Here is a 57,671-nt window from a genome sequence, read left to right as displayed (position 1 = left end):
ACCGGCAGACCCAGACCGAGCCCCGGTGCTCGGGCGGCTGGCGGCGCAGCGGCGTCACCTCGCGGCCGCCGCTGCCGCTGCCGCTCCTGGTCACGGGGCCGACCCGCCAGACCCGGACCACGCCGTCGCTGTCACCGGCCGCGAGCCGGGTGCCGTCGGCGTCGAAGGCCACCTGGTAGACCGCCCCGGTGCAGCCCTCCAGCCGGCCCGCGGCCGTCCCGTCGAGCGGGTTCCAGAGCTGGACCCGGCCCTCGGTGTCGCCGCTGGCGAGCAGGTCGCCGTCGGGGTGGAAGGCCAGCGTGTAGACGCGGCCGCCGTGGCCTTCGAGGGTGTGCAGGAGCCGGCGCCGGCGGACGTCCCAGAGCCGGACGGTGCCGCCGCGCTCGCCGTCCACGCCGCCGTCACCGGTGGCCAGGACCGTGCCGTCCGGGCTGTACCGGGCCCGGTACACCGCTCCCCGGTGGCCGGGGAGTTCGGCGATCATCCGGCCGCTGCCGGTGGACCAGAGCCGGACCGCGCCGGCGCGGTCACCGGTGACGAGCTGGGAGCCGTCGGGGCTGAACACCGCCGTGTACACGGGTGCGGCGTGGCCGGGGAGGCTGTGCAGCAGCCGGCCGGCGGCGGTGTCCCAGAGGGTGACGGTGCCCTCGGCGTCGCCGGTGGCGAGCAGGGCGCCGCCGGCCCCGAGCGAGACCGGCCAGACGCCGCCGGGGTGGACGTCGAGGCGGTGGCGGCACTCTCCGGAGACCGGGTCCCAGAGCCGGACGGTGCCGTCGGCGCTGCCGGTGGCCAGCACGTCACCGGCGAACTTGACGGCGTAGACGCGGCCGATGTGGTCCTTGAGGGTGCGCAGCGCGACGCCGGTGACGGCGTCGCAGACCAGCACGGAGCCGTCGTCGCTGCCGACGGCGAGGAGCTGGCCGTCGACGCTGAAGGCGACGGGCTCGGGCAGCCGGGTGGTGCGGACGTCGAAGCCGTAGGGGACGCCGACCTCGGAGGGGCGGAACCCGGCCTCGACGGGCAGGCCGGGGGCGATCGCGGCGGCGCGCAGTTCGGGGGCGGCGAGCACCCGGGCGTCGGTGACGGCGGAGATCAGGGCGGCGCGCTGCCAGCGGCTGCCGCGCAGGCGGGCGCCGCGCAGGTCGGTGCGGATGAGCCGGGCGCCGCGCAGGTCGGCGTCGCGCAGGTCGGCGCCGGTGAGGTCGGCGGCGTCGAGCCGGGCGCCGACCAGGCGGGCGCCACGCAGTGAGGCGCCGGCGAGGTTGGCGCCGAGCAGCCGGGCGTCGGTGAGGTCGGCCCGGGCGAGGTCCACGCCGGAGAGGTCCCGGTGGGAGAGGTCCTCGCCGGCCAGGGCGGCGCCGCGCAGGTCGGTGTGGGCGGGGACGCGGAGCCGGGCCAGCACCTTGACGGCGTTGGACCGCGCGGCCTCCTCGGAGCCGGCGGAGTCCGCGGCGCCGTCCAGGACGGACTGGGCCCACTCCTGGCAGACCTGGTGGTCGGCCAGGTCGCAGAGGAACTCGACGGCGAGCCGGCTCAGCGGGCGCCGGGCGAGCAGCTCCGGCTCGCCCGCGCCGAGGCCGGCCGCGGCGGCGCGGGCGACCAGCCACTCCACCACCGAGCCGTGGATGAACTGGAACATGCCCTCGTCGGAGCGGACCAGCAGCGAGCCGGATCCGACCGCGTGGGCGAGCTGCGGGGTGGGCAGCCCGGTGCCCGCCAGGTCGGCCAGCACCCCGGCGATGTCGAGCAGTTCGTCGTACGGCATGGCGCCCCGGCCGCTCTCCCAGAGCCGCAGTGCGAGCAGGGTGACGGCCGCCCAGAGGTGGTCGAGGCCGAGGCCGGGCGCGGCGCCCGGCCCGCCCTGGCCGCGCTGCTCCTCGAACCGCAGCCAGGCGGTGAAGACCTCCTGGTAGAGGCCGGCGGCGCTGAGTGCCCGGCCGGCGCCGGCCACGGCCCGCAGCCGGTCGTGGTCGAGGTCGGCGACGAAGCTGAGCAGCCGGGGGTTGCGGCAGAGGGCGAGGAGGTCGGGGATGGCCTCCAGCAGCCGCATCCGGCGGTCGGCGGCGGTCTCGTCGCCGTAGCGGTTGACCAGGTAGCCGCGGATCTGGGCGGTGGTGAAGTCCTGGACGGCGAGCAGCCGCCGCTGCGGGAGCAGGCCGACCCGCTCGCCGAGCGCGGTGAGCACCTGCTCCTGGGAGCTGAAGTGCTGGGTGCGGCTGCTGACCACGATCTTGGCGTTGTCGACGGCCGCGTCGAGCAGCACCTGGAGGTGGTCGGCGGCCCGTTCGTAGCTGACCCGGTTGAGGAGTTCGTCGAAGCCGTCGAAGAGCAGGACGATGCGGCCCTGGCGGAGCATGTAGCGGAAGGCCCGCAGGTCGATGGTGTCGATGCCGTGCGCGGTCAGGTGGGCGGCCACCAGACCGTCGAAGGAGTGCGCCTTGTCGAGCGCGCTGAGCTCGATGAACAGCGGTGTCAGGTGCGGGAGTTCGGCGGGGATTCGGCGGGCGAGCTCGCGCAGGGCGAAGGTCTTGCCGTGGCCGAAGTCGCCGAGCAGCAGCAGGAACCGGCCGTGGTCGGACTCCAGCAGCCGGAGCATCTCGTCCACCAGGCCCTCGCGTTCGGCGCCGCCGGGGCGTTCGGCGTCGCGGTAGCGCTGCGGGAGGTAGAGGCCGGGCTGGTACTGGCCGTCGGTGCTCAGCCGCTCGCTCTGGGCGGCGACGTAACCGCTCAGGTCGAGCAGGCCCTGGAACTCGATGAAGCTGCGCAGCCGCACGCCGCGCCGGCGGGCCCGGTCGCGCAGCTCGCGCGGGGGCGGCGGGCCGTCGTGGACGAGTTCGGCGTCGGGGGCGGTGCCGGCGGCGTGCACGGCGTCGACGAAGCGGTCGACGTCCTCGGCGGTGGGCGTGGAGACGCAGACGGCGACGCGCTGTTGGCGGACGAAGCCCGATTCCGTCCAGGTGACGAAGAGTTGGGGCGGGGCGCCGGCGACGGTGCGGATCTGGGCGCCCTCGTGGCGGGTCCGGCAGACTTCGGCGACCCGGGCGAGCAGGGTGTCGGCCGGGGAGGCCAGCTCCCGGGCCTCCCGTTCGGGTTCGGCGGGCGGCAGGGCGGCAGCCGGCGGCGCCGGAGGGGCGGGCGGTTCGGCCGTGTCCGGCGGCGGTGGGAAGGCCCGGTGGGCCCGGCGCCAGGAGGCGGGCGTCCGCTGGAGTTCGGCGCCCGGGGCGGGCCAGCGGGTGAGGCCGTCGCGGGTGAGCCGGAGCAGCTGGTGGGTGCCGGGGCCGTCGGCGCCGGCGACGCTGACCTCGCCGGTACCGGTGGAGAGCGTCCGGACCGCCGGCCGGGAGTCGGCCGGGCCGTGCAGCAGCAGGTGCAGCCGGGGCGCGGTGAGCCGGGTGAACCGGTCGAGGTCGCGCAGCGGTTCGGCGTCCTGGCCGGCCCGGGCCGACCGGGCGCCGGCGGGCCGGGCGGTGACCGGGTGGCGCAGCGCGCCGATCCGCAGCCAGCCGTCGTTCTCGTACGGGCGCAGCGCCTGGGCGAACCAGGCGGCCTGTTCGGGGCCGAGCCAGCCGTACCGGTCGTCGGCGCGGTGGCTGTACGCCATCGAGGAGTTGAGGCCGGCGACGACGGTGCCGAGCTCGGGCACGGGGAAGAGCGTCCACGGCTGGGCGCTGTCGAAGACGACGTCCAGGCCCTGGTAGAACTCCTGGAACAGCCGGGCGTAGTGGCGCCACTTGGGCCAGTACGGCGGGGTGGGCCGCAGTTCGTCGGCCTCGCAGGTGCTGAAGTAGGCGCGCGACGCGGCTTGGCTGACGTCCTGCCCGCCGGGCACGATGGCCACCCGGTGCGGTTCCAGGCCGAGCAGCGAGCGGATCCCGGTGAGGAAGGCGAGCGCCTGCTCGCACTCGCGGGGGCTGCCGGAGGCGGTCAGGTCGCCGGTGACGACGACCAGTTCGGGAGCGGGGGCACCGGCGTCGGCCAGCTCCACGAGGTCGCCCCAGATGGCGGCCTGGAGGTCGACCGGGTCGCTGCCGCGGCCGAAGGACGGGCCCGCCAGGTGCAGCACCGACACCCCCTCGCGGCCGCCTTCGCGGCCGCCGGCCGACGGGTACTCGGGCGGTGCGGAGGGCCTGCGCCGGCCGGGCCAGCCGGTGCCGCCGACCGGCCGGGGCGCGGGCACCTGCGACTGCGCCTGCCCCGGGACGGCGGGCGCCCCGGCGGAGCCGCCCGGGTAGCCGGGCCGCAGGTCGGGCCGGGCCCGGCCCTCCATGGCCTGGCCGACCCGGGCGAGCAGCAGCTGCCGGGCCCGTGCGGGCTCGGCGACGCCCGCCAGGTCGATGTAGGTGAGGGTGGCGAGCAGGCCGTCCACCGGGATGTCCTCGATCCGGACGGTCAGCAGCCGGCGTTCGGGGGCGTCCGGGTCGGAGCGCAGGGCGGCCTGCCACTCCATCCGCCCGTACCGGGAGCGCTCGTAGTTGCGGGAGAGCAGGGCGATGGTGGCGGCGGACTCGGTGACGCCGCGGTCCATGAAGTCCACGAAGTTGGTCCCGGGGACGAAGTCCCAGGCCTGGAGGAAGGCGCGGTAGCCGGCCTCCTCCAGCGTCCAGGCGATCCAGGCCGCCCACCGCTCGTCCGCCGGCGAGTAGCTGATGAAGAAGTCGATCGGCCCGGGGCCACCCGGGGTCGCGTCCAAAGCCCCCATGGGAGAGAGCTTATGACCGATCGGGGGCCGGTAAACCCGGTTCGGCCCGGTCGTTCGTACCGTTCCGGCCCGGCCGGGCGGCCCGGCTCCGCCCCGCTCCCACCCCGGTCTCGACGTGAGAACAACCGTGTGCGACCCTGGCGGGCGTGCTTGCCTACTGGCCCACTGTCAGACGTCTCCACCCCCTGGACTGGGTGGCCGCGGCGCTGCTCACCTGCGGGCTGCTCTTCCTCGCCACCGGTCTGCTCCCGGCGGCGTCGGCGAGCGCGGCGGTCTCCCGGGTCGCACCGCTGCTCGCCTTCCTCGGCACGGTCATCGTGCTGGCCGAACTCACCAGCGCCGCCGAGGTGTTCGACGTGGTCGCGGCGGGCGTGGCGCGGGCCGGGCGGGGCAGCTACGCCGCGCTGTTCCTGCTCTGCGTGGCCTTCGCGGCCGTCACCACGATGACCCTCAACCTGGACACCACCGCCGTCCTGCTCACCCCGGTGATGCTGGCCCTCGCCACGCGGGTGGGCATCGCACCGCTGCCGCTGGCGATGACCACGGTCTGGCTGGCCAACACCGCGAGCCTGCTGCTGCCGGTGTCCAACCTGACCAATCTGCTGGCCGCCGAGCGGGTCGCGCTCTCCCCCGCCGGGCTGGCCCGGGTGATGTGGGCGCCGCAGCTGGCCGCCCTGCTGGCGACGATGGCCTGCCTCTGGGGCTTCTACTGGCGGCGCGGCCGCCGGGGCGCCGCCGACTACACGCCGCCGCCCGCCCACCGGCCGGGCGACCTGGTGCTGTTCCGGGTCTGCGGGCTGGCCTGCGCCGGGTTCCTGATGGCGACGCTGCTGACCGGCCTGCCGCTCTGGGTGGCCTCGGGCGCGGCCGCCCTGGTGGCGGTGGCCGCCTTCGCCGTCCGGCGGCCGGAGGCGCTGCGGGCCTCGCTGGTGCCGTGGCGGCTGCTGGTGATGGTGCCGGGGATGTTCCTGGTGGTGCAGACGGTCGACGCGCACGGGCTGCACCGGGTGCTGGACGCGGCGGTGGGGACGGACGGCGGGGTGCTCGGGATGTTCCGTGCCTCGGCGGTCGGCGCGGGCCTGTCCAACCTGCTCAACAACCTGCCCGTCTACCTGGCCGGGGAGGCCGCGGTGCCGGTCGCCAACCACCAGCAGCTGCTCTCGCTGCTGATCGGCACCAACATCGGCCCGCTGATCACACCGTGGGCCTCGCTGGCCACCCTGCTCTGGTACGAGCGGTGCCGCTCGGCCGGCCTGCGGGTGCCGCTGCGGGGCGTGGCCGGGACGAGCGCCGTGCTCGCCGTGGGCGGTGTGCTGCTGGCCACGTCGGCGCTCGCGCTCACGGCGTAGCCGGGCCGGCGAGGGCCCGGGCCGCCGTCGGGCGGCACCGGCCCCGCGACGGCCGCCTGCTGCTCCGGCCGCCGCGACCGCGAGCAGGCCCGGCGGGCAGGCACCCGGCGGGCAGGTCGACCAGGCCGTCCGGCTCCTGGAGAACCCGTCGGCGGCACGCGGCGCGCTCGTCGCCCGGAACCTCAACCGTCCAGCCGGCGGACACGGCGTGGACCGCCAGGCGGTGTTGCAGGCCGCCGCCTGTCACCGCCACAGGCGCGCGTGCGGTCTCCAACAGCGGACTCAGGAAGCGTCCTGGGTAGTCATGGCGGCCCGGACGGCACGTGTACGTTCGGCAAGTGCCGGGAGGTCGACGGTGGCTTCGGTGGCTTTGACATCGACGACGCTGCCGAGGGGCGTGACACCCTCCGGTGCCACGGCATGGGGGCGTTGTCCGCTTCAGCCCAGCGCGACCGCAGGCGGTCGGCTGCGGTCTCGGGTTCGGTGGGCGCAGCCGGGGTTGCAGAGGCGTCGGGGGCAGGCTCGGTGCTGGTCATGGTTCTCGCTTGGCTTCACGGGTGGTGGTCAGGAGTGTGCGGGGTGGGGCTCCTGGCATCAGCCAGGGCCCACCCCGCGAATGGTGCTATGTCACGTGCACATCACTACAGGTTGCTGGGGTCAGGGGGTGCGCTCGGGGCTGAGCGTCCACTGCTGGTTGCTCTGGAGACTCGGGCAGTTCCAGATTCCGAGGCGGGTGCCCTGTTCGGTAGCCCAGCCCGGCAGTTCGAGGCACCGCCCGCCGGTGTGGTCCGCGTCCACGGTTGCGGGAAGGTAGATGCGGCCATCGGGGCGGACGTTCCATTTCTGGCCGGTTTTGTCGTCACAGGTGGAGAGAATGACGCGGGTGCCGTCGAGGAGTGCGTTGTCCTTGGTCGACAAGCAGTAGCTGCCGGCCCGGACGGTGCCGTCGGAGGCGAAGTTGAAGCGCTGGCTGGCGGTCTGCCAGCAGCCGTAGACGGCTATGTCCGCTCCGTTGCGGGGCCCGCCTTCGGCGTCGGCGCAGAGCCCGGTGAGGTTGGAGCGGACGGAGACGCTGGCGTCGGCGTAGCCGAGGAGGGTCATCGGGGTGAAGCCGTCGACCTTGTTGGCGGTGCCGCTGCTGCTCTTGCCGGGGTAGACGGTGATGGCGTTGTTGTTGTCGATGGCCCAGGCGTCGGGGAGGCCGTCGTTGTTGAGGTCCGCCGCGCCGACCCGGGGCTGGGCCGCGGTGGTCCAGTCGGCTCCGGAGAGGATCAGGAATCCGGTGTCGGGGTGGGTGAGAGCGGAGTAGTCGACGCTTCCGTCGATGTTCCATCCGAGGGCGTAGGCGTAGAGGTTGCCGTTGGTGCGGTGCCGGGCCCAGATAGTGGTCTGGTTGACAGGCGAGGATCCGGCCTTGGGGCTGGTGGTCGTGCCGTTGGCGGCTCCCGGGTTGAGGAGTTCGTAGTCGGTCCAGCTTCCGGTCAGGGTGGGGATGAGTGTTGCCGCGTCCTTGAGGTTGTTGCTGGTTGCGTTTGGCTGGAAGAGGTAGAGGCTGGGGCCCTTTGTGTCGTCGTCCGTCTCCAGGGTGAGGATGGAGGTCTGGGACATCATGATCTTGTGGTTCGGATCATGGGCATCCCCGCCGATGGCCTCGCCTTCCGGGCTGCCAATGGCCACGGCCTGGGAGACGTTGCGCCATACACTGCTGGTGTACTTGGGGCAGCCGGCCCCGGTGGCGTAGGTCGCGCAGGTCTTCGGGCGGTCGAGTGGAGTGGGCTGGTCTTCGTCGAAGTGGCCCGTGCCGTTGTTGTGGACCAGGTAGAGGACATCCTTGAGGTTGGATGCCGTGTCCTTGGTGTAGTGGGCGATGATCTGGTCGACGGCCTGTTCGGATGCCAGGGCGCCGTGGTGGCTGATCTGGAAGTCCGGCCAGGTGGTGTTGTGTTCCCTGCTGCCGGGTGCTGAGACCGCCGTGGCGGCGCGGGAGCTGGCGGGGTCGGAGGTGCCCCCGATGACGCGCAGGTCGCCAGTCTTGTCAGTGGTGAGGATGTCGGGCTTCTGGTCGTTGTCGATGTCGCCGAAGAGGGGCTGGGTGCCGGGCCTCCAGGGGACGTAGAAGTTGTAGACGGCCGGCTGGCTGTAGTTGCCGGCGATGTCCATGGCCTGGGCGTAGAGGGTGTTGATGCCCCACTGGCGCGGTTTGTAGGCGTAGGAGCCGTCTTCGGGCGACCAGGTCTCACCCTTCTTGCACTGCCAGCCGACGACGGGGGTGGGGTCGGTGCTCAGGCGTACGCAGGCGATGCCGGAGGCCTGCAGGCCCTGGCCGGGCGCCGGGTCTTCGGCGTTGATGCTGAACGTCCCCGGGTCGTTCATGTACTTGACGGGGTTGGGGTTGGGAGTGCCGGCGGGCGGGAAGTCGGTGGAGCTGATGCTGACGCGCGGGTTGGTCCGGTCGACGCGGAAGTAGCACCAAGCGCTGTTGGGCGAGGTGAGGATCGTGTCGGTGGAGCGGGCGAGCCAGCCGTACTGGTGTCCGTCGGACAGTGAACCGACCGGGACGGAGGGCGCCGGGTTGTTGTAGGAGCCACCCCAGCTCCCCTGCTCGATACGGAAGTTGGGGTCGTTGTCGTCCCACATGATGTAGCCGGTGTAGAGGGACTGCCCGGCCGGGGAGTAGCTGCTGGCGGTGAGGTACATGTTCAGGTTGTTGCCGACCCAGCCGGGGTTGTCCCAGGGGTGGGCGCCACCGCTGTTGCACTCGGCCGTCGTCCCGGCGTTGGCGAAGCCGGGCGCGGGGCTGGTGTGCGGGTACCAGACGGTGGGGGTGATGTCGTAGGTGGTGACGACGCCCGGGTTGCTGGCGATGGCGTGGCGGTAGAGCTTCTCCCACTCATTAGCGCGGGGGGCGATCGCGATGGTCCACGTCGGCCAGGTGCCGGCCGCTGCCTGCTTCATGATGTCGGTGGCGTCGATGGCCAGCGGACCGATGCCGGTGATGGTCTGGCCGCCGACGAAGGAGCAGCCCTCCATGACGACGTTCCCGTTCGTGCCACAAGGCTGCGCATCCCAGGTTGTGCCTTCCCCGATTCCGTGTGGGGCCCAGTAGACGCCGAGCTCGGTCTGGGTACTGGGGCTGGAGGCGCCGGTAACGTCACCGTAGAGCGTGGAGGTGAACACGGTGGGCGGGTACTCGGCGCCGGACACCTTGGTGTAGATCGCCGGGTTGATCTTGAACTGGAAGTAGGCGCGCTGGCGGCCGAGGGGGTTGCAGTCCAGCTTCGGATCACTGCTTCGGTAGCCGCAGTAGCCGGTGGAGAGGCTGGATTTCTTGTTGAAGTTCGGCGCGCCCGGGTGGTTCTCCTGGACCTCGACCGAGCCCTCGACGGAGCTGGTGACCGCGGTGAGCGTGGGGTCCAGGTACCAGGGCCCGGTGCCCGATGCGAGCGCGTTCTGGTCCGGGGCCAGTTCGATCGCACCGCCGGAGACCTTGCTGCCGATCAGCGCCACGTTCGCACCGTCTCCGGGCGCCTCGGCGGTTGACGGTGCGCCGGCGGTCGGCTGCGGGTCAGCGGCCGGGGCCGCTGCAGGTGCGGCGAGCTTGGCACTCTTGGGCGCCGCGGTGGAAGGGTCGGTCGCCGGGCGGGAGGAGTCCCACTGCAGCGGCGCGGGCGAGCGGAAGCGCACGGAGCCGCTGCCGTCCTTGACGTCGATGAGCCCGTGATCGTCGGAGGTTACCGTGAGCCCTTGGGCCGTGATCGGGAAGCGCAGGTTCTTGAGTGCCGGGTTGGTGGCGGCTTGCGGAGTGTGGACGACGATGACGTCGCGCCAGCCGCCGACCGGCAGTGCGGTCAGCTGGAGGTCGACCTCGGGCAGGACGTTCGCGTAGGTCGCGGTCGCGCCGTTCAGCACCGGCTTGGGGAGGGCGAACGGCGCGCCGACGGACAGTGTCTTGCCGTCCGCGGTGGAGACGGTGGCCATCGGACTGCTGCCGCCGCCGGAGAACGCGATCGGAATGCTTGTGACGGCCGGGCTGACGGTGCCGTTCACGTTGGGCTTCAGGGTGACATCGAGGTCGGTCCACGCGTTGTCGCGCTTGGTGCGAACCGGCTGGGCGTTGTCGGTGGTGGTGAGAGTCCCGTTGGGGTTCGCGATGGTCTTCGACGCTTCGTCGGTCAACGCGTCGACGACGACCGGCCGGCCGGTCGACTTGGCCTTGGCGATGGAGTCGATCACAGCCTGCTGGGCCGGGGTGCGCGATGGTGCGGGCGAGGGCGCCGCGAGCGGCGGCACGCCTCCGACCGGCCCGTGGGCCGGCGGCGGGGTGTCGGCTGCGACGGCGGCCGGTATCCCCAAGAGGCCGATACTCAGGGCGCAGCTCGCTCCGAGCGCGGTCAGCCGGGTGAGGCGTCGGCGTGGGGATGGTGGTGGCGGTGTGGGCGCAATAGGGGCCGAAATGGCGGACATGTCGATTGTGTGCCCTTCCCGGATTGGAGACCTTGTCATCGGGTGACGTTCGGGTCGGAACGATGGGCCCTGACGTGCGGAGAGGTCAAACGGGTTGACGTCCTGTCCGAACATGCCCGGAAGCGCCGGATCGGTTGATCAAGAGTTCATAAACATCTCATGCACGGTGGTCGAACAACCTGGCGGCGCAGCCGGACGATCACCTATCGTCACCTCGATCATGGGACAAGTCTGTCCATATGACGTTGTGTCGACAACGATTGAGGTGCTCTCTCAGTGGGGCTTTGGCCTGCCCGCAAACGGGCTGGGAAAGAAGCAGGGGGCCACTGGCGGTCACCTGCGGTGGCGGCCGTGGTCGCCTTGGCAATGACGGGAGTCGCCGTCCCGCCGGCAGCGGCATGGACGTTCCCCGAGCCGCAGGGGAAGGTCTGGACACCCCCGAACGCGCCGCTGGGCGGCGACACCGTCCCGGTCACGGGCCACGACCTCAAGGTGCCCCCGGCCCAGCCCGCGGCCAAGCCGGCCGCGCAGCCGTCGAAGGTCGCGAAACCGGTGGTCACTGGCACCGAGACGGTCACGCTCGGAGCCGACAGCGCCGAGGCGAAGGCCGCGCGCTCCGCGACCGGCGGTGCCTCGCCCGCCTCGGGCGGGGGGACCGGCACCAAGGCCGGCGCCCTGGCGGTGCAGGTCGCACCCGGGACCGGCACGGGCGAAAGCGCCCACACGGTCACCGTCCAGGTGACGGGCCAGGACAAGGCCAAGGCGGCCGGGGTCACCACGCCGGTCATCGCTCTATCCGACGCCGAGACGCCGTCCCCCGCCGGCGGCCGCACGGCGACGGTGACGCTGGACCTCGATGCCCTGCAGGCCTCGGGCTGGTCCGATCGTGCCGTTCTCGTCGCTCTGCCGGCCTGTGCGCTGACGACCCCGGAACGGCCCGAGTGCCGCACCCAGACGCCGGTCCCCTCCAAGCCCGATGGCGACGGCAAGATCACCGCTGACGTCGCCCTGCCTCCTGCGGCCGCCCTCCCGGCTGGCTCGGGCCAGACCGGCACTGTGAAGGCCGCGTTCGCCGCAGGCAGCGCACCCTCCCAACCGGCAGGCAGCAGCCCGACCCAGGCGCTCCTGCTCGCCTCCGTGCCCGCGCCGAACGGCCCCCTGGGCAACTACGCCGCGACCCCGCTCTCGCCCTCCGCGGCGTGGAGCTCGGGAGCGAACATGGGGAACTTCACCTACAACTACCCCATCCAGGTCCCGCCGTCCCTCGGCGGCGCTGCCCCGGCCGTGGGCCTGAGCTACAACTCGGCCGCAGTCGACGGCAGGACCTCGTCGACGAACTCCCAGCCGTCGTGGATCGGAGACGGCTGGGACTACGAACCCGGCTACATCGAGCGCTCCTACCGCGGCTGCGACAAGGCCGGAGTCCCCGGCTCCGCCGACCAGTGCTGGGGCGGCCAGAACGCCACCCTCTCCCTCGGCGGCCACTCCGGAACGATCGTGCGGGACGACAAAACCGGCGGCTGGCACCTGCAAAACGACGACGGCTCCAAGGTCGAACAGCTCACCGGCGCTCCGAGGGCCACCGGTGACACCGACTACCGGGACATGGAGTACTGGCGGATCACCACCCCGGACGGAATCCAGTACTACTTCGGCCGCAACCACCTTCCCGACGGCGACGGGACCGACCCGGCCGCCAACTCCGTCCTGACCACGCCGGTCTACTCACCGAACAGCGGCGACCCCTGCTACACCCCGGCGTCCGGAAGCGGCTCGTGGTGCCAGATGGCCTGGCGCTGGCAGCTCGACTACGTGGTCGACACCCATGGCAATCTGACCACCTACAAGTACGCGACCGAGGCGAACAAGTACGGTCGCGGCAGAGTGCAGAACGGCGGCACCGGCACCGCCACGGACTACCAGCGGGCCGGCTACGTCAAGGAGATCGGCTACGGCCTGCGCCTGGACGAGCAGAAGGCCGCCAGGGGAGCCCTCAACCCTGCGGCGAAGGTCCTCTTCACCGAGGAGGAACGCTGCGATTCCGCGCTGACGCCCAGTTGCACCGCCGACCAGCGCACCGGCCACCCCCTCGCCTGGCCGGACGTTCCGGTCGACCAGATATGCGTCGACAGCTCCTGCGTGAACTCGGCGCCGACGTTCTTCACCACCAAGCGCCTCGACAAGATCTCCACCCAGGTCCTGGTGAACTCCGCCTACCGCACCGTCGACACGTGGCAGCTGAACCAGTCCCTCGCCTACCCCGGTGACAACACCAGCCGCCTGCTCCAGCTGGACTCGATCCAGCGCACCCCGAGCAACGGGCAGACGGCGATCACGGACTTCCCCGCGGTGAAGTTCAGCTACGAGATGCGGTCCAACCGTGTCGACGGTCTCGTCCCGGCGCAGAAGATGTTCATGCGCCCGCGCGTCAGGGAGATCAACACCGAGACCGGCGGTCGGATCAATGTCCTTTACAACAAATATCCTGAGTGCTCACGCAACGCCAATCGCATGCCTGCGTCCGAAGACAGCAACACGATGGCCTGCATGCCGGTCAAGTGGTACCTGCCTGCTCTGCCCGGACAACCCCCGGCGGCCCCGGTCAACGACTGGTTCGACAAACCCCGCGTCGAGACCGTCACCGAGCAGGACACCCTCGGTGCGTCTGCCACCGCCAAGATCACGGAGTACACCTACGACTCGCGCGGTGTTGCCTGGCACCGCAACGACGCCGAGTTCGTCGACCCCAAGACCCGAACCTGGGACCAGTACCGGGGCTACCAGTCGGTGACCACCACCACTGGCGGCGCCTTCACCGGTGAGGCGCCGAAAACCCAGCAGAAGGTCACCTACCTGCGCGGCATGGACGGCGACTACCTCGCCAACGGCACGACCCGTGACAACGTGCAGGTGGCCAGCCCCCTCGGCGGATCCGTCCCCGACAGTGACTGGCGAAGCGGGCAGGTCCTCGCCACCGAGGTGTTCGACAAGGTGAACGGCACCGTCCAGACAGTGTCCGGACGCCTCGTCACCCCCGACCCCGACGACAAGCAGATCAGCGCCACCCACGCGCAGAGCGCCGGCGCCGCGAAGATCTACGCCCGCTACGCGGACTCCCAGGTGAGCACGGTCTCGAGGGTAACGCTCGCCAACGGCAGCCCTCGCACCGCCACCATCACCACCTTCACCGAGCCCGCGCTCGGCAACCGCGTCACCAAGGTCGACGACAAGGGCGACGGCACCGCAGCCACCCCCGAGACCTGCTCAATCACCAACTACATCAGCAGCAACAACAGCGACAACAAACAACTGCTCGACCTCGCCTCAGAGCGGGTCACCGTCCAGGGCGCCTGCGGATCCGCCCCACCCGTCCCCACGGCCGCCAACACGATCTCCGGCAGCCGCATACTCTACGACAGCAAGGCCTTCGGCCATGCCGGCACAATCGGCGACCCGACCAGCAGCCAGGTCCTCGACCACTTCGACCAGAGCGGCAACCCCGTCTACGTCCACAGCGGCAATGCGACGTTCGATAGCTACGGGCGGAGCCTGACAACCGCGACCACGGACGGATCGACCTACGACCGCGACGGCGCGCAGCTGAGCGGACCGTCGGTCACCCCCGCCGTCACGACGGTCGTCCTCAGCCCCGCCTCCGGCGCTCTGCCCACCGAAATTCGGACGACCGGTCCGATGGGGCCCGACTGGACCACCACTGTCACACAGGACCCGGCCCGCGGTTCACCGCTGACCAGTAAGGACATCAACGGCCGCATCACCACGGCGCAGTACGACGCCCTCGGCCGGATCACCAAGGTGTGGGCGCCGGACCGGCCCACCAGTGGCCTGCCGAGCAAGAAGTTCAGCTATGCCGTCACGGGCGACAAGCCGTCCGCCGTCACGACCGAATCGCTCAACGACGACGCCGTCACATACTCCGCCAGCATCGAACTCTTCGACGGCCTGGGCCGGCCCCGCCAGACGCAGAGCACCAGCCCTGCCCGTCCGACCGGGCGGCTGATCACCGACACCGTCTACGACTCGCACGGCTGGGCCATCAAGACCAACGCCCCGTACTACGAGGCGAGTTCGTTTCCGAACCAGTCGGTCTTCGTGGCAACGGCCAATGGCGATGTGCAGGACGGCCAGATCCCCAGTCAGACGGAAGCGTTCTACGACGGGATGGGCCGCGTCGTCCGTTCGGACTTCCGTTCCTACGCCAAGGTCCAGTGGTCCACCACCACGGCATACCCGGGCGTGGACCGCACCGACGTCACACCGCCCGCCGGCGCGACACCGACCTCGACCGTGACCGACGCCCGAGGCCGCACCACCGCCGCCTGGCAGTACCGCGGCGCCACCGCCACCGGAAACCCCGCCGACGCGGACATCACCACCTACGGCTACACGACGAGCGGCCTCGCCTCCCGGCGCACCGACAGCAGCGGCAACAGCTGGACCTATGAGTACGACCTGCGCGGAAGGCAGGTCTCCGCATCCGACCCGGACACGGGCATCACCCGCACGTTCTACGACGCCAACTCACGCATCGACCACACCACCGACGCCGGCGGCAGCACCCTCGCCTACACCTACGACCTGCTCGGCCGTAAGACCGGCCTGTACAACGGGAGCGTCGCCCCCGCCAACCGACTGGCGATGTGGACGTACGACACCCTCGTCAACGGCCAGCTGACCTCCTCCACCCGCTACATCGGTGGAGAGAACGGCGCGCCCTACACAAAGGCTGTGACCCGCTACGACGACCTCTACCGGCCACTCGGCACATCCGTCACCATCCCCGAACCCGACAGCAAGAACTGGCCCGGCCTGGTCCCTGACAACGAGAAAGCGCTGGGCAGCACCTATACCACGACCAACACGTACCGGCCTGTCCTCGGGGCCTTGAGCCAGGTCGACATCCCCGCCGCAGGAGGACTGCCGGCCGAGTCCATCGGCTACCAGTACACAAACTCCGGCCTGCTCAAATTCTCCAACAGCAGCCTCGGTACGCCGATCGCGACTCAGGTGAAGTACGACGCGCTCGGCAGGCCCGTCAGCACCACCGCGGGCAAGTACAGCAAGCAGGTGGTCTCCCTCCAGCAGTACGACTGGGCCACCGGGCGGGTCATCAACAACTTCACCTACCGCCAGACCGGCACCGACTCCGTCGACCAGACGAGCTACACCTACGCTCCGTCCGGCCGGATCACGTCCGTCACCAACCTGCAGAACGCGAGCGCCCGCGACACCCAGTGCTACACGTACGACTACCTCGGGCGCCTCAACCGGGCCTGGACCGACACCGGGGGTACCCACACCACCGCCGACTGGACCGACAGCGACGGCGTCAAGCAGGGAACCGGGAGCTCCGACAAGGTGCCCGGCGTCGGGGGCTGTGACAACGCCGCCGGACCGGCCACTACCGAATCCGGTACCTACACCGTCGGCGGCCCGTCACCGTACTGGCAGGACTACACCTACGACGCCACCGGCAACCGCACCAGCCTCACCCAGCACGGGACAACGTCCTCGACACCGCTGGACACCGCCCGGATCACCCAGGTCGCGAGCGCCTCGGACGGCACCCGGACCTGGTCGGTCGCCCTCGCGAACGGCGCGCTGTGGCTCGGGTCCCAGGCGAAGGACGGAACGTCCTCGCCGTACACCGACCTGATGGCACAGGTCGGCGCGCTGCCCGCCGTCACCGCGGTCTCCGCCGCGGTGAGCAACGGCCAGCTCCAGGTCATGGCCGTCGCCGACGGCAAGATCTGGCACACCGTCCGCAAGTCCGACGGGAACTGGCAGAGGTGGGGCGACGTATTCAGCGTCGTCGGATCCCTCTCCCAGCCCAGCCAGCTCGCGCTGACCGCCACCGCCTCCGGCCTAGAGGTCCTCACCTTCTCGGGCGGCAAGCTCTGGCACACCCTGCGCAAGCCCGACGGGAACTGGCAGCAACAGGGCTGGGGCGACGTCTACAGCGTCGTCGGCCCGCTGTCCTCCGCCGGACAGATCGCCGCATCCGCCACCGCCTCCGGCCTGGAGATCATGGTCGGCGCCAGTGGCAAGCTCTGGCACACCGTCCGCAAGCCCGACGGGAACTGGCAGGCACAGGGCTGGGGCGACGTCTACAGCGTCACCGGCACCCTGAGCGGGGCGCAGACCGGCCAAGGCCAGCTCGCCCTCGCCAACACCGACGATGGCCTCCAGGTCGTCGCGCTCGCCCAGGGCAAGCCCTGGCACGTCGTGCGCGACAGCGCCGGGTCCTGGTCCCAGTGGGGAGACGTCACGGGCGCGGCCGGCCAGATAGCCCCGCTCAGCACGGTCGGTGCGGCCGGCTCCGGCGCAGACCTCAAGGTCCTCGTCGCAGGCAGCGGAAAGATCAACCAGACCACCCGCGACGGCACCACCAAGAACTGGTCGGCCTGGTCCACGGTCGCGACAGGCAGCGGCGCAAGCAGCACCACGCAGACCTTCCGGCCCATGGGGAGCACCAACACCCCCACCACCGCGCCCAACACCGGCGGCGGAACCGGCGGGCCCCACGCCCTGCTCACCTCCACCACCAGCACGCCCAGTGGCCCCAAGGCCGTCGGCTACCAGTACGACGCCAGGGGCAACACCACCGCCATCACCGACACCGGCGGCACCACCACCCTCGACTGGAACAGCGAGAACAAACTCAGCTCCCTCAACCGAACCGGCCAGGCCGGCGCCACCACCTACCTCTACGACGCCGACGGCAACCCGCTCATCCGCCGAAACCCCGGCAAGACCACCCTGTTCCTGCCCACCGACGAACTCACCCTCGACACCGCCACCGGCTCCATGAGCAACGTGCGCTCCATCGGCGCACCCGGCGGTCTCACCTACACCCGCGTCACCGCCCCCATCGGCGGCGGCAGCGTCCTATTCCAGGCCGCTGATCCCCACGGTACCAGCGGCGTGCAGATCAACACCGACGCCGCCCAAACGGTCACCCGCCGGGACACCGACCCCTTCGGCAACCCCCGCGGCACCCAGCCCGCCACCACCGACTGGGCCGGCGCCAAGGGCTTCGTCGGTGGAACCAAGGACGACACCACCGGACTCACCAACCTCGGAGCCCGCCAGTACAACCCCACCACCGGCCGCTTCATCAACCCCGACCCCATCCTCGACGCCGCCAACCCACAACAGTGGAACGGCTACGCCTACAGCGAGAACGACCCCGTCAACCTCAGTGACCCCAGCGGCCTCAAATCCGAGGAATGCGGCACGCTCTACCAGTGCGGGTCCGCCGGAACCATCACCACGTCCAACGCCGCAGAAACCACCGCGACTTACACCTCCTCCGCCACCCAGCAGCGCTACTACGAGCAGACCCTGTCCGCCACGCTGGGCCCCGTCGCGCAGCGCAACTGGATTCGGGACCAGAAGGGCAAGAACAACGCCTCGATGTGGGGCTGGGACAACGGCGTCAAGAAGAAGTCCGGACTGCAGAAGGCCACGGAACTCGCCGAGGCCGTCAGCGTCATCCCCGGACTCGGCGTCGTCGGCGATGCAGCCACCACCGTGCTTCACGCCGCACAGGGACAATGGGGAGAGGTCGGTTGGGACCTCGTCGGATTCGTCCCCGTCGGAGGCGACTCCGCCAAGGCACTGCATCTCAAGAACAAGGCCGACAACCTCCTCGAAGAGGCCGCCCGCGCGTGCGGAAAGAACAGCTTCCCGCCCGACACCCTTGTCCTGATGGCCGATGGAAGCACCAAGCAGATCGGTGAGATCAAGTCCGGCGACGCCGTCACCGCAACCGATCCGCAAACCGGCCAGACATCGGGCAAGCCGGTCACGGCCAAAATCGTGACTCCGGACGACACCCGGTTCACCGAACTGACTCTCACTGTTCCCGGCGAAGCGGGCGGGGCCCAGTCCAAGACGACCCTGGTGTCGACCGCCCACCACCCCTACTGGGACGACACCGCCCGCCGCTGGACCAACGCCGAAGCAGTCGAGCCGGGCCACCAACTCGCCACCACCGACGGCGGCACAGCAGTCGTCCTCGCCACCCGCACCTACACCACCCAGCCTCAGGAAGCCCACAACCTCACCGTCGCCGACCTCCACACGTACTATGTGCTGGCGGGTGCTATGCCGGTCCTGGTGCATAACTGCAATGATCCTCTCCAGGACTATGCTGATTCGTTGCGGCCGGGAGCCACGAAGAAGGGCCCCCACGTTGCAGCGGAATACACCTCTCCTTCTGGTCAGACCTACTACGGCCATAACGGTCACGGCATGTCGCCGCAAGCTGGTGGAGATCTTGAGCGAGCGATCCAGGAGTCAGGACATCATGGCGGCTGCGCGGAGGTAATGTGCTTGATCCAAGCCGAAACTGCCGAAGGTGCAGGTGCCATTAGGGGAGGGTCCATGAGGGCCGTTCGAGTGCGCGGTCTCCGGTCCGAGGGGAATGCGCACGGGACGCCCATCGATCCCTGTCCGAATGCGTGCACGCCGCTGCTTAGAATCCTTGGAATCAACGAGTGACCTGATCGTCAGCTGGTGGGCGGTCACCCTCGACCGCCCACCAGCTCAGGTCTTACGTAAGGAGTGCTGCACGTGACCTCGTCCCTACTTCCGCCCTGGCTGCCCGACTGGGAGGATGCGGTGGAGATCGCTGGAAGAATTGACGCGGACAGTCTGCGCGAGCTGGTTGGCGAGCTACTGGACTTGGTATTTACTGAGGATACAGTCTTCTTGGATTCGCTTCCGGAAAGTCTCGAGTCTGCGTTGGTGTCCCCGCTGAATATCCTTGCGGAAATCTACGAAGGTGATGCAAGCCCTACGGAGCTAGTTGTAGCCTCAAGGCTTGTCAGGCGTGCGGCGATTCCCTATGTAAATGATGGACCAGAGGAGCTGAAGGTCCTGATCGAGACTCTTCCTGAATGATCGTCCGTCTCATCTAAAATTTCCGGTCCTTATCACGCGGAAGCCCCGCCAGAAATTTCTCTGGCGGGGCTTCCGGGCGTCTTGACGGCAACGCTGACGGCAACGTCAGTGGACGGCTTCTGCACTTGGCGGGTCGTCAGGGCTGTTGGTGACCCGGAGGGCGTGGCCGAGGGTGTCGATGGCTTGGCGCTGGAGGCGGAGCCGGACGTGGGCGTAGACGGTGGCGATAACGCCGATGTGGGCGTGTCCGAGTAGTTCCTTGATCACGACGAGTTCGGCGCCCTGTTCGAGGAGCAGGGTCGCGGCGGTGTGCCGGAGGTCGTGGAACCGGATGCGGCGGAGCCTGGCTACTCGGCACAACGTGGTGAAGTGCCGGGTCAGGGTGGACGGGTCGGTGGGTGAGCCGTCGGGCGCGGTGAAGACGAAGCCACTGTCCGTCCAGCCCACACCAGCGGCCTCGCGCGCCAGGTTCTGCCGTTCCCGGTGGTGCTTGAGCGAGTGGACGCATTCGGTGGGGAGGGCGATGCGGCGTTCGGAGCTGACGGTCTTGGTCGGGAGGGTGGTCAGGCCTCCGGTGGGGGTGCGTTGGAGGGTGCGGCGGATGCTGGCGGTGCCGCCTTCCAGGTCGAGGTCTTCCCAGCGCAGGCCGAGAAGTTCACCTTTCCGCAGGCCGGTGCGGAGCGCGAGCTCGAACAGGGCCTGAAGCGGGTGGCCTTCGACGGTGACGAGGAACCGGCGTGCCTCGGCGACGGTAAGCGGTTCGAAGCGGCGGGGTCGGGGCGTGCCGGTCCTGATGCTGCGGGCGACGTTGCGCGGGAGTTCGTCCTCGCGGACGGCGTGCTCCAGGGCGGACTTGAGGACGGAGTGCACGTAGGTGACGGTGAGCGGGGACAGCCGTTTGTCGCAGCACTGGTCGACCGAGCAGCAGTGCTGCTGCTTGTCGAGCCCGCGGGTGCAGCACTGGCAGGTGGTGCGGAGCCGGTCGAGCTTCGGCAGGCCAAGGCCGCCGCCGTCCTGGTCGGCCGGGACGTGATCGACTACCACGAGTACTGGACGACCTTCGGCCCCAACACCGTGGCTATGAAGGAGGTCGAGAACGCCATGGTCCTGCGCGAGTACGGCAAGGCCCTCCAGCTCTCCGGACAGGTCACCACCCCCGCACGCTCAACCTCCAACAACCGCAACCGCCACCTGCTCGACCTCGCCGCAGCCCACACCGAACAGCGCGACTACGCGCCGGCCACCGACATCCTGATGGGCATCAAACAGGCCGCCCCCGAATGGCTGCGCTACCAGCGATACGCCCGGGACATCGCCACCACCCTCGTCATCCGCCGTAAGCGCGGCCTGTCCCCACAACTCGTCGAACTCGCCGACTTCCTCGCCGTCGAACTCTGACCAGCCCGGCAGAGACACTACGTATCAGATCCACACCGGGCGGCAGGCGAACTGACCCCGCACGTTCCTGGGCCGCCCGATGCCGACGCCCGACGATCTCAGTAACCGCACGAACGGCACGGACCGACAAGCGTCACCAACGGTCACGCGCCGAGCCGAACTGAGATGGGACGAAGAGATGACCAAGCCCGCGAAGCCCACCGCCGTCGTCTACCTGTGCACCGCCAAGGACGAGCCCGTCGTCACCCGGCAGGCGATGTGCGAGCGGATCGCCCGCGAGTCGGGCCTGCACCTCGCGGGCGTGATCCACGACGACGAGGGCGCCACCGAACCCGACCAGCGCCGAGGACTCACCTACGCGCTTCAGATGCTCCTCGACGGCGACGCCGACACCATCATCGTCCCCACCGGCGAGATGCTCTCGGTCCTGCCCGACGAGAAGGCCCGAGTCAGCCGGTCCGTGCGGAAGGCCGGCGGCCGGATCATCGTGGCCAGCGAAGTGAGGGCCCGATAGCTCAGCCCGGCTTCGTCCTCGTACAACGCTGCCGCCTCGGGGCGCAGGGGAGCGAGCCTCTCGGCCATCGGCTGTGCCACAGTCCAATGCGGACATGGCCAGGCCAGTGAACAGCGTTGGTGGGCAGACCAGTTCAGCAGGTCAGCAAGACGCGGCCCCGATGGTGGAGTGCGTCGAAACTTTCCTTACGGGTTCAAGGCGGCCCGCTTGCGCGGGCCGCGCGCGCCCGCAGGCCGAGCCGCCCCGCGATTCCTGTCTACGCCCCACCGCGCAACGGCCCGGCCACCTGCGCGCGCAAAAGCAGAGGAGGGCCGGGCAGGGCCCGATGATGGCCTGGCAGCAGGGCAACGATGGGGGCAGCCAGGAAAGGCGGGATCGGCCAGCATCCGAACCGCGTCTCCGGGGTGGTGCTGACCGGGAGGGCCGACGGGCTCGCCGTGGGCAATCACGATGTCTTCGGCAACAATTTCATCTGCGAAGTCACCTGCGGCAGGGTGGCGGCAAGGTCGGGCAGGTGCAGGATCGAATTCTCCCCAATACGGGCGGTAAGCCGCTAGCGGTCTATGGTCCAAACCTTCGACCTGGACCTGCTGCAAGGATCGAGGAGCTCGGGGTGCCAGTATTTCGGACGATGGATGATGTGGCTGCTTGGGTAGGGAGACAGTAATGGAGACAGTAGTCCTTGTGTTTCGGGATTCAACTGTGACTCTAGGTCGGATTGCGGAGCTACTTGCGCCTCTGGGGGCGGTGGCCAGCGAAGAAAACCTCGTTTCGATATCTACCAGCGGCTCACGAAGCTATCTGGTTTCCGTCTCTGATCCAGAGGCTGAAGGGCTGTTCGATGAGTGGCCGACCACGCTTTGTCCGGTCTCTCCGGTGGCGGCGTTCAGTCTTGACTATCGAGATCCAGGTATCGTCCTTGGGATTGTCGAATCTCTGGCTGGACGGTTCGAAGTGCTCGTGGATACCAACTATGGAACCGTTGTTCCTGGCGGCGCCTTGGTCATCGATATGCTTCGTGGACAAGATTCGCCTCCAACGCCCCCTGTGGGCCGGTAGCCTCGCGTCTGATTGATGTATCAGGGCTTCGAGGCTGACAAGTAGACACTCGGGCTGTGAGCACCCGATTTGGGTGCAGCTAGAAATGGCGAGGGGCCTCACCACATTCGTTTCTGGTGAGGCCCCTCGTACATCTTGACGGCAGTAGTTGACGGCAACGTCAGCGGACGGGTGCTGCACAAACGGGCGGTTCGTCGCCGTCGTCGGGCCAGGTGGCGGGCTAGGCTGGGTCGCGGAGGGCGATGCCGAGGAGGTCGATAGCGTCGCGCGGAAGGCGGAGCCGGACGTGTAATGGTGACGCTTGGTATTGGAACTGTCTGAATGCCTGCCTGCCAAGGTGCCTGTGTCGGGACAGGTCAGCGGTGCTTGGGCAGCCTCGCGCCAGCGAAGTCGTTGATGTTCCGTTGAAGCTGTTCGAGGAAGTCGACCAGGTTTGTGGCGACCGCATCGAAGTCGCCCGACCAGGATGCGCTGGTGGACCGATGGATCGCCCCACTCGGATCGACCGCGAGGAGGTTGCCTCCGCCGTCGCTGCCGAACACGATGCCGATGACGTGATCTGCAACGGGCACGAGGCCGTACTCGGCGAGGTCATTGAGCACGTGGTGGGGTGAGTGGATGAAGTGTCCGGTGTCGATGCCGGGCAGGGCCGCCTCGAAGATCGTGTCGTAGAACGCGATCAAGGTCGGTGCAACTGAGGGGTGATCTTTGAGCTGTTCGGGCTTTGCCAGGGTAAAGCCCATCCCTCCGGTCACCCGGGAGCTGCGAGAGCGTGGTCTGGCCGGGCGGCGCCTGCGGCGCACGGTGCGGACCTCGGTCGCGGACCGTGCGGCGGCGCAGGTGCCGGACCTGGTTTTTTTGGGCGGGACTTCTCCGCGTCCGGGCCGCGTGCGCTGGCGCGGCGACATCACGTATCTGCCGGTCGGCGGGTCGTGGCTTGCAGGCCTCGGTGACCACGTCACTGTCCTCGCCCTTCGGATGGATCCGGAAGGCCCTCCGGAAGCGGGAGCGCAGCCGCGGGCCGGTCTCCTCGGCGATGTCCACCGCGGCCCGGCACTCGGCCGCGAAGCGGGCCGACGCCGGCCCCGGCGGGTTCAGGCGTCGGGTGCGGGCGCATTGATCATTCTGGCGGCCGCCTCGGCGATCCGGGCCGTTCGGACGGCGTCGCACTGCCGGCGCACCACCCGCCGGGCGCCCCCGTCGAGCGGGCCGAGGACGACGTCCACCGGCCCCGGCACGGAGCGGCCCAGCACCACCGTGGCGGCCGGCGCGCCGCCCGGCAGGACGGTCGTGTGGAACTCGCCGGCCCCCAGGGTGTACGTCTCGCCGCGCGCGCTGGTCCGCTCGCCGAGCGGCTCCCAGCGCACCAGCCGTGCGGTCGGCCGGATCTCGTCGGTGCCGCCCGCGCTGTACACCTCGTAAGCGCGGTGGGTCGGCCGGTCCGGCTCGTCGTGGACCGCGACCCGCAGGTTGCCGACCCGGCCGTACAGCACGCTGCTCTTCAGCTCCCAGCTGTGGCAGTGGATCTCCCGCACACCGCCGGCCGGGCCCGGCGCGTCGGCGTCCGGGCCGAAGACGTGCACGCAGACCCCGAACTCCCCGTCGCGCAGCACCGGCAGGCAGAAGAAGCCGAGGGGGTGGGCGACGGCCCGCAGGGGTCTCGCGCCCGAGGCGACCTCCGCCAGGATCCCGCCGACCAGCCCGTCCAGCGCGGGCGAGGCAGCGTCGGCCCCGACGGCCCGGTCGAGGGTCGCGAAGAGCTCCGGGAAGGGGCCCGTGCCGGGGCTCGCGCCAGGGTCCGGGAAGGGGTCCATCGTCTGCTCCCTCCGGCGGCTACCTGCGGTACGGGTTCTCCGCGTGCAGCGCCCTGTCGATGATGTCGCCGACGTCCGCGTCCGAGAAGGCCGCGGGCAGCCGCACGCCCAGCCGGTCGAAGAGCCGCCTGGCCTCGTCGACGGTCGGGTCGTCACCGAGCGGCTCGGCGTCCCGCAGGTCGAGCTTGACCGCCTGCTCGCGGTAGTGGTGCAGCTCGGTGACGTAGTAGTCGTAGAGGGGCCGCCCGCGCTCGATGTAGAGGCTGACCCGCCGCGGGTCGTCCTGGGTGATGACCAGGCACGACGCGGAGAGGTCGAAGCGCAGGGTCGGGACGACCGAGGAGAGGTGGACGTCGATCTCCAGGGTGTCGAGCCGCTGCCGGTACCAGGCGGCCGCGAACACCGTGGCGTACGACTCCTTGCGGGTGCGCTCCACGCTCCACCCGCCGGACTGCGCGCCGTCCGGCCGGCCGCCGAAGGTCTCCCGGAACCGCGAGTAGGCCGCGCAGGCCTGCTCGTCGCCCGGGTGCACGATGTCGATCTTGACGGTGAGCGAGCGGCGGCGGTGCTGCGCCTCCCGGACGCACTCGGGCAGGGTGACCGCCCGCAGGTAGGTGCCGGTGCCACCCTTGAACACCCAGCGGTCGGTGTCCTGGCGGGCGAGCTCCAGTGCCCGTTCCAGCTCCACCCCGGCCAGCTCCCGCACCGAGGTCAGGCTGTCCAGCGCCTGCCGGGCACCTGCCGTCGCCTCCCGGATGTCGCTGATCCGGCGCCGGCGCTCGGCCAGCGAGCCGTACACGACCGCCGCCAGCACCAGCAGGGTCGCGCCGGAGACGACGTTGTCGCCGAGCCCGCCGCCGAACAGGTCCAGCAGCCCGACGGCCAGCGCACCGCAGAAGGCGACGACGCCGTCCGAGTTCCGCAGTGCCCACGCGATCGCGCTCTCCAGCCGCCGCCCGGACTCCGAACCCCCGTGCGCCACCCCGCACCCCCCTCGTTCGCCGACCAACATGGTAAGTCCCGCGGGCAATTGACGACCAGACAGCAACCCGTCCGACCGGGCGGCCCGGCGCGGCCGGGGCCGGTGGCAAGCCCGTCAAGGAGCCGTCGACGGCGTGGGAGGGTCTCGTCAAGGACCACCGCCCCGGCCCCCGCCCGGGCGAGTCGCCGCCGCCGACCGGCTAGCCTGGAGGGCTCCGCCCCGGGACGCCCGTTCCCGGACGCCCGCCCCGCCGACAAGGAGCCCGCCGCCGTGTCCGACACGTTCGCGCACCTGCACGTCCACACCGAGTACTCGATGCTGGACGGGGCCGCGAAGAACGGCAAGCTGTTCGCGGAGGCCGAGCGACAGGGCATGCCGGCGATCGCGATGAGCGACCACGGCAACATGTTCGGCGCGTACGAGTTCTTCCACGCCGCCGCCAAGACCGGCGTCAAGCCGATCATCGGCATCGAGGCCTACGTCGCCCCGTCCTCGCGCTTCCACAAGAAGCAGGTGTTCTGGTCGCCCGGCGGCCAGCGGCCGGCCAGCGCGGACGGCGAGGGCGGCAAGGACGTCTCCGGCGGCGGCCGCTACACCCACATGACCATGTGGGCACAGAACGCGACCGGCCTGCGGAACCTCTTCAAGCTCTCCTCGCTCGCGTCGATGGAGGGCTACTACATGAAGCCCCGGATGGACCGCGAGCTGATCGCCGCCAACGCGACCGGCATCATCGCCACCACCGGCTGCCCCTCCGGCGAGGTCCAGACCAGGCTGCGGCTCGGGCAGTACGAGGAGGCCGTCAAGGCGGCCGGCGCCTACCAGGACATCTTCGGCAAGGAGAACTACTTCCTGGAGCTGATGGACCACGGCCTGTCCATCGAGCAGGACGTCCGCCAGGACCTCCTGCGCCTGGCCAAGCAGCTGGACATCCCGCTGCTGGCCACCAACGACTCGCACTACGTCACCGCCGACCAGGCGGACGCCCACGACAGCCTGCTCTGCGTCGGCGTGGGCAAGAACAAGGACGACCCGAACCGGTTCAAGTTCCAGGGCACCGGCTACTACATCAAGACCGCCGAGGAGATGCGCGAGCTCTTCCGCGAGCTGCCGGAGGCCTGCGACAACACCCTGGCGATCGCCGAGCGGGTCGAGTCGTACGAGGAGGTCTTCACCTACGTCGACCGGATGCCGCAGTTCGACGTGCCCGAGGGCGAGACCCAGGCCTCGTTCCTGCGCCAGAAGATCGCCGCCGGCCTGCAGCACCGCTACGGCGACAGCCCCAGCCAGGAGGTCCTGGACCGGGTCGAGCTGGAGATGGGCGTGATCACCCCGATGGGGTTCGACGCCTACTTCCTCGTGGTCGCCGACATCTGCCAGTACGCCCGGGACAACGGCATCCCCGTCGGCCCGGGCCGAGGCTCGGCGGCCGGCTCGATGGTCTCCTACCTGACCCGGATCACCGAGCTGGACCCGCTGGAGCACGACCTGCTGTTCGAGCGCTTCCTCAACCCCGAGCGCATCAACCCCCCGGACGTCGACATCGACTTCGACGACCGCCAGCGCGACCAGATGGTGCGCTACGTCACCGACAAGTACGGCTCCGCCTACACCGCCCAGGTCAACACCTTCGGCACGATCAAGGCCAAGGCCGCCGTCAAGGACGCCAACCGCATCCTCGGCTACCCCTTCGCGATGGGCGACCGGATCACCAAGGCGATGCCGCCGGACGTCATGGGCAAGGGCGTCCCGCTGGCCGACCTCTTCAACGAGAAGCACCCCCGGTACAACGAGGGCACCGAGATCCGGGCGCTGTACAGCAACGAGCCCGACGTCAAGAAGATCATCGACACCGGGCTCGGCATCGAGGGCCTGATCCGCGGCACCGGCGTGCACGCCGCCGCCGTCATCCTCTCCTCCACCCCGCTGCTCGACCTCATCCCGCTGCACATGCGGGACAAGGACGGCGTGATCATCACCGGCTTCGACTACCCGTCGTGCGAAGCCATGGGCCTGATCAAGATGGACTTCCTGGGTCTGCGGAACCTGGGCATCATCGACCACTGCATCAAGATCGTGAAGGCCAACCGGGGCGTCGACGTCGACATCGAGAAGATCCCGATCGACGACCCCACCACCTACCAGTTGCTCGCCCGCGGCGACACCCTCGGCGTGTTCCAGCTCGACGGCGGCCCCATGCGCGCCCTGCTCAAGCTGATGAAGCCCACCGAGTTCGCCGACATCTCCGCCGTCTCCGCGCTCTACCGGCCCGGCCCGATGGGCATGAACTCGCACACCAACTACGCGCTGCGCAAGAACGCCCAGCAGGAGATCGTCCCGATCCACCCCGAGCTGGAGGCCCCGCTGAGCGAGGTCCTCGGCCCCACCTACGGCCTCATCGTCTACCAGGAGCAGGTCCAGCGTGCCGCCCAGGTGCTGGCCGGCTACTCGCTCGGCCAGGCCGACCTGCTCCGCCGCGCGATGGGCAAGAAGAAGAAGGAGGTGCTGGAGAAGGAGTTCGTCCCCTTCCACGCGGGCTGCAAGGAGCGCGGCTACTCCGACGAGGCCATCCAGGCCGTCTGGGACGTCCTGGTCCCGTTCGCCGGCTACGCCTTCAACAAATCGCACTCCGCCGCGTACGGCCTGGTCTCGTACCAGACCGCCTACCTCAAGGCCAACTACCCCGCCGAGTACATGGCCGCCCTGCTCACCTCCGTCGCCGACGACAAGGACAAGATGGCCGTCTACCTGGCGGAGTGCCGCCAGATGGGCATCAAGATCCTCTCCCCCGACGTCAACGAGTCCGTGGTCGACTTCACCGCCGTCGGCAGCGACGTCCGCTTCGGTCTGAAGGCCGTGCGCAACGTCGGCGTGCCGGTCATCGAGTCGCTGGTGAAGACCCGCAAGGAGAAGGGCAAGTACGCCTCGTTCGCGGACTTCCTCGACAAGGTCGAGCTGGTGGTCTGCAACAAGCGCACCGTCGACTCCCTGGTCAAGGCCGGCGCCTTCGACTCCCTCGGGCACACCCGCCTCTCGCTCAGCACCGTGCACGAGAGCGCGATCGACGCCGTCACCGGGCTGAAGAAGCAGCAGGCGATCGGCCAGGACGACCTCTTCGGCGCACTGGACGCCGACGAGGGCGCCGGCCCGGGCATCGGCCTGGACTTCCAGCTCACCGACCGCGAGTGGCCGCGCCGCCAACTGCTCAGCCTCGAACGCGAGATGCTCGGCCTCTACGTCTCCAGCCACCCGCTCGACGGCGCCGAGCACATCCTCTCCAAGAACCGCGACACGTCCATCGCCGAACTCCTCGGCTCCGGCCGCACCGAGGGCGAGGTCCGCCTCGCCGGCCTGGTCACCGCCGTCGACCGCCGGATCAACAAGGCCGGCAACGCCTGGGCGATCATCACCCTCGCCGACCGCGACGGTTCGGTCGAGGTGCTGTTCTTCCCCGCCACCTACAACCTGATGGCCGAGCAGATGGTCGAGGACAACGTCATCTCGGTCCGCGGGCGCCTCAACGAGCGGGACGGCTCGCTGAGCATCTTCGGCCAGGAGATCACCACCCTCGACGTCTCCTCCGCCGAGCTCGGCACCAAGCCGCCGGTCCAGATCACCATGCCGCTCGGCAGGATCACCGCCGAGACGGTCGCCGAACTCAAGCTCGCCCTCCGGGCCCACCCGGGCGACGTCCCCGTCCGCCTGCTGACCACCAACTGGGACAAGGACACCCTCTACGAGCTGGGCTTCCAGGTGAACCCCGACAACGGGCTCGCCTCGGACATCAAGACGCTGCTGGGCACGCACGCCTGGGCGGGGACGGTGTAGCGGGCGCCGGGTCGGTCCGCCGGATCACCTACGGGCCCGACCCGCGCGGCAGGGGCGGGAGTACGGTGGGGACAGCGGGACAGCCCGGGCTGCCGCGACGGCCGGGCCGGCCCTGCGCCGGCGGCCCCGGCCTGCGCCCGCGGATGGGTGGCGAGCCATGTCCGTCTACGTGAAACTCTCGGCCGAGGCCCGGTCGCCGGAGGAACCGTCGAAGGGGCCGTTGGACATGCAGTACCAGGACACGGCCGACGGCTACACGTACGAGTACGACCTGCACCCGAGCGGGGCGCTGCGGATCCTGCGGGTCTTCGAGGACACCCCGCACGCGGTCGAGGCGTACTTCAGCCCGTCGGCGTGGCTCCAGGTCGCCGGCACCTACCTGCGAAGCGGCTCCGAGTACTGACGGCGTGCCGACGAGGACCGCGGTCGGCGTTCACGGGTCGCCGTCCGCCGCTCCGGCCCTTACGGTCTGTCCTGGGGCCGGCTCGTCGCCACAGGAGGCCTGGATGCCGCACTATCGATGGATCCTGGACACCCAGGACGACAACGGACACTGGACCCGGCAGGACGACACCCTCATGCCGAACCCCCTGGAGTACGGCGGACCGCCCCAGCGGGCGGCGAACCACCTGCGGGACGTGTTCGTGCGCACGCTCTCCCGGCCCGCGCCCAGCCCCCGGGCGGTCAGGCTCCGCGTCTGGGAAGGGGCGGAGGCCGTCGGCGAGCCCCAGGCCGAAACCGAGTGGTCACGCGAATGACGCACGCGGCCGCCGCGTGGCCGAGGCATTCCGCCGATGGCCCGCACGGACCGCCCGCACGGACCCCTGCACGGACCGCCCGCACGGACCGGCTACACCGGGGCGGGCCAGGACGCGGCCCGGATCCGGGCGACGTCCGCGCGCCGACCGGCCGCACCGGGTCCGTCGGCGGGTGCGGCAGCCGACGGCAGGAAGTCGGAGCGCGGCTGCTGCCCTGCCGCGGCGCCACCCGCACTCCGGGCGAGCAGTTCGCTCGCGGTCCGGGTGCCGGCCGGGTCGGCTGCTTCGGCCATCAGCCGGGCGGCATCGACGGTGTCCGTCGACGGCGGGACGACCAGCAGGTTCAGGCTGAGCGGTGCGTACGAGTACACCGCGATCACGTGTCTGTCCTGCTCGGTGGTGAACCAGCCCGCGTGGACGGTGTGGCCCGCGACCGGGATCCGCCGGGGGATGACCGGCCACGTCGCCGGGTTCACGGTGATCCGGGTGATCCGGCCCCACCGCTCGTCGAGTTCGGCGGCCAGGGCGGGGAGTTCGAGAAGAAGATCACGCGACCGGGGCCACCAGGCTCCGTCCAGGCGGCCTGCCCGCACGCCCACAGGGGCGAGCGAGAGCCGCGTGGCGGGTGCGGTGGTGGGGGGCGTCGTCGCACGATCGAGGGTCGCGGTCATGACCAAGGACCCGTCTCCGAGCCCGACGCGAAGGCCGGGTCCGGTATTGCCACTCGCCGGAGACGACGCCAGTGTCCGGTGCCGGCATTCGAAGTGCCTTCGGTGATATCCACGTTACTCCTCGCCGGCCCGGATCCTGGCATGATCACGACTCCCTTCGGATCCGCCCTGGCCGGTCCTCGACGAAACGCCCGCCCGCCCCGGCCGGTCCTGGAGAAAGCCCCCGGCCGGTCCTGGAGGAAGCCCCGCCCGCCCCGGCCCGCACGCCCGGTCAGTGCGGGAGTTCCACCGACAGGTGCGGGGCCAGCGACCGGAGGAAGTCCGCCGCGTCGAACATCGCGCCGGCCGAGGCCAGGCCGGTGGTGCGCGTCCGCCCGGCCAGGACCCGCCGGACGGCCTCCACCACCAGGGGTGCGGTGATCGCGTAGATGTCCTGGCCACGGGCCGAGGCGCGGCGCTCGACGCCGCCCGAGCGGACCACGACGTCGACCACGAAGGTCTGGTCCGAACGCCCCTGGGCGTCGACCGCCTCCGGCGCCGGCGTGTCCTCCCCGGCCAGGTCCCGCGCGGCCTCGACCGTCATGTGGGTGCGGACCTCGGAGACGGCCAGGTGGCTGGGGACGGTGACGACATCGGCCATGGTGAACTCCGCGACCACCGCACGCCGGCCCAGCGGCGCCGGGAAGTGCCAGTCCTGCTCCCACGGCTGGTCGTCGTGGTACTGCAGCGCACCGTCCGCGAACCGCACCCGGCGGCCCGCGCGGCGCTCGTGGGACACCTGGCCGGCCTCCCGGGTGCCCGGCGTGGGGTGCCAGCTGCTCAGCCCGTAGGCGATGTGCACCTCCTCCGCGCCGGTCCACTCCCCCATCGCCGCGGTCACCAGCAGGTCGCCGAGCCCGCCGTAGAAGGCCATCGCCGGCACCACGGGCGTCTCCGCCTTCATGGCCGCTTCCGCGTGGTCGGCGAACATCGCGGCATTCGCCTCGATCTCCGCCGCGACGTCGAGGTACGGGATCCCCGCGCGCAGGGCCGCCTCGACCACCGGGCCGCCCGTCACGGCGAACGGCCCGGCGCAGTTGACGACCGCGGCCGCGCCGGCGAGGGCCCGGTCCAGCGCGCCCGGGTCGTCCACGGAGGCCGGCCGCACGGTCACGTCCCCCCACTCGGCCGCCAGCGCCTCCAGGCGGGCCGCGTCACGGCCGGAGGCGATGACGGCGAAGCCACGCCGCCGGAGTTCGGCGACGACGAACCGCCCGGTGTGTCCCGTCGCCCCGTAAACCACCACTGCAGCCGTCGTACTCATCGTTCCCCCGCTTCTCGCCGTTCCGATGGGTTCAGTCTGGCCGCACCCGACACCGGAGCGTGATGGTCCGGAAGGACAGCACCCGTACACTTTCGGACATGCCCACCGTCGCCCTGCTGACCGCCGGTCATCTGCTGCACTTCGAACTGGCGGTGGCCTACGAGATCTTCGGCAATCCCCCGCGCGAGGCCGCGGACGGCTGGTACGACGTCCTGCTCTGCGGGCCCGGTCCGGTGCGGGTCGGCCCGTTCACGGTCGAGCCCGACCACGGGCTGGACCGCGCCGCCGGCGCCGACACCGTGATCGTGCCCGCCTGCGCCGACGTCGACGAGCCACTGCCGGCCGAGCTGATCGAGGCCGTGCGGGCGGCCCACGAGGCGGGCGCCCGGGTCGCCTCCCTCTGCACCGGGGCGTTCGTCCTCGGCGCCGCGGGCCTGCTGGACGGCCGGCGGGCCACCACCCACTGGGCCCACGCCGCGGAGCTGAGCGCGCGCCACCCGCTGGCGGTGGTCGATCCGGACGTGCTCTACACGGACAACGGCAGCGTGCTCACGGCCGCGGGCAAGGCCGCCGCCGTGGACCTCTGCCTCCACCTGGTCCACCTCGACCACGGCGCCGCGATCGCCAACTCCGTCGCGCGTCGCCTCGTCATGCCGCCGCACCGGCCCGGCGGCCAGGCCCAGTTCGTGGCGACGCCGGTGCAGGTCACGGGCGACCACGTGCTCTCCCAGCTGCTCGCCTGGGTCCAGCAGCGGCTGGACCAGCCGCTGACCGTGACCGACCTGGCCCGGCGGGCGAACACCAGCCCGCGCAATCTCGGGCGGCAGTTCCGGTCGGTGATCGGGCAGACGCCGCTCCAGTGGCTCCTGACCCAACGCGTGCGCCGAGCCCAGGAGTTGCTGGAGGCCACCGACCAGAGCATCGAGTCGGTCGCCGTCGCCACCGGCATGGGGACGGCCACCACGCTCCGGCGCCAGTTCAAGCGGGTCGTCGGGGTCCCGCCCGACAGCTACCGGCGCTCGTTCCGCAGCGGCGACGGCCCGGTGACGGCCCTCTGACCTCCGGCTGCCGGTCGCCGGACGCACCCCGGTCCTCCAGGGGTCGACGCCGCCGGGCGCTCCGGGCGCCACGGGCGTCGGCCGGCGGCCCGGCATCAGGGTGCCCGGTCCGGGCTCGTCCTGGGCGGTCCGCCCCGGCGGGCACGGTGGTCCGCCCGTGCCGGCACGGCCGGGGCGACGCGGAGTGCGGCGACGCCCCGGCCACGCACCTCCGCGCCGCTACTTGCCGCGCAGGCCGACCGGGTTGCCGTCGGTGTCCTCCAGCACGCAGACCCGGACTCCCGGGGCGACCTCGCGCGGCGCGCTCCGCTCGGTCGCGCCGGCGGCCAGCAGGGCGGTGCGGGCGGCGTCGAGATCGTCGACGTCGGTGTGGACCACCGGCCCGCCGGCCACGTCGCCGTGGGGATTCAGGCCGACCTCGAAGCCGTCGACGGAGTAGCCGACGTAGTAGGGCTCGTCCGTGTGCGGCGCGCCGAGCAGCGCGCCGTAGACCTTCTTGGCGGCGTCCAGGTCGGACACCGGGACCACCAGGGCGCGGATCGTCGGACTCATCCGTTCTTCCTCTCGGGTGAAGGGGGCCGGGCCCGCCCGTGCCGAGGGCCGGTCAGAGCCCCAGCCTGGGAGGACCGGTCGCCCAACCTATCGGCGGGGTCGTCACATGTCCCGCCACCGCCGCCCGCCCGCACCGGCCGCCCCCGGGAAGTCACCCGATCGGACCGGCCTCCGCCACCCGCACCCCTGCCGCGGGATTCTGCGGACCGCCGGGATCCCGCCCCACCCGCGACCTTTGGCTTCCGGGCGGAGCACCTAGAATGAGAAACCGTCGCGAGTAATCCATCTGCGCACGCACGAAGCGTGTGCACGGGGTGAGGGAAAGGTGTGCCGTGCCCGAAGCAGACTCCGGTGCGTCCACGCTCGCAGCGAAGCTGGACCGGCTGTTCGACGTGGTCCGTCGTCCCGACCGTGAGCAGTACAGCCATGAGGAGGTCGCCCGGGCCTGCCGGGAGGCGACCGGCGAGAGCTTCTCGGCCACGTACCTCTGGCAGCTCCGGACCGGCCGCCGGGACAACCCGACGAAGCGTCATCTCGAAGCGCTGGCACAGTTCTTCCAGGTGCCGCCCACCTACTTCTTCGACGACCGGCAGAGTGCCCGGATAGCCGAGGAGCTGGCACTGCTCGGCGCGCTGCGCAACGCGGGCGTACGGGACGTGGCCCTGCGCGCGGTGACCCTCTCGCCCGAGGGGCTCGGCACGATCAGCGACATGATCGAGGCGATCGCCCGCCGCGAGGCCGGCGGCAGGTAGCGGCCTTCCCGGCGAAGCGGATTCCCTCGGCGTTGCCGCGTCCGTAGTATCACCTCCCGGTCGAACGCCAGGGGGGCGAATCGTGGGATATCCGGGTGGGGTGGAGCATGGGCTGTGGCAGCGATGTCGGGGGGTCGCGGAGTCGATACCGCTTCCGGAACCGTTCGGCATACCGGAGCTGACCGAGGCGCTCGCCCTGCTGCGTGGCAGACCCATCGAACTGATGCCGCTCTCCGGTCCGGAGCACTCGCCGTGCGGTGTGCTGATCAGCACCGACCGGGCGGACTACATCGGCTATCCGGCCGACACCACGGCGCTCCACCAGCAGCACATCGTGCTGCACGAGATCGGCCACCTCCTCTGCGGGCACACCGGCGGCTCCGGGCCGAGCACGGCCGTGCCGGCCGCGCTCACGACCCAGCTGTCGGAGGAGCTGGTGCGCCGGGTGCTCGGCCGCTCCGGGTACACGGAGCGGCAGGAGCAGGAGGCGGAGCTCGTCGCCTCGCTCGCGCTGCAACGCGCACTGCACCGGCCCTGTTCCACCGCCGTGGGCCAACTCGCCGACCAGGTAGGACGGTTACGGGCCGTGTTCGGGCGGCCGTCACGGCGCGGAACGGCGCGCCGTGGGTGACCAGGTGGCCAACACCGCCGGCTACTTCGCCGGTGCGGTCGCGCTGCTGGGAACACTCTGGAAAATCCTGATGGACCGGGGACGCCGGTCCGACCCGGCGCTCCACTACGGCTACGCCTGCGGGGCGCTGATCGGGGCGGGGATGGCGGTGAGCGCCCCGGCCACGGCTCCGGCGCTCGCCGCCGTCGTGCCCGACCCGGTCCACCTCACCCTGGTGGCCGACCAGTTGAAGGTCGCCGCCTCCGGAGCCCTGGCCATGATGGCCTACTCCACCCGGCCGGCCGCGGCGGCGCGACGCGCCGTGCGGCGGCAGACCGCCCTCACGGCCGCCACCGTCCTGCTGAGCATCGCCGCCTTCGTCGCCGCCTCGCCCGTCCGGGAGGGCGAGGTGGTCGGCGTCAGCGGCGCGGACAGGCCGATCCTGGCGGCGTACGTCGCTCTCTTCGCCGTCCACACCGCGTGGTGCCTGGCGGTCTTCGGGTTCCTCATCGGGCGCTGTGCACGGTGCCTGCCGCCCGGGGTCCTCCGACTTGGACTGCGCCTGATGGCGCTCAGTGCGCTGGCGGGCCTGCTGTGGACGGCGGACAACCTGGACGACCTCGCGGACATCCTCACCACGGGCCGTGAGAACGGTGCGGAGAGCCGGGTGTCCGGGGTGGCGGGCGCCGTCTGCGTCACGCTGGGCTTCGCCGGTGCCACCGCGTCGGCCTGGGCCGACTGGGCCAGGCACATGCGGGCCTGGCACGATCACCGCAGGCTCGGTCCGCTCTGGTCGGCGATGCGGGCCGCGCTGCCGGAGATCGAACTCGTCACCCCGGCAGGGCCGTTAGGAGCCGGGAGGCGCCGGCGGCGACGCGACGTCCAGTTCGCGCTGTACCGGCGGATCATCGAGATCCGGGACGGCCAGCTCTCCCTCCGCCCCCATCTCCATCCGGCGGTACCGCTCTGGGTGAGGGAATTCATCGGCCCCGCCGAGGCGGAGGAGCTCGCGGCCGTGGTGGAGGCGGCCGCCCTCGCCGCGGCGCTGGAAGCGGCCCGGGCCGGGCACCGCTTCCCCTTCGGCCCCGGCACGGGATGCGTGCCGCACCCGGTGGCGGCAGGCATCCACGAGGAGGCGGCGTGGCTGGTCAAGGTGGCCGCCGCGTACACGGGTTCGCCCGCCGTGGCCCACGTCCGCGACCGGGTCCGCGCCGAACTGGGCCGGGCCGCGGTACAGCGCTGACGTCGTGGGACCGCCCCGCCGCCCGGCGTCTACGGCGGGGGCGGCGGGGCGGTGCTGGTGGCCGGGCGGCGCCGGCGGCGGGGACCGCTCAGGCAGCCGGGTGGCTCCACCGGGCGGCCGGGTGGCTCAGGCGTGGGCAAGGTCCGGCATCAGCTCGTACACCTGCTCGGCGGAGCCGGGATCGGCCTCCAGGCAGGCGAGCAGCTCGGCCTTGGCGGTCTCCGCCCGGTCGAGCCCGATCAGACAACGGGCCCGCTGCAACCGGGCGTCGACGTCCTCGGTGGAGCCGAGCACCTCGTCGAGCAGGCGGAGGGCCTCACCGAAGCGTCCGGCGTCGTGGTGGACCACCGCCAGGTTGAACTGCATGCCCGGGTCCGCCGAGAGTTCGACCGCGCGCGACAGGTCGGCGCTCGCAGCGTCCAGGTCGCCCTCCTGGTAGCGGAGTTCGCCGAGCAGGGCCCACGCCTGGGCGTAGTCGGGATCGGCGGTGAGGGCGGCCTCCCAGGCCTCGGATGCTGCCGCCGTGTCCTCGTCGGCGGCCAGCAACTGACCCTTCAGACAGAGCAGTTGCGGGCTCTCCGGGGTGGCAGCGAGCCCCGCCCGGACCTCGCTCCAGGCGAGCTGGTGCTCGCCCGACTCGAACAGCAGGGCGGCCCGGTTGAGGCGGGCGTCGGCGAACGCCGGGTCGAGTTCGAGGACATAGCCGAAGTCCGCCACCGCCGCCTCGGTGTCGCCGAGCTCGGCGAGGACGTCGGCCCGGTTGAAGTACGCCTCGGGGAAGGGCGGCGAGAGCCGGATGGCCCGGTCGTAGTCGGCCAGCGCCTGCTCCGGGCTGCCGAGGTCGCGCCAGAGCATGCCCCGGTCGAAGTAGTACTCGGCATAGTTGGGGTCGCACTCGATCACCGCGGTGTAGTCGGCGACGGCGTCGGTGTGGCGGCCGAGGCCCGCGTACACCTGCGCGCGGTTGTAGCGCAGCACGGATCGGTGCAGCGCGTGCTCGTGGTCCTCGAGCGTCTCGTCGAGCCGGGCGATGCAGGCGTCCAGCAACGCCAACGCCGCCTCCAGACGCCCCTGGTGGACCTCGATCAGCGCGAGCCCGTTGCGGTTGAACACCACGCGCGCCTCCCGCTCCTTGGGCTCGGGATGCCACTTGGCGAAGGCGATCGCCTGGTTGACCCAGCTCCGGGCGAGCTGGTGGTCGCGCCGGTCGGCGTCGAAGTGCCGGGTGTGGAGCATGGCCGTGGCGTACGCGGCCTGCATGTGGACCTCGGGCGAGGTGCTGAGCGCCCGGGCCTCGTCGTACAGCGGCAGGGCCTGGTCGGCGAGGCCCAGTGCGGCGAAGGAGGTGGTCATCTTGGTGGTGAACGCCCACCAGTGGGTCGGGCTGCTCTCGTGGGTGACCAGCCGCCGGCCGCGCTCACCGAGGTCCAGGACGGCGTGGTAGTAGCCGAGGTCCATGCAGTGGTCGAGCGCGTGACGCAGGATGTCGGCCCCGGCGCCGGAGGGGTCGCTGCCATGCTCCGCGTGCCAGGCGATGGCGCCCAGCCGCAGCGAGGACTCCCCGGCCGTCTCCAGCTCCGCCCGCCGCAGGTCGTGCAGCCGGGCGCGCTCGGTGGGCGGCAGCCCGAGGTAGGCGGCGATCTCGTCCGGGTCGTCGCCGACGCCGTCCCCCTCGATGTGGCGGCGGCCGAGCGCGGCGTCACCCGTCGTCCGGGACGGGCCGTCGTCCGCCCGGCCCTCGTCCGAAAGGCCGCGCTGGTCCGGCACGTCGCCGTCCGCCAGGTCGAGCACCGTGCACCGGGCGGCGAGGGCGGTCGGCAGGTCCTCGCTTCCGATGCCGGCCGGGCGCTCCGGCGGCTCGGTGCCGGTGATGACGACCACGGTGAGCAGGGCGGGGTCGATGCGCCGCAGCAGGACGGCGAGGAACTCGGCGTCGGTGGGGTCGGCCCGGTGGGCGTCGTCGACGATCAGTGTGCGCGGGGCCGGACCGGCCGCGCGCAGGTACGCCTCCAGGAACTCGACCAGGCCGTGGGCGATCCGCAGGGTACGCAGCGCGGAGTAGAAGCGGGTGCGCTCCTTGGGCACCGCCAGGGAGGTCAGCGTCTCGCGGGTGGCGGGCACCAGGTCGCGCAGTTCCGGCGTGGTGGAGAGGATTTCGATGTCGTGCCCGGTGACGGCCTCGGGGCAGCGCGCGAGCGCGTCCGGGACGATCGCCCGCAGGATCGAGCCGACGGCGGTGTACGGCCCGCGCAGCCGGCGGTTGGCGTTCACCCGGGCGAGCACGGGCGGCAGGTCGAGCCGCTCGCGGGCGTCGACGCGGGCGGGACGCCCGGCGGCGCGGACCCAGTGGTGGCGGTGCTCGGCCATGACTCGGCTGCCTTTCGTGCGGTGGCGGAGGGGGCTAAGGGGGGTTCGGGGCTCAGGCCGACCGGGCAGCACGCCGCTCACGGGCGGCGAGCACGACGACGGCGGCGGTCTGCGCGAGGCTGAGCAGCATGAGGGCGAGCGAGTCGAGCCGGCCGGCCAGGTCGGCCTGGCCGGTCAGGCGCAGCCACATGTCGTGCAGCATGCGGTAGGCCGTCGGCACGACGACCCCGGCGAACATCGTGAGGGTGAACACGTAGCCCACCAGCATCAGCCAGGCGTACCAGCGCGCGACCCTGCGGTCGACCGGGTGGTGGGCGGAGAGGTCCAGCGGCGGCCGGCCGGTCGCCCGCCGAACGGCGTTGCGCAGCACGTCGGTTGCGGCGGCGTGGAGGTTCACGCAGCCCAGGACCGTGCTGAGCAGGACGTAGAGGTCGGTCCGCAGGTAGAAGAACCCCTGCCAGGCCAGGCGCAGAGCCGTGGCGTAGGCCATCGCGAGACAGAGCGACGCGACCACCCCGCTGGCGTCGCGGGTCACGTCGGCGACCAGGGTGAGTACGGCGATCGCCAGGGCATCGGCCAGCATGCCGGCCATGATGGGCAGATAGCGCTGCCGGCGCGGCACGCTGACCAGCCCGTCGAGGGAGGTCTCCAGCACCAGGTAGACCAGGCGGCGGCCGATCGAGAGCCGCGAGCGCAGGCCGAGCCGGCGGCCCGCCAGGGCGTGGAAGGACTCGTGCAGGGCGAGCAGCGGCACCTGGCCGACGAACAGCATCAGCACGACGAGGGTGTAGGACGAGCTGAAGAACAGGTTGTCGACGCGTGGGACCAGCTCGGGCACCCGGATCATCTCGGCCACGGCGAGGGCCGTCACGAGTGCGTAGCCCACAAAAGCCGGCCGACTGAACACCAGGCGGCCCAGCCGCTGCCAGCGCACCGGCGCGGCCGGTCCGGCCGGCTCGTCGTCGCCGGCGGAGCGGACGAGGTCGAGATCCACGAGGGCCTCGATCAGGTCGGCGATGTCGACGCTCTCGCCGTGCACGGTCTGGTAGCGTTCGGCGGCCTCACGGGGCGTCAGGCCGTCGGCCAGCATCCGGACCAACTCGGCGCCGTCGGCCGGGAAGACGGCGTAGGTGTCGGTCTCCGGGCTGCCGATGGTGACCTCGTCGGCCTCCGGCAGGTACACGAGCTGACGGAGCGGCACCGGCCGGTCCAGGTCGATGCCCGGGGCGGTGGAACTGCTGTCCGTGGAGGAGTGCACGGATCCTCCTGCGGGAGGTAGGCGGAGGGGGCGGGGTGGAGCGGTGCCGGCCGGCGGCTACGGCCGGCCGGCACCGCATTCCCCCTTTGCCCGGGGGGTTCGGTCAGTTCTGCACGGCGCAGGACCAGGGCAGGTACAGCGCACGGGCCGCGCTGGTGAGGCGAACCGGGCCGGCCTTGCGGACGACGATCTTCTTCATGGCACACACCTCCTTCGGTGATCGGTCAATCAACAGCGCCATCAGCTGAGATGAATGGCTCACTTGGAGCTATCCATGTCAGCTCGGCGATGGACCAAGAGTGATGACGGCGTGGTGATCGTGTCAATAGATCCGAGACTCCCGACCTGACCCGGCGTCACCGCATGTTGGGGAACGCCCAGGTGGAGGGCGATACGGAGACCCCGACAGCAGGGGAGCAACTAATAAACTGAAATAATGAGCCAGCTACTGGCTCTCCACCCAGGCTGATCTCGAAGACACAGAAACACTCGAGCGACCACCCTCCGACGGGGCTGCGCCACCGCGATCCCGCCCCACCCGGCCTTGCCCCCAGCCTCGGCGTCGGCGTCGACCCCGGCGTCGACGGGCCGGCCTCAACGGTCAGACCTTCGACGGGCCGGCCTCAACGGTCAGACCTTCGACGGGCCGGCTCGTCGTGTCGTGTCCCTGACACGTTCCGGTCCCGGCGCGGGAATGCGCAGGGAGTCCAGCAGCGGGGACAGCGGGCCCTCCGGCGATACCTGCCCGGCGGTGCGGCTGATCTCCCCTATCCACGCGCAGAGTTCGGCCGTTCCGGTGGCGTCGGTCACGTTGCCGAACCAGACAGGCCGGGCACGCCGACCGTCCTGGAGCCGCCCACGGGGGCGGACCACCACGACGTTGGCCTGCTCACAGGGGCCCAGACAGTCCGTGACGACCAGGCGCGCTGCCGGGAGGGCGGCCACCGCCTCGGCGAGCGAGGCCAGTTGACCCTCGTGATCGGTGCCGGGCCGCTTCCTGGCAGTGCCGCAGCAGCAGCCCCGGCAGACCACGACATCGACGGCAGCCGTGACCGGTGACATCGCCCAACCTCCTCGTGGGGTTCCGCGCCCCTACCGTCGGAGAAACCACGGGTCAGTGTCCTGACTCCCGGATCGACGCTCGCCCCGACCTTCCGGCCGCAAGGCCGTGGTCGTCACCTGAAAGGGGTCGCTCCCCGGTCACAGTGGCGGGACCGTCCCGGAATCGCACCGGGTTCCTGCGCACCGTGGTCTCGGATGCTTACATCTCGTGCGCGACCCTGCCCCATCGCGTACGAACACGTCAACCCGGGCTCGATCATGCCGGGCGCCCGAAGCGCACGTTCCACCGGCCGGCACGTCCGCTCAAATCCGTGACGGAGAGCGGCTCCACGTCGAGCCGCCAGAACGCCGGGGCCGGAGCGCCGAGCGCGTGGTGGACCGCGGCCCGGACGACGTCCGGTTCCGTGACCACGACGACCCGTCCCGCCTCCGGGGCAAGGCCGTCGAGCCAGGTGGCGACCCTGGCGAGGAGATCGATCAGGCTCTCCCCGCCCTCCGGGGCGAAGTCCGGATCGGCCAGCCACCGGGCCACCGCCCCGGGCTCCGCGGCGGCCACCTCGTCAAGGCTCCGACCGCGCCAGCCGCCCATATCGCGCCCTCCGGGAGCGGACGGGGCCGAGGCCGGGAGGCCGAGGGCCTCGGCGGTCTCCCGGCACCGGGCCGACGGGGAGACAAGGACCTGGCCGGCGACCCGGATGCCGCCCGCGGCCTCCCGCGCCTGCCCCAGCCCCGCCGGGTCGAGCGGGCCGTCGTCGTCGAAGCGTGCCTGCCGCATCGCCTCGCTCATCGCCGCTGAGATCAATGTCACGCGCACTGTCACGCCGCTCCTCCTCTGCTTCCCCAACTGTCCTGCGGCATCGACCGATCGGTCCGTGCACCCGGCGCTGGGGCGCGCGTCCCGGGACGGACCGGAGGATTCGCGCCGCCCGCACGCTCTTGGCGCAACCGCCGGCAGCCGATACCTTCTGCTCGATATGACGACGGTATGACGGAAGTCCGGTGAGAATCCGGCACGGTCGCGCCACTGTAAGCCAGGCGTGCGCCGCCCCCACGGGGCGGTTCGCGCCAGGGAGTCAGACCCGATGCCGTCGTCGATGCACCATCTAGCGGGACGCGAGTTCCCGAGGAGGTCCCCTGCCATGGCACAGACCGCTGCCCCCGCAGCCATCCCCGCCGGCCCCCTGACCCTGCCCGTCAAGGCGATCCTGCCCTGGGCCGTGTTCTTCGGCATCATCATGCTGGCCCTGATCTACTTCGTCGGCGCCGAACAGGGCGCCACCTCCCTCATCTCCGGTGAGGACGTGCACGAATGGGTGCACGACGGCCGCCACCTGCTCGGCTTCCCCTGCCACTGAGAACGGGGAGCCCCGAAGTGAACTCCAGCACCGTCAGATCCCTGCTCGTCCGCGGCATGCTCGCCGGCCTCGCCGCCGGCCTGCTCGCCCTCGTCGTCGCCTACCTCCTCGGTGAACCCCGGATCGACGCCGCCATCGCCTACGAGGACGCCCACTCCGCCGACCACGGCATGGAGATGGAGATCGTCAGCCGCTCCCTGCAGTCCACCGCGGGCCTGGCCACCGGCGTCCTCGTCTACGGCGTCGCGCTGGGCGGTTTCGCCGCCCTCGCGTACTGCTTCGCGCTCGGCCGTATCGGCCGCTTCACCCCGCGGGCGACGGCCGCCCTGCTCTCCGGGGCGGCGCTGCTCGCCGTGTACGTCGTCCCGTTCCTCAAGTACCCCGCCAACCCGCCGTCGATCGGCGACCCGGAGACGATCGGCAAGCGCACCACGCTGTACTTCCTCATGATGGCGCTCAGCGTCCTGCTGGCCGTCGCCACCGTGACCGTCGGCAAGCGGCTCGCACCGCGCCTCGGCAACTGGTACGCCACCGTCACCGCCGTGGCCGGCTTCGCCGTGGCCATCGGCCTCGCCTACGCCTTCCTCCCCCCGATCAACGAAGTCCCCGAGGACTTCTCGGCCACCCTGCTCTGGCAGTTCCGCCTCGCGGCCCTCGCCATCCAGCTCACCCTCTGGACGTCCTTCGGTCTCCTCTTCGGCCACCTCGCCGAACGCGTGCTGGAGCCGAGGGCCGCCCCGGCCGCTGTACCCGCCGTGGCCCCGGAGGTCGCTGCCTCCGCAGGCTGAGAACACACCGGGCGGCCCGACGGGAATCCCCGTCGGGCCGCCCGGCCGTCGTTCACCACGTGCCGCTTCCGGAGAGACCCTGCTCCGGGCGTGCCCGTGGGTGCTGCGGGTGCCCGCGGGTGCCGGGCGTGCCGGCGGGTGCCCGCGGGTGCCGCGTCCGGACCTCCCGGTGTCAGTGGACGGCGATCCGGTCGAGGTTGGGGCCGCCGTCAGCGGTCGTCGAGGTGACCCGGACGGTGTTGGCTCCGGCCTTCAGCGCGACCGGGAGCGAGCTGGTCGCCCAGGTGTCCCAGCCCGCGGTGGGCGGGAACGGGTGCCCGGCGGCGATCCGGGTGCCGTTGACGGTGATGTCCATCGGCCGGTCGGCGGCGGCGCCGTTGGCGTACGTCAGATCGAGGGTGGCTCCGGACGCGGCGGCCGCCCGAACCGTCCACTCGGCGTAACTCCCGGCGGCGTTGCCCAGGTTGACGAATCCGGTGCCGCTGTACCCGGCGTGGTCCGCGTCGACGGTGCCCCGGGAGATCCGCGCCTCCTCGGCCTGGTAGACACCGGAGCCGCCGGAGACCAGCTGGTAGCCGCGCATCGCGCGGGTGAGCAGGTAGCAGTCCTGCAGGAGCCCGAGGTGTCGCCGAGCGAGCGGTAGATGCCCCACTTGGGCCGCACCCGGTCCGCGAGGAACGTGTCGACGCCGTTCCTGGTGACGTCGACCACGGTGGCGCCCGCACTGCGCAGGATCCACCGGACCGACCCCGAACTGCCGTCCCCCACCTTGATCTGGAAATCGACGTCCACCCAGCGGTCGTGCAGCGGGTCCAGGCTCGTACGGCCCACCAGGACGCCGGTGACGGGGAGTTGGAGTTCGATGGTCTGCGCGCCGCCCACCCGGCGCAGGGACTGCACGACGATCGGCGAGGTGCCGTTGCCGGGCTGCTTCATCTGCATGATGTGGGTGAAGGTCGTGGTCGCCTTCAACGACGAGGGGATGTACATCGAGTAGGTGGTCCGCCAGGTCTGGCCCGGCAGCCACTGCAGGTAGGCGCCGCCCGCCGGGCTGCGCATGCCGGTGACCTCGTGGCGCTGCCGGTCGGTGGAGCTGTCCCGGTCCACCGTGTGCATGTTCCAGCGGTAGGTGTCGTTCTCGACCCGGATGTGCGGATGACCGGCCGGGTGGGAGCCGGCACGGTCGTCCTCGATCGTCTCGAAGGCGGCGAGGCCGTCAGTGGCGGCCGACGGCGCCCATCGCTGGTGCCAGCTCGACACGGCCAGGGTGGCCGCCGAAGCGGTGGTGCGCGGCAGTCCGGCGGTGACGGCGGCCGTGAGGGCGGCACCGAGGACTGTTCTGCGCGAGGGCCTGTTCATGGCGCTACCGTGCCTTCCCCGGGGAGGAGTGAACTGGGTGACGTTCAGAATCCCGGGATGAGGGAGCACGGTCAAGAGATTTGGTTAGGAAACTTTCCCAATCATTCCTGGGCTGCCCCGGGCCGCTCAGGGCGGTGCGGCCGACCGGGTCTGACGGGCTCCCCGTTTAGGCGAGCACCGAGTATCCCCGGCCGGCGTTCCCACAGGTCAGCGCACCCTTCCTCGCGGCTTCAGCGGGATGTCGGGGAGCGAGGGTGCGCGCAGCCGGGCGCCGTCGTAGCCGTGCACGTCACCGAACCGCGAGCTCTTCTCCCAGTCGTTTCGTGCCTGGACGATCTCCTCGCCGGAGCGGCCGATGAAGTTCCACCACATGACGAGCTTCTCCTCGAACGGCTCGCCGCCGAGGAGCAGGACGGCGGCGTCGGTGCGGGCGAGGAGGGGGAGTTCGCGGCGGTCGGTGCCGAGGTAGAGCATGGAGCCGGGTTCGACGCGGACGCCGTCGACGTCGACGCTGCCGGACATGGAGAGCACGGCGTACTCGAAGCCGGGTTCGAGGGGGAGTTGGAGGTCGGCGCCCTCGGTGAGGGCGAGGTCGGCGCCGACGAGGGGGGTGTAGGCGGTGCCCGGGGAGGCGGCCGTGTCGAGGGTGCCGAGGATGACGGTGCCGCGCAGGCCGGGGGCGGTGACGACGGGCAGCTCGGTGTGGTGCTCGAAGGCGGGGGCGGTGTGGCGGTGGGCGTCCGGGAGGGCGACCCAGAGCTGCGCGCCCTCCAGGAAGCGGGCGTGCTCGCGCGGGGACTCCTCGGAGTGGGAGATCGCCCGGCCGGAGGTCATCAGGCCCAGCTCGTAGGGGCGGACGGTCTGCAGGCTGCCGAGGCTGTCGCGGTGCAGGACCTCGCCCTGGTGGAGCCAGCTCACGGTCTGCAGTCCCATGTGCGGATGCGGCGGGACCTGCATGCCGGGCTCGTCGGCGATGTCGTCCGGGCCGTAGTGGTCGACGAAGCACCAGGCGCCGACCATCCGGCGGCCGAGGCTGGGCAGCAGCCTGCGCACGACGGTGCTCTCGCCGAGCGCGACCTGGCGCCCGGTCAGCAGTTCGCGCACGGGGCCGGTGCCGGCCTCGCCGCCGCAGCGGGTGGGGGCGGGCTTGAGATCGAGGTTGCTCATGTCGCGGATCCACCACCGTACGGATCGGGGCCGGCCGGAGCCGGAGGTCGTCGGCAACGATCATCCATCAACCGGGGGCGTTCCTCCACCCACGACGACCGGGTCCGGCGTCCGCGGCGTACGTCCGGGCCGGCCTGCATCCCGGGGCCGGCGTAGGTCCGGACCGGCGTGCCCCGGGGCCCTCGGTGTGGAACCCCGGGGGCTGCGGCCCCGGCCCCGGCCGCCGCCGCGGGTCAGTGCCCGCAGGCCCACCAGGCGTCCGCCGTCGCCGCGTCCGCGAGCGCGCGCAGGTTGGCGACGGCCTCGGCAGGGTCCTCCGCCCCGTACACCGCCGAACCGGCCACGAAGACGTCCGCCCCGGCCTCGGCGCAGCGCTCGATGGTGCTCGCCGAGACGCCACCGTCGACCTGCAGCCACAGCTCCAGGCCGTGCTTGTCGATCAGCTCCCGGGTGCGGCGGATCTTCGGCAGCATGATGTCGAGGAACGCCTGCCCGCCGAAGCCCGGCTCGACGGTCATGATCAGCAGCATGTCCAGCTCGGGCAGGAGGTCCTCGTAGGGCTCGATCGGCGTGCCCGGCTTGAGCGCCATGGAGGCGCGGGCGCCCTTGGCCCGGATCTCGCGGGCGAGCCGGACCGGCGCGGCCGCGGCCTCCACGTGGAAGGTGACGGAGCCGGCGCCGGCCTCGACGTACTGGGGGGCCCAGCGGTCCGGGTCCTCGATCATCAGGTGGCAGTCGAGCGGGGTGTCGGTGGCGCGGGCCAGCGACTCGACGATCGGGACGCCCAGCGTCAGGTTGGGCACGAAGTGGTTGTCCATCACGTCGACGTGCAGCCAGTCCGAGCCCCTCACGGCCTCGGCCTCGTCGGCGAGCCGGGCGAAGTCCGCGGACAGGATGCTGGGGTTGATCTGCGCCATTACCGATGCCTTCGTACGAGGGTTCCGGTGCCGGGAGCGGGCACCTGGTCCCATCATCTCGCGGGGGACCGGCCGGGGCCGAACCGGACGGTTCCGGCCAGTGAGACCCCTCCGTGACCCTCATCACACCCCGAGCAGGGTTACCGCGACCGCCGCCGTGGTCATCAGCCCTGTGCAACACCCCGTTCTCCCACTTCCGGTCCCGCTCCGGGTCCCGCTTTCGGGTCGCGGTCCGGCTCCGGCTCCGGCTCCGGCTCCGGCTCCGGCGAGAACACCGCCGGTGCCGAACACCGCCGGCACCGAACACCGCACACCACCCGCTCGCCCGCACACCACCCGCTCGCCCGCGCACCATCCGCTCCCCAGTGCTCCCGGGGTCCCCCTGGTCCCCGTGCCCGCCCGAGGAAGGTCTTCCGTTGGCCGAACTGGTCCATCCCGCCCGCGCCCTGTGGTGGCTCTTCGAGCCGGTGCACGCCGTCACCTACTTCTCGCCCGAGGGCCGCGCCGCCTTCGAGGCCGCCGGGCTGCGCGGCACCTGGCGCGGCTACTTCGCGGGCCGCGCGGCACCGCTGGGCCCGGTGGACGCGCCGCCGGTGATCGCCGCCTTCTTCAGCTTCGCCCCCGCCATCGTGGAGCGCGCCCTGCCGGACATCTGGAAGCTCGCGGACCCGGACGCCGCACTGGCCGCCCGGGTCGAGGGCTCCTCGGCGGCGCTCGCGCGACTGCTGGAGCACGTCGAACCGGAGCAGATCGAGCTGGTCGCCGACCTGCTGGAGCGGGCCGTCTCCCGACTGGACTGTGCCGGCCGGGTGCTGGCGGCGGCCAACGCCGCCCTTCCCCGCCCCGACGGCCTGTACGGGCGGCTCTGGCAGGCCGCCACCGTGATGCGCGAGCACCGGGGTGACGGCCACGTCGCCGCACTGGTCTCGGCCGGGCTGGACGGCTGCGAGGCGTTGGTGGTGCGCTGCGCCCTGGACGTCCGCCGCGACGTGCTGCAGCCGATGCGCGGCTGGAGCGACGAGCAGTGGGACGCGGCCACCGCCCGCCTGGTGGAACGCGGCTGGCTGACCGGGCGCGGCACCATCACGGAGTGCGGGCGGATCCGCCACCAGTCCCTGGAGGCCGCCACCGACCTGGCCGCCGCCAGGGTCTGGGAGAACCACCCGCGCGCCGAACTCGACCGGCTCGCCGCCGCGCTCAAGCCGATTTCGACGCTCTGTCGCAGCGCGCTGCCGCCGATCAACCCGATCGGACTGCCCGCCGCAACGGCCTGACGACGGCCGGGGTCATCCACCTCCCGGGCCGCCGCCCGGGCCAACGCCCGCCCGGCCACCGCCCGGGCGGGCCGCCGCGTCATTCCCCGTCAGCGGCCCCGTCGGAGGGCCCGGCGCCGGACGAGTCGGCGGACGAGTCGGCGGGCCCGGCGGCGCTCCCGGGCGGGCCGAGGACGATCCCCCGCCCCGCGTAGAACCGCTCGAACTGCCGCCACGGCACGTGCGCGTACGCCTGCGAATCGCCCGCGAAGCCGGACGGGTTGTGGATCACCAGCGTCGTCCCCGTGGTGCCCACCGCCAGCACCAGGTGACCGCCGCGCCGCTGCGGGTCGGGCCCGTCCGGGTCGCGGATCGCGGGGTGCACCGACACCATGACCAGCCGCCCGCCGGCCACCTCCGCCGCCACCTGCGCGGGCGTCAACTCCCGCGCCTGCGCGGCCAGTCCCCAGCGCTCGCGGACGTACGCGGCGAACGGCGTGTGGATCAGGCCGCGCAGCCGTTCGCCGTCCCGCTCGTACGCGCCGGCCGCCAGGCACTCCCCTGCCAGCGGCACCGCCGCCGGAGCCACCCCCCACCAGTGGTCCAGCGCCATCCGCAGGCAGGCCACCCCGCAGAGCCGCCACGACCAGTACTCGTACTCCTCGGGCGTGGCCGCCCCCGACTCGCCCCAGCGCGGATCGTCCGCCGCACTCACCGCGCCGGCCACGATGTCCCGGACCAGGCCCGCCGACTCCCACTGCGCGTAGTACGGCACGTCGTGCACCACGGCCGGGCCACCGCTGTTCTGCTCCACCGTCCCCATCCCCCGACGCTCTCACGCCGGACGGGCGCACCCGCCCCGCGACACTCCCCTCCCCCGCCGCCACGGGCTGTCGGTGGCGCCCGCTAGGGTCGGTCTGATCATCCGGATCATGAAACACCACCCCTGGGGGCCGGGCATGGGCATCGAGCAGGACTGGGACGGGCGCCTGCAGCTTGAGCCCTGGCAGCTGCCGGAGGGCTTGTCTCACCTGCCCAGCCGGGAGTTCCTGACGCACGAGGGCCTCCCGGAGACCGCGGCCTTCCTCGACTTCTCCGGCCTCGACGCCACCGGGCTGGAGCCCTTCGCCGACGGCGGGGGCACCGGGGAGCACCTCTTCGTCCTCGGCGGGACGGCCTACCTCGCCGATCTCGCCCGCGAGGACGACGCCGTGGTCCTCGACGGGGTGACGGGTGAGGTCTTCCTCGCCGCCCACCGCAGCGGGGCGCTCCGGCGCGACCTGCTCGCCACCGGCCTGTCCGCCTTGGTCGGGCTGATGCGCGAGGTCGATGTGGCGGCCCTGGCGGCGGAGGAGCGCGACGCGGTGGCCGGGGAGCGCGGGCCGGCGATCGTCGCGGAGGTGGCCCGGGTCGCGCGGGAGCGGCTGCGCGCGACCGACCCGGAGCTGTTCGCGCACTACGACGCCGCTCCCCCGCACTGGGAGACGGCCCTGCTGGTGCGCTCCCTCGCCTGGGGCGCACTCCCCGGCGATCCGGACGGGCTCGCGTACGAGCTCGGGGGGGAGCTCGTCGAGGACCTCGCCGCACTCACCGAGGACGGCGCCGTCCGCCGCTTTCGCCCGGAGGAGTTGCCGGACGGGCTCACCCACGGGCCGACCCGCCGGCTGCTCACCGTGGTCGGCCTGCCGACCGGCGGCCCCATGCTGGACATCGCCGCCGACGGGCCGCTGGTCACCATGGTGGAGGCGTACCCGGACTACTTCGCCCCCGTCCCCGTCCCCGATGAGGGACACATCCCCGACGAGGGCCCCGTCCCCGACGACGATGCCTGGGAGCGCGACCATCAGCGCCACCATCTGGCCCTCGCCGCCTGGCCGTACGACCTCGCGATAGCCCTCGACGGCGCAACCGGCCGGCTGGAGCTGCCCGCCTGGGACGACCCCGGCCTGCCCGCGGCCTACCTCAACCGGGACGTCTCCGCCCTGCTCTACACCCTCTGGACGTGCGAACGAATACGCGCCGAGTGGCGGTTGTGGGAGTACGGCGTCGCCAAGGACCGTTGGGAGGTCTTCGACCCGCAGTCACTGCTGAGCGGCGTGGTCGAGGGCGTGCTCACAGCCCTCGACCCCGCCGCCTTCGCCGGTCCCGACCACTCCTGGCAGCTCCTCGCCGACGACCACCACATGGGCGGCCTGCTCTACTGAGTCTCCCCCTGCGCCGAAGCGGGCTCCCCCTCCGCCGTCTCCCCCGGCGCCGCCGAACGCTCCGCCTTCGAGCCCTCCGCCTTCGAGCCCTCCGCCTTCGAGCCCTCCGCCTTCGACCGGTAGGAGAACCGGTCCGCCGCCCGGCGCCCGCGGCGCTCGACCGGCAGCGAGCCGGTGGCCCCCGCCAGCCCGAACGGCGGCATGTCGAAGTAGATGGCCTCGTACGACCCCTCCGGCGCGACGTACGTCTCGTGCCAGAGCCCCACGTGCTGCCGGGTCTTCCCGCCCCGCACCTTGCGGTTGACGATCCCCCACACCTTGTGGTGGAAGGCGTCCGGCGCGGTGGCGTACGCGTACAGCTTCTCCTTCGACTCCCAGTACTGGACCACGTAGTAGGTGCGCGGGTTGGCGGTCAGCAGGACGCGTCCGCGCAGCCCGCGGTCCGGGGCCTTGGCCAGTTCGGCGAGCATCCGGAACATCGCCATCATCACCGGCCCCCAGTGATGGACGGCCCAGAAGCGGTTGATGCGCATGCCTATCAGCAGCACCACCGCGTCTCCGGTGGCGGCCGCGGTGGTGTATCCCGGAGTCGGTTTGGCGAACACGTCTGCCTCCAGTTGGCCCCTCGCTCCATGTAAGCGGTGATTACATCAGCGGGCGACAACCCGGTCAAGGCTCCGCGCAAAACCCAAATCCCTTGCTGTCAGGGGCGGTTCGCCACTCCCTGGCCGAAGGTGTCCAACACCTGCACCGCCAGCTCCTCGGCCTTCTCCGGCGGCAGATACCCGTCGATGATCATCTGCGACAGCCCGTACACCAGGGCCTGCCCGGCCAGGCCAACCAGCGCCGGATCACCCGGCCGCAGCCGGCCCGCCTCCTGGTCCGCGACGATGTACCCGATGAGCGCCTCGTCGATCCCCGACAGTCGCTGCTGCAACTCCGGCTGCCGCGACGGCGTGAACACCCGTGCCCGGACCAGCTCGAACCGGTGCGGGTGCCGGATCGCGTACCGGATGAAGCCCAGCCCGCTCGCCCGCATCGCCGCCCCCTCGCTGCCCTCGACCTCCGCCCGCTGCCACCGCTCGAAGTCCGCGAGCACCTGGTCCGCCAAGGCCGTCAACAACGCCTGCCGGTCGGCGAAATGGCGGAACGGTGCCCCCGCAGACACCCCCGCCCGCCGCGCCACCTCCCGCATGCTGACCGCGCCCAGCCCCTCCTCGTCCAGCACCTCGAACGCCGCCGCCACCAGCGCCTGGGGCAGCGACCCGTGGTGATAACTGCCCCGCCGGGCAGGCCTCTCCGTCATGCCAGCAGTGTTACCACAGGTCAGCACACCTCAACGGCCCACAACGCCCGGCGGCAGCACCCGCACCCGCACCCGCACCCGCACCCGCCGCACCCAGCGGACGCGCACTCCGCCCCGCCCCCGCTGCGCGAGGTCAGGCCGTGGCCGGCGGGCGGAGGCCCACGACGTGGCGCATCGCGTCGGCCGGGAGGGCCCGGTTCGCCGCGGCGGAGGCGGCGGTCGCCGGGTCGGCCGGCAGCTCGGCGGGCCATCATCGCGCACACGTGTCCGCACGCCGGTCCGGAGACCGGTCGCCCCGCCCCCGGCCGCAGCGCGACGGTGCGGCCGGCAGCAAGCCCGGCGGGTGCGACACGGCACGGCGGGGAGCGCAAGGCCGGCAGGGTGGCTCCGCCCTACCAGGCGTAGTCCTCCGGGGCGGGCTGGTGGCCGGGGAAGATCTCGTCCAGCCGGTCGAGCGTCTTCTGGTCGAGCTTGACGTCGAGCGCTCCCACCGCCGCGTCGAGGTGCGCGAGCGTGCGGGGGCCGACGATCGGCGCCGTGACGGCCGGGCGGCTGAGCAGCCAGGCGAGGGCGAGGTCGCCGGGCTCGGTGCCGATTTCGGCGGCGAAGTCCTCGTAGGCCTGGATGCGGTCGCGGTTGGCCGCGAGGATCTCGGCGGCGTGTCCCATGGCGCCGCGGACGGCGGTGCCCTCGCGCTCCTTGCGCAGGACGCCGCCGAGCAGGCCGCTGCGGAGCGGGGACCACGGCAGCAGGCCGAGGCCGTAGTGCTGGAGGGCGGGGATGACCTCCAGTTCGACGGTGCGGTCGATCAGGTTGTAGAGGGACTGCTCGCTGACCAGGCCGAGGAAGTGCCGGGCGCGGGCGGCTTCCTGGGCCTGCGCGAGGTGCCAGCCGGCGAAGTTGCTGGAGCCGACGTAGATGATCTTGCCCTGGGCGACCAGGACCTCCATCGCCTGCCAGATCTCCTCCCAGGGCGTGTCCCGGTCGATGTGGTGCATCTGGTAGAGGTCGATGTGGTCGGTGTTGAGCCGGCGCAGGCTCTCCTCGACCGCGCGGCGGATGGCGAGGGCGGAGAGGCGGCCCTCGTTGGGCCATTCGCCCATCGGGGCGTAGGCCTTGGTGGCGAGCACGGTCCGCTCGCGACGGCCGCCGCCCTGGGCGAACCATCTGCCGATGAACTCCTCGGTGCGGCCCTTCAGCTTGCCCTCGCCGTCACGGCCGTACGCGTTGGCCGTGTCGAAGAAGTTGATGCCCCGCTCGTGGGCGGTGTCCATGATCAGGTGGGCGTCCGACTCCTCGGTGTGCGGGCCGAAGTTCATGGTGCCCAGGCAGAGACGGGAGACGGTGAGGCCGGTGCGGCCGAGGTGGGTGAACTCCATGCCGCCCACCTTCGGCCGCACCGTCGCCGGTGTCCAGCACATTCCGCGGGGCGGACGGAAGCCGGGCCGAAGATCGTCCGAAACGGCCGCGCACGGCGGGAATGTGGCGCACGGAGCCGGAAGACGGCACCTCACCGCCCGTGCGTGGCGAACCTCCGTACGGCGAGCGGCCCGCAGACCGCCAGCAGCACCGCGCACCAGAACAGCGTCGCGAGTGCGGCGTGCTGCATCGGCCAGGCGCCGCCGGGCGCGGACGGGTTGCCGAACAGTTCGCGACAGGCCTGCACCACGGCACTGATCGGGTTCCAGTCGGCGATCACCCGCAGCCAGCCGGGCATGCCGCCGGTGGGCACGTACGCATTGGTGACCATCGCCAACGGGAACACCATGACGGCGAGTTGGCCGGCCGCCTCCTCCTTGCCGACGGCCAGCCCGAGGAGGGTGCCGACCCAGGTCATCACGAAGCGGAACAGCAGCAGCAGAGCGAACGCCGCTGCGGCGTCGGCCGGTCCACCTCTGATCCGCCACCCCGCCACGAGCCCGACGACGGCGAGCAGCGCCAACACCACCACGCTGACCAGGAAGTCCGCGAGGGTCTGCCCGAGCAGCAGGCCCGTCCGCGAGACGGGCATCGAACGGAGCCGGTCGGTGACCCCGCGCCCGACGTCGCGGGCGGCACCGACCATGGTGGGCATGACGCCGTTGACGGCCACCATGGCGAACAGCCCGGGCATCAGGAACTCCCGGTAGTTCCCGCCGCCCGGCACCTGCATGGCACTGCCGAAGACGTAGCCGAAGACCACCACCATCACCACCGGCACCGTCAGCGATGCGGCCAACAGACCGGGCGAGCGGCGGTAGTTGATCAGCACCCGGAGCATCGAGGACCAGGCGTCCAAGGCCAGCCGGAGCGACGCGGAGAGGGTCGGGCCCGGCACGGAGAGCGCGGACCGAGCAGCGGGCGCGGTCATCAGGCGGCCCTCCCCGGGGCGGATCGGGCGGTGAGCGCGAGGAAGACGTCGTCCAGCGACGGCGGCCGCAGCGCGACGTCCTGCGCGACCACCCCCGCCGCGTCCAACTCCCGGACCAGCCGCGGCAGCAGCACCTCCACACCGGGCCGGGTGACCACCGCGACGGTCCGCTCGACCTGGTCGACCACGACGTCCCCGCTCTCGGCCAGGGCTGCCAGCACCACGGCGGCGGCGGCGAGTCGGCCGGCCTCCGGGAGGGTGACCGCGACCCGGGTGCCGATCGACGCCTTGAGCCGCTGCGGCGGCCCGGTGGCGATGGCGGCGCCGTGGTCGATCACCACGATGTCGTCGGCGAGCCGGTCGGCCTCCTCCAGGTACTGGGTGGTGAGGAGCACGGTGGTGCCGCCGTCGGCCAACTCCTTGACGCCGGCCCAGATCTCCTGCCGGCTGCGCGGGTCGAGGCCGGTGGTCGGCTCGTCCAGGAAGAGCACCGGCGGGCTGGTCACCAGGCTGGCGACGAGGTCGAGGCGGCGCCGCATGCCGCCGGAGTAGGTGCGGACGAGACGGTCGCCGGCCTCGGCGAGACCGAACCGTTCGAGCAGCTCGCCGGCGCGGGCCCGGGCGGCCCGGGCGCCGAGGTGGTGCAGCCGGCCGAGAAGCTGCAGGTTGTCGCGGCCGGTGATGCCCTCGTCGACGGCGGCATGCTGCCCGGCCAGCCCGATGCCGCGCCGGACCGCCTCGGCCTCGCGCACCACGTCGTACCCGGCGACCCGGGCGGTGCCGCGGTCGGGGGCGACCAGGGTGGCGAGGACGCGGACGGCGGTGGTCTTGCCCGCGCCGTTGGGGCCGAGCAGACCGCAGACGGTGCCGGCCGGGACGGTGAGGTCGAGGCCGCGCAGGGCCTCGGTGCCTCCGGAGGTGGTTCGGGAGGCCGTTCGGGAGGTGCCTCCGGAGACGCCTCCGCCGGCGGCTCCGGGCCGGGTGCCGGAGCGGGCTCCGAATCGTTTCGCCACGTCCGTCATCTCGACGGCGGGCCCGCGGGTCGCTGGCATGGCTCTGCCCCTCTGCTAGGTACAGCGTACGTAGAAGTGCGCGCCCGCGCATCGTACTACGTACGCCGTACGTATCTAAGATGGGTAACCGAGGTGATCTTCCAGTGCCGTCCAGCAAGCCCCGCGCCGGCTCTTCGTCCGCGCTCCCCGAGCCTCCCGAGGCCCCCGAGCTGATCTGGCTGCGCCCCGAGCGCACCGGCCGCGGCCCGAAGCCGGCTCACAACCGCGCCTCGATCGCCGCCGCGGCCATCGAGATCGCCGACGCCGAGGGGCTGGACGCCGCGTCCATGCGCCGGGTCGCGGCGGCGCTCGGAGCGGGGACGATGTCGCTCTACAACTACGTGCCCAAGAAGGAGCACCTGCTCGACCTGATGCTCGACGCGGTCGCCGGCGAGTACGACTACAGCGGCCTCGCCCCGACCGGCGACTGCCGCGCGGACCTGCGCCGGCTCGCCCACGCGCAGCTCGCCCTCATGCGGCGCCACCCCTGGCTGCCCGCGCTGGTCATCGCCCGCCCCGGCATCGGCCCCAACGCCCTGCGCTACACCGACCACTTCCTCGCCCTCACCGAACCGAGCGGCCTCGACGGCGGCGCCCGGATGGAGGCGATGGCCCTGTTCAACGGCTTCGTCTGCCAGTACGCCCAGTACGAGCGGACCGGCGCGGCGGGCGCCAAGTGGCAGGGAGAGCTCGTGGGTTACCTCACCAGAGCCGCGATGAGCGGCGAATACCCCCACCTGGCGGCGGCCTTCGCCACGGCCGGCCCGCCCGCGGACCCGGACACGGCCTTCGACCGTTCACTCCACCGCGTGATCACGGCCGCGCTGACCCGGTGACGACGAGCTGACCGCCCGTCCGGGACTCCGGACGGGCAGCACGGGCACGAGGACCACCCGGCGGACGGGGACGCGGGGAGTACCGGCGGGCGGGACGCGGGCACTACCGGCGTGCGGGACGCGGGCACTACCGGCGTGCGGGCTGCCGACTGCCTGGGACCAGCAGCCAGAGCAGCCAAGCGCCGGTGCCCAGGAGCAGCATGTTGACGGCCATCGCCACCGACTCCTCGCCGAATCCGAGCTGGCTGGAACCCAACCACTGCGCGACCACGGCCTTGGTGAGGAAGAACAGGGCCACGTCGGCCGCCACGGCGCCCGCCCACACCGCTGCCGGATGCCACCGAGGGCGGGGCAGGGCGTGCAGTAGGGACAGCACGGCGGTCACGAGGAGGGCATGGGGCACGAACGCGTCGGGGATGGTGCCCAGGTAGTTCCAGGGCAGAGCGGTGCCGATGGCCCAGATCAGCCCCATGCAGCCGACGAACCGCACCAGCATCGCCCCGGCCACGCCCGCGGCCGGCTGCCCGCCGGCCACTGGCGCGGAGGCCACGGGGGGCGCGGAGGGGATGGGGGGAGTTGCCTGTCCCGCGAACGCGGCCAGCCCGGCCTGTTGCGGCAGCCACGCGCCGCCGGGCGCCGCCTGCGCCATTCCGGGCGACGCCTGCGGGGCTGTCGCCGGCTGCACCGGCCCGTACCACCCGCCCCCGGCCGCATCGGGAGCCGTCAGCGTCGGAACGGCCGCACCCGCCCGCGCCAGCGCCTCCAGCGCCGTCAGGGCCTGTTCCGCCGTGGGCCGCCGCGCCGGGTCCTTGGCCAGCAGCGCGCCCAGGACCGGCGTCAGCCCGCCCGCCCGGACCGGCAGCCGCGGCTCCTTGGTCACCACGGCCACGCACAGCGCGCCGAAGGTGTCCCCGCTGAACGGCGTCTCGCCCTCGACCGCCGCGTACAGCGTCGCCCCGAGCGACCACAGGTCGTTGGCGGCCGCCGCCGGCTTCCCCTCCAGTTGCTCGGGGGCCATGTAGACGGGCGTGCCGATCACCGCGCCGGTGCGGGTGAGCGCCGTGGTGGCGTCGGCCATGTGCGCGATGCCGAAGTCGGTGAGGATCACCCGGTCGCCCATGAGCAGGACGTTGTCCGGCTTGAGGTCGCGGTGGACGATGCCGGCGGCGTGCGCCTGCTGGAGCGCCTTGACCATCGCCGCGCCGATCTCGGCGACCCGCGCCACCGGCAGCGCGCCGTCGCGGGCGATGGCGGCGGCCAGCGAGATCCCGGTGACGAACTCCATCACGATGACCGGCGCACCCTCGTGCTCGGCGACGTCGTGCACGGTGATGATCCCGGGGTGGTTGAGCCGCGCGGCGGCCCGCGCCTCGCGCAGCACGCGCTGGACGAGCTGCTCGCGCTCGGCCTCGGTGACGCCCTGCGGGAGCAGGACCTCCTTCACCGCGACGTCGCGGCCCAGGGTGGTGTCCCACCCGCGCCAGACCCGCCCCATGCCGCCCTGACCGATCAGCTCCTGGAGCTGGTACCGGCCCCCGATCAGTGCCCCGTTCACCCCTGTCACGGGGCTCACCCTAGCGGCACGCCGCCGCAGCGTCGGCTTCACCTCGTCAAATCGTTTCCGGCCAGGGACCGGTGCCCCGTACGGTGGCCTCGCCGACGATCTCGACCGCCACGGCAGTACGGCGGCCACGTACCCGATGAAGCGGCCTCGGACCCGACGAGCCGGCCACCCGCCCGACGGGGCGGACCCGCCCGAGGGACGGCCGGGTGCCCCGACGGGACGGCCACCCGCTCGGCCGGGCGGCCACCCGGCCGCCGAGGCTGCCACGCACCCCGACGAACAGGACGAGCACCATGCAGCACCACCACGGCTGGGCCGACGAGCGGTTCGGCGCCGTCGCCGACGCGTTCGCACGCAACTACGCCGACTTCCCCGAACTCGGCTCCGCCGTCACGGTGTTCTCCGGCGGCCGCAAGGTGGTCGAGCTGTGGGGCGGCGTCGCGGACGAAGGGACCGGCCGGGCGTGGGCGGCCGACACCCTCGTCCCCGTGTTCTCCTGCGCCAAGGGCCTCGTCGCCGTCTCCGCCCACCTGCTCGCCCAGCAGGGCCGGCTGGACCTCGACGCCCCGGTGAGCCGGTACTGGCCCGAGTTCGCGCAGCACGGCAAGGAGGCGATCACCTGCCGGACGGTGCTCGGCCACCGGGCCGGAATCCCGGCCCTGGACGCCGTGCTGAGCTTCGAGGAGATCGCCGCCTGGACGCCGGTCGTCCGGGCGATCGAGGCGCAGAAGCCGCTCTGGGAGCCCGGGGCCACCTACGAGTACCACGGCCATGTGCTCGGCTTCCTGATCGGCGAGGTGATCCGCCGGATCACCGGCCTCACCCCCGGCGCGTTCTTCCGCCAGGCGGTC

At 71.8% G+C, this 57,671-nt stretch carries 41 protein-coding genes, 2 pseudogenes and 2 riboswitches (2 of these 45 running past the window's edge); of the genes and pseudogenes, 19 read left to right on the top strand and 24 right to left on the bottom strand.

What is annotated here, in order from left to right; genetic code table 11:
* Window positions 1–4,699, bottom strand: partial view of a TIR domain-containing protein gene (locus OG286_RS32060; RefSeq protein WP_405365946.1) — the 5' portion only. 1,208 nt of this gene lie to the left of the window's left edge; the window shows 4,699 of its 5,907 coding nt (coding positions 1–4,699); the start codon lies at window positions 4,697–4,699; its stop codon lies beyond the left edge, outside the window.
* Between the two features lie 146 nt (window positions 4,700–4,845).
* Between OG286_RS32060 and OG286_RS32055 the strand changes: the two genes are divergently transcribed.
* Window positions 4,846–6,048, top strand: a complete 1,203-nt coding sequence (locus OG286_RS32055) for an SLC13 family permease (RefSeq protein WP_396325557.1) — start codon at window positions 4,846–4,848, stop codon at window positions 6,046–6,048.
* A gap of 657 nt (window positions 6,049–6,705) precedes the next feature.
* Here the strand turns inward: OG286_RS32055 and OG286_RS32050 are convergent.
* Window positions 6,706–10,401, bottom strand: coding sequence for a ricin-type beta-trefoil lectin domain protein (locus OG286_RS32050; RefSeq protein WP_396325558.1), 3,696 nt, complete (start codon window positions 10,399–10,401; stop codon window positions 6,706–6,708).
* A gap of 462 nt (window positions 10,402–10,863) precedes the next feature.
* Here OG286_RS32050 and OG286_RS32045 point away from each other — a divergent pair, with 462 nt between their 5' ends.
* Window positions 10,864–19,038: a polymorphic toxin-type HINT domain-containing protein gene (locus tag OG286_RS32045; protein ID WP_405365945.1), complete on the top strand. Its 8,175-nt coding sequence runs from the start codon at window positions 10,864–10,866 to the stop codon at window positions 19,036–19,038.
* A 72-nt stretch (window positions 19,039–19,110) separates the two neighbouring features.
* The gene (locus OG286_RS32040) at window positions 19,111–19,440 is read left to right on the top strand and encodes a hypothetical protein (RefSeq protein WP_396325560.1); all 330 of its coding nucleotides are present in this window, start codon (window positions 19,111–19,113) and stop codon (window positions 19,438–19,440) included.
* 105 nt (window positions 19,441–19,545) lie between these two features.
* Here the strand turns inward: OG286_RS32040 and OG286_RS32035 are convergent.
* Window positions 19,546–20,427: pseudogene (locus tag OG286_RS32035) on the bottom strand (tyrosine-type recombinase/integrase); the annotation flags it as partial.
* Between the two features lie 42 nt (window positions 20,428–20,469).
* Between OG286_RS32035 and OG286_RS32030 the strand changes: the two are divergent.
* The 3 genes from OG286_RS32030 (at window position 20,470) to OG286_RS32020 (ending at window position 22,411) form a co-directional block, all read left to right on the top strand.
* Entirely contained in the window at window positions 20,470–20,838 is a 369-nt protein-coding gene (locus tag OG286_RS32030) for a hypothetical protein (RefSeq protein WP_396325561.1), read from the top strand.
* 178 nt (window positions 20,839–21,016) lie between these two features.
* Window positions 21,017–21,352, top strand: a complete 336-nt coding sequence (locus OG286_RS32025) for a hypothetical protein (RefSeq protein WP_396325562.1) — start codon at window positions 21,017–21,019, stop codon at window positions 21,350–21,352.
* A gap of 666 nt (window positions 21,353–22,018) precedes the next feature.
* Window positions 22,019–22,411, top strand: a complete 393-nt coding sequence (locus OG286_RS32020; protein ID WP_396325563.1) for a hypothetical protein — start codon at window positions 22,019–22,021, stop codon at window positions 22,409–22,411.
* Between the two features lie 356 nt (window positions 22,412–22,767).
* On the opposite strand, the gene OG286_RS32015 is transcribed toward OG286_RS32020, so the two are convergent.
* The 3 genes from OG286_RS32015 to OG286_RS32005 form a co-directional block, all read right to left on the bottom strand.
* Complete coding sequence (locus OG286_RS32015; protein ID WP_396325564.1) at window positions 22,768–23,154, bottom strand: hypothetical protein; 387 nt, start codon at window positions 23,152–23,154, stop codon at window positions 22,768–22,770.
* A gap of 351 nt (window positions 23,155–23,505) precedes the next feature.
* Window positions 23,506–24,225, bottom strand: a complete 720-nt coding sequence (locus OG286_RS32010) for a hypothetical protein (RefSeq protein ID WP_396325565.1) — start codon at window positions 24,223–24,225, stop codon at window positions 23,506–23,508.
* 19 nt (window positions 24,226–24,244) lie between these two features.
* Window positions 24,245–25,207, bottom strand: coding sequence for a hypothetical protein (locus OG286_RS32005; protein WP_396325566.1), 963 nt, complete (start codon window positions 25,205–25,207; stop codon window positions 24,245–24,247).
* A 270-nt stretch (window positions 25,208–25,477) separates the two neighbouring features.
* Here OG286_RS32005 and dnaE point away from each other — a divergent pair, with 270 nt between their 5' ends.
* From dnaE to OG286_RS31990, 3 genes are all read left to right on the top strand, one after another.
* On the top strand, window positions 25,478–29,035 hold the full coding sequence (gene dnaE, locus OG286_RS32000) for a DNA polymerase III subunit alpha (RefSeq protein WP_405359162.1): 3,558 nt from the start codon (window positions 25,478–25,480) through the stop codon (window positions 29,033–29,035).
* A gap of 157 nt (window positions 29,036–29,192) precedes the next feature.
* A complete protein-coding gene (locus OG286_RS31995) occupies window positions 29,193–29,438 on the top strand; it encodes a hypothetical protein (protein WP_396325568.1) in 246 nt (81 codons plus the stop codon).
* Window positions 29,439–29,541: 103 nt separating this feature from the next.
* Window positions 29,542–29,793 (top strand): hypothetical protein, encoded by a 252-nt coding sequence (locus OG286_RS31990; protein WP_396325569.1) that lies wholly within the window; start codon window positions 29,542–29,544, stop codon window positions 29,791–29,793.
* Between the two features lie 92 nt (window positions 29,794–29,885).
* On the opposite strand, the gene OG286_RS31985 is transcribed toward OG286_RS31990, so the two are convergent.
* Together OG286_RS31985 and OG286_RS31980 are read right to left on the bottom strand one after the other, a co-directional pair.
* Entirely contained in the window at window positions 29,886–30,464 is a 579-nt protein-coding gene (locus tag OG286_RS31985; protein ID WP_396325570.1) for a DUF5994 family protein, read from the bottom strand.
* Window positions 30,465–30,735: 271 nt separating this feature from the next.
* On the bottom strand, window positions 30,736–31,767 hold the full coding sequence (locus OG286_RS31980; protein WP_405365944.1) for a saccharopine dehydrogenase NADP-binding domain-containing protein: 1,032 nt from the start codon (window positions 31,765–31,767) through the stop codon (window positions 30,736–30,738).
* Between the two features lie 98 nt (window positions 31,768–31,865).
* Here OG286_RS31980 and OG286_RS31975 point away from each other — a divergent pair, with 98 nt between their 5' ends.
* Window positions 31,866–32,825 (top strand): helix-turn-helix domain-containing protein, encoded by a 960-nt coding sequence (locus OG286_RS31975; RefSeq protein WP_396325572.1) that lies wholly within the window; start codon window positions 31,866–31,868, stop codon window positions 32,823–32,825.
* Window positions 32,826–33,044: 219 nt separating this feature from the next.
* On the opposite strand, the gene OG286_RS31970 is transcribed toward OG286_RS31975, so the two are convergent.
* The gene (locus tag OG286_RS31970; protein WP_396325573.1) at window positions 33,045–33,377 is read right to left on the bottom strand and encodes a VOC family protein; all 333 of its coding nucleotides are present in this window, start codon (window positions 33,375–33,377) and stop codon (window positions 33,045–33,047) included.
* A gap of 332 nt (window positions 33,378–33,709) precedes the next feature.
* Between OG286_RS31970 and OG286_RS31965 the strand changes: the two genes are divergently transcribed.
* The 3 genes from OG286_RS31965 (at window position 33,710) to OG286_RS31955 (ending at window position 35,982) form a co-directional block, all read left to right on the top strand.
* A complete protein-coding gene (locus tag OG286_RS31965) occupies window positions 33,710–34,129 on the top strand; it encodes an XRE family transcriptional regulator (protein ID WP_396325574.1) in 420 nt (139 codons plus the stop codon).
* 100 nt (window positions 34,130–34,229) lie between these two features.
* A complete protein-coding gene (locus tag OG286_RS31960) occupies window positions 34,230–34,760 on the top strand; it encodes a ParH-like protein (RefSeq protein WP_396325575.1) in 531 nt (176 codons plus the stop codon).
* Complete coding sequence (locus OG286_RS31955) at window positions 34,753–35,982, top strand: MAB_1171c family putative transporter (protein ID WP_405365943.1); 1,230 nt, start codon at window positions 34,753–34,755, stop codon at window positions 35,980–35,982. The genes OG286_RS31960 and OG286_RS31955 overlap by 8 nt, the downstream gene beginning before the upstream one ends.
* 126 nt (window positions 35,983–36,108) lie before the next feature.
* On the opposite strand, the gene OG286_RS31950 is transcribed toward OG286_RS31955, so the two are convergent.
* The 4 genes from OG286_RS31950 to OG286_RS31935 form a co-directional block, all read right to left on the bottom strand.
* Window positions 36,109–38,349, bottom strand: coding sequence for a tetratricopeptide repeat protein (locus OG286_RS31950; protein WP_396325577.1), 2,241 nt, complete (start codon window positions 38,347–38,349; stop codon window positions 36,109–36,111).
* Window positions 38,350–38,401: 52 nt separating this feature from the next.
* Entirely contained in the window at window positions 38,402–39,607 is a 1,206-nt protein-coding gene (locus tag OG286_RS31945) for a hypothetical protein (protein WP_396325578.1), read from the bottom strand.
* 630 nt (window positions 39,608–40,237) lie between these two features.
* The gene (locus OG286_RS31940; protein WP_405359168.1) at window positions 40,238–40,669 is read right to left on the bottom strand and encodes a (2Fe-2S) ferredoxin domain-containing protein; all 432 of its coding nucleotides are present in this window, start codon (window positions 40,667–40,669) and stop codon (window positions 40,238–40,240) included.
* A gap of 32 nt (window positions 40,670–40,701) precedes the next feature.
* Window positions 40,702–40,906: riboswitch (cobalamin riboswitch) on the bottom strand.
* Between the two features lie 19 nt (window positions 40,907–40,925).
* Complete coding sequence (locus OG286_RS31935) at window positions 40,926–41,489, bottom strand: histidine phosphatase family protein (protein WP_396325580.1); 564 nt, start codon at window positions 41,487–41,489, stop codon at window positions 40,926–40,928.
* A gap of 144 nt (window positions 41,490–41,633) precedes the next feature.
* A riboswitch (cobalamin riboswitch) is annotated at window positions 41,634–41,774 on the top strand.
* A 34-nt stretch (window positions 41,775–41,808) separates the two neighbouring features.
* On the opposite strand from OG286_RS31935, the gene OG286_RS31930 reads away from it, so the two are divergent.
* Both OG286_RS31930 and OG286_RS31925 read left to right on the top strand, forming a co-directional pair.
* Window positions 41,809–42,024 (top strand): CbtB domain-containing protein, encoded by a 216-nt coding sequence (locus tag OG286_RS31930; protein ID WP_396325581.1) that lies wholly within the window; start codon window positions 41,809–41,811, stop codon window positions 42,022–42,024.
* Window positions 42,025–42,041: 17 nt separating this feature from the next.
* Complete coding sequence (locus OG286_RS31925; protein ID WP_405359171.1) at window positions 42,042–42,812, top strand: CbtA family protein; 771 nt, start codon at window positions 42,042–42,044, stop codon at window positions 42,810–42,812.
* 172 nt (window positions 42,813–42,984) lie between these two features.
* Here the strand turns inward: OG286_RS31925 and OG286_RS31920 are convergent, their stop codons facing one another.
* The 4 genes and pseudogenes from OG286_RS31920 to rpe all read right to left on the bottom strand — a co-directional run bounded on the left by OG286_RS31920 (window position 42,985) and on the right by rpe (window position 46,255).
* Window positions 42,985–43,395 (bottom strand): carbohydrate-binding protein, encoded by a 411-nt coding sequence (locus OG286_RS31920; RefSeq protein WP_396325586.1) that lies wholly within the window; start codon window positions 43,393–43,395, stop codon window positions 42,985–42,987.
* Window positions 43,375–44,171 (bottom strand): annotated as a pseudogene (locus OG286_RS31915) (Tat pathway signal sequence domain protein); the annotation flags it as partial. The pseudogene OG286_RS31915 and the gene OG286_RS31920, both read right to left, overlap by 21 nt.
* 207 nt (window positions 44,172–44,378) lie before the next feature.
* Complete coding sequence (locus OG286_RS31910; RefSeq protein ID WP_405359173.1) at window positions 44,379–45,338, bottom strand: pirin family protein; 960 nt, start codon at window positions 45,336–45,338, stop codon at window positions 44,379–44,381.
* Window positions 45,339–45,571: 233 nt separating this feature from the next.
* Window positions 45,572–46,255, bottom strand: a complete 684-nt coding sequence (gene rpe / locus OG286_RS31905; RefSeq protein WP_396321583.1) for a ribulose-phosphate 3-epimerase — start codon at window positions 46,253–46,255, stop codon at window positions 45,572–45,574.
* Between the two features lie 416 nt (window positions 46,256–46,671).
* Here rpe and OG286_RS31900 point away from each other — a divergent pair, with 416 nt between their 5' ends.
* Window positions 46,672–47,529 (top strand): SCO6745 family protein, encoded by an 858-nt coding sequence (locus OG286_RS31900; protein ID WP_405359175.1) that lies wholly within the window; start codon window positions 46,672–46,674, stop codon window positions 47,527–47,529.
* 79 nt (window positions 47,530–47,608) lie between these two features.
* On the opposite strand, the gene OG286_RS31895 is transcribed toward OG286_RS31900, so the two are convergent.
* Complete coding sequence (locus OG286_RS31895) at window positions 47,609–48,322, bottom strand: C39 family peptidase (RefSeq protein ID WP_396321585.1); 714 nt, start codon at window positions 48,320–48,322, stop codon at window positions 47,609–47,611.
* A gap of 118 nt (window positions 48,323–48,440) precedes the next feature.
* On the opposite strand from OG286_RS31895, the gene OG286_RS31890 reads away from it, so the two are divergent.
* Window positions 48,441–49,712: an SUKH-4 family immunity protein gene (locus OG286_RS31890; RefSeq protein WP_405359177.1), complete on the top strand. Its 1,272-nt coding sequence runs from the start codon at window positions 48,441–48,443 to the stop codon at window positions 49,710–49,712.
* On the opposite strand, the gene OG286_RS31885 is transcribed toward OG286_RS31890, so the two are convergent.
* The 5 genes from OG286_RS31885 to OG286_RS31865 form a co-directional block, all read right to left on the bottom strand.
* The gene (locus tag OG286_RS31885) at window positions 49,706–50,317 is read right to left on the bottom strand and encodes a DUF4188 domain-containing protein (protein WP_405359179.1); all 612 of its coding nucleotides are present in this window, start codon (window positions 50,315–50,317) and stop codon (window positions 49,706–49,708) included. The genes OG286_RS31890 and OG286_RS31885 overlap by 7 nt on opposite strands.
* Before the next feature lie 98 nt (window positions 50,318–50,415).
* Entirely contained in the window at window positions 50,416–51,018 is a 603-nt protein-coding gene (locus OG286_RS31880; protein WP_396321587.1) for a TetR/AcrR family transcriptional regulator, read from the bottom strand.
* A 392-nt stretch (window positions 51,019–51,410) separates the two neighbouring features.
* Window positions 51,411–52,397, bottom strand: coding sequence for an aldo/keto reductase (locus OG286_RS31875; RefSeq protein WP_396321588.1), 987 nt, complete (start codon window positions 52,395–52,397; stop codon window positions 51,411–51,413).
* Between the two features lie 131 nt (window positions 52,398–52,528).
* Window positions 52,529–53,368: an ABC transporter permease gene (locus OG286_RS31870; protein WP_396321589.1), complete on the bottom strand. Its 840-nt coding sequence runs from the start codon at window positions 53,366–53,368 to the stop codon at window positions 52,529–52,531.
* Window positions 53,368–54,420: an ATP-binding cassette domain-containing protein gene (locus tag OG286_RS31865; RefSeq protein ID WP_405359182.1), complete on the bottom strand. Its 1,053-nt coding sequence runs from the start codon at window positions 54,418–54,420 to the stop codon at window positions 53,368–53,370. The genes OG286_RS31870 and OG286_RS31865 overlap by 1 nt, the downstream gene beginning before the upstream one ends.
* A gap of 104 nt (window positions 54,421–54,524) precedes the next feature.
* Here OG286_RS31865 and OG286_RS31860 point away from each other — a divergent pair, with 104 nt between their 5' ends.
* The gene (locus OG286_RS31860; RefSeq protein ID WP_405359184.1) at window positions 54,525–55,256 is read left to right on the top strand and encodes a TetR/AcrR family transcriptional regulator; all 732 of its coding nucleotides are present in this window, start codon (window positions 54,525–54,527) and stop codon (window positions 55,254–55,256) included.
* Window positions 55,257–55,383: 127 nt separating this feature from the next.
* Here OG286_RS31860 and OG286_RS31855 read toward each other — a convergent pair whose 3' ends face one another.
* A complete protein-coding gene (locus OG286_RS31855) occupies window positions 55,384–56,820 on the bottom strand; it encodes a protein kinase domain-containing protein (protein WP_405359186.1) in 1,437 nt (478 codons plus the stop codon).
* Window positions 56,821–57,113: 293 nt separating this feature from the next.
* Between OG286_RS31855 and OG286_RS31850 the strand changes: the two genes are divergently transcribed.
* On the top strand, window positions 57,114–57,671 hold the start of the coding sequence (locus tag OG286_RS31850; protein WP_396321593.1) for a serine hydrolase domain-containing protein. The gene runs 603 nt beyond the window's last position; only the first 558 of its 1,161 coding nucleotides appear in the window; its start codon is at window positions 57,114–57,116; its stop codon lies off the right edge, out of view.

The organism is Kitasatospora sp. NBC_00039 (assembly GCF_045160625.1).
Classification (GTDB): Bacteria; Actinomycetota; Actinomycetes; order Streptomycetales; family Streptomycetaceae; genus Kitasatospora.
Note: the sequence above shows the minus strand (reverse complement) of the source record. Positions and strands in the feature narration are given on the sequence as shown.

Coding starts and splice junctions, on each gene's coding strand:
- OG286_RS32025 (WP_396325562.1), top strand. CDS start 21,017: ATGACCAAGCCCGCGAAGCCCACCGCCGTCGTCTACCTGTGCACCGCC.
- OG286_RS32020 (WP_396325563.1), top strand. CDS start 22,019: ATGGAGACAGTAGTCCTTGTGTTTCGGGATTCAACTGTGACTCTAGGT.
- OG286_RS32015 (WP_396325564.1), bottom strand. CDS start 23,154: ATGGGCTTTACCCTGGCAAAGCCCGAACAGCTCAAAGATCACCCCTCA.
- OG286_RS32010 (WP_396325565.1), bottom strand. CDS start 24,225: ATGGACCCCTTCCCGGACCCTGGCGCGAGCCCCGGCACGGGCCCCTTC.
- OG286_RS31995 (WP_396325568.1), top strand. CDS start 29,193: ATGTCCGTCTACGTGAAACTCTCGGCCGAGGCCCGGTCGCCGGAGGAA.
- OG286_RS31990 (WP_396325569.1), top strand. CDS start 29,542: ATGCCGCACTATCGATGGATCCTGGACACCCAGGACGACAACGGACAC.
- OG286_RS31985 (WP_396325570.1), bottom strand. CDS start 30,464: ATGACCGCGACCCTCGATCGTGCGACGACGCCCCCCACCACCGCACCC.
- OG286_RS31980 (WP_405365944.1), bottom strand. CDS start 31,767: ATGAGTACGACGGCTGCAGTGGTGGTTTACGGGGCGACGGGACACACC.
- OG286_RS31975 (WP_396325572.1), top strand. CDS start 31,866: ATGCCCACCGTCGCCCTGCTGACCGCCGGTCATCTGCTGCACTTCGAA.
- OG286_RS31970 (WP_396325573.1), bottom strand. CDS start 33,377: ATGAGTCCGACGATCCGCGCCCTGGTGGTCCCGGTGTCCGACCTGGAC.
- OG286_RS31950 (WP_396325577.1), bottom strand. CDS start 38,349: ATGGCCGAGCACCGCCACCACTGGGTCCGCGCCGCCGGGCGTCCCGCC.
- OG286_RS31940 (WP_405359168.1), bottom strand. CDS start 40,669: ATGTCACCGGTCACGGCTGCCGTCGATGTCGTGGTCTGCCGGGGCTGC.
- OG286_RS31930 (WP_396325581.1), top strand. CDS start 41,809: ATGGCACAGACCGCTGCCCCCGCAGCCATCCCCGCCGGCCCCCTGACC.
- OG286_RS31920 (WP_396325586.1), bottom strand. CDS start 43,395: ATGCGCGGCTACCAGCTGGTCTCCGGCGGCTCCGGTGTCTACCAGGCC.
- OG286_RS31910 (WP_405359173.1), bottom strand. CDS start 45,338: ATGAGCAACCTCGATCTCAAGCCCGCCCCCACCCGCTGCGGCGGCGAG.
- rpe (WP_396321583.1), bottom strand. CDS start 46,255: ATGGCGCAGATCAACCCCAGCATCCTGTCCGCGGACTTCGCCCGGCTC.
- OG286_RS31890 (WP_405359177.1), top strand. CDS start 48,441: ATGAAACACCACCCCTGGGGGCCGGGCATGGGCATCGAGCAGGACTGG.
- OG286_RS31880 (WP_396321587.1), bottom strand. CDS start 51,018: ATGACGGAGAGGCCTGCCCGGCGGGGCAGTTATCACCACGGGTCGCTG.
- OG286_RS31875 (WP_396321588.1), bottom strand. CDS start 52,397: ATGGAGTTCACCCACCTCGGCCGCACCGGCCTCACCGTCTCCCGTCTC.
- OG286_RS31870 (WP_396321589.1), bottom strand. CDS start 53,368: ATGACCGCGCCCGCTGCTCGGTCCGCGCTCTCCGTGCCGGGCCCGACC.
- OG286_RS31865 (WP_405359182.1), bottom strand. CDS start 54,420: ATGCCAGCGACCCGCGGGCCCGCCGTCGAGATGACGGACGTGGCGAAA.